Consider the following 56,561-nt stretch of genomic DNA (forward strand, 5'->3'; position numbering starts at 1 on the left):
ACGATCACCGCGTTGATGCCGCCGAGCAGACCGTCACGGGTGCCCAGGTCACCGAGGGTGATCTCCCGGCCGCCCGCGTACCGCAGGATGGTGCGCGGCATGGCCAGCCGGAACGCGGCGATGGCCCGCAGCGCGTCCTTGCCCTCCACCACCGGGCGGTCGCCGAGCGGGGTGCCGGGGCGCGGGTTGAGGAAGTTGAGCGGCACCTCGTGCGGGGCCAGCTCGGCGAGCTGCGCGGCGAACTCGGCCCGCTGCTCGACGGTCTCGCCGAGGCCGAGGATGCCGCCGCAGCACACCTCCATGCCGGAGTCGCGGACCATCCGCAGCGTCTCCCAGCGCTCCTCCCAGGAGTGCGTGGTGACCACGTTGGGGAAGTACGACCTGCAGGTTTCCAGGTTGTGGTTGTAGCGGTGCACGCCCATGTCGACCAGGTCGTCGACCTGCTCCTGGGTGAGCATGCCCAGCGACGCGGCGACCTGGATGTCGACCTCCGCCCTGATGGCGGCGACGCCCTCGCGCATCTGCTTCATGAGCCGGGCGTCCGGGCCGCGCACCGCCGCGACGATGCAGAACTCGGTCGCCCCGGTCTTGGCGGTCTGCTTCGCCGCCTCGACCAGCGACGGGATGTCCAGGTAGACCGAGCGCACCGGAGAGGTGAACAGGCCGGACTGGGAGCAGAAGTGGCAGTCCTCCGGGCAGCCGCCGGTCTTCAGCGAGACGATCCCCTCGACCTCGACCTCCGGGCCGCACCAGCGCATCCGCACGTCGTGGGCGAGCTGCAGAGCGGCGGGCAGGTGCTCGTCGGGCAGGTTCAGCACGGCGAGGATGCCGGCCTGGTCGAGGCCGACACCGTCACCGAGGACCTGGGTCCGGGCCTGGTCGAGGATCGCTGGCATGGCTCGTACCTTACAAGGCGCCCCGATCAGCCGGAATGACCTAACAGCCGTCGATGCCTCGCAGCGAGTGGATCCGCCGGGCGTCGGCGGCGGGTGGTAATTTCGCCCGGCGGGTGTCGGGCTGACCGGCGCGGACGGCGGTGAAGGGGTGACGTGGCGGACTGGCTGGCGGCGCTCGACCGCCGCGCGGAGTTGCGGGCGAAGGCCGGGTTGACCCGGCGACTCAATCCGCGTCCCGCCGACGATCAGATGACCGATCTGGCCGGCAACGACTACCTCGGTCTGGCCACACATCCGCAGGTCACGGCCGCTGCCGCGGCTGCGCTGTCGGCGTACGGGCTGGGGGCGACCGGGTCGCGCCTGGTGCGTGGCTCCACCGACGCGCACCAGGCGTTGGAGGACGAGCTGGCGCAGTGGCTGGGCACCGACCGGGCTCTCGTCTTCTCCTCGGGCTACCTGGCCAACATCGGCGCGCTGCGGGCACTCGTCCAACCTCGGACGCTGCTCGTCTCCGACGCGCACAACCACGCGTCCCTGATCGACGGCTGCCGGATCTCCGGTGCGGAGACGGTGGTCACCCCGCACGCCGACGTGAACGCGGTGGCTGCCGCACTCGCGGCCGCTCCGGGTCGCCCGGCGGTGGTGGTCACCGAGTCGGTCTTCTCGGTCGACGGTGACCTCGCCCCGCTGGCCCGGCTGCACGCGGTGGCCCGCCGGCACGGTGCGCTGCTGCTGGTCGACGACGCGCACGCGCTGGGCGTGATCGGTCCGGCCGGCGCGGGCGGGGTGGCCGCCGCGAAGCTGTCCGGTGAGCCGGACGTGGTGGTCACCGCCACCCTGTCCAAGGCGCTCGGCGGCGCGGGTGGGCTGGTGGCCGGCCCGGCCGAGTTCGTCAGGCACCTGGTCGAGACCGGGCGTACGTTCATCTTCGACACGGCCCTGCCGCCGGCGGTCGCCGCCGGTGTGCACGCCGCGCTGGGGCTGGTCCGGGCTGGCGACGACCTGCGTGCGGAGCTGTCGGACCGGGTGGGGTTGGCGGTCGACCGGCTGCGTGCGGCCGGGCTGACCGTCTCCGTTCCGGACGCGGCGGTGATCTCGGTGACGGCCCCTGGGCCGGAGGCGGCGACCACCTGGGCCGCAGACTGCCGGGACCGGGGCGTCGCGGTGGGCTGCTTCCGGCCACCGTCCACCCCGGACAGCCGCTCCCGCCTGCGGCTCACGATCAGCGCGGGGGTGCCCCGGGCGGCGTTCGAGCGGGCTGTGGACGTCATCGTGGAAACTGCCCCATGACCGCGTGGGAGGGCCCGGTTCTGGTTACCGGGACTGACACCGAGGTCGGTAAGACCGTGGTGACCGCGGCGATCGCGGCCGCCGCGCAGGCCGCCGGGTTGCGGGTGGCGGTGGTCAAGCCGGGCCAGACCGGTACGGCCAGCGGTGAGCCCGGCGACGTGGACGCGGTCAACCGGTTGGCTGCCCCGCTGACCGGCCGGACCTTGGCCAGTTATCCCGATCCGCTCGCCCCGTTGGCCGCCGCCCGGGTGGCGGATCTGCCGCCGCTGGAGTTGTACGCGGTGGTGGACGCCGTCCGCGCGGAGGCGGACAAGCACGACCTGGTGTTGATCGAGGGCGCGGGTGGGTTGCTGGTGCCGATGGGGCTGCGCCCGTCGGGCGAGCCGTGGACGATGGCCGACCTGGCGGTGTCGCTCGGCGTACCCGCGGTGGTGGTCGCCCGCGCCGGGTTGGGCACGCTCAACCACACCGCGCTGACCCTGGAGGCACTCGACCGGCGTGCGGTGCCGGCCGGCGTGGTGATCGGCGCCTGGCCGACCAGACCGGAGCTGGTGCACTGGACGAACCTCACCGACCTGGTGCCGAACCTGCTCGGCGCGTTGCCCGACGGCGCCGGTGCGATGGACCCGGGGGTGTTCCGGCGGTCCGCGCCGGGTTGGCTCACCCCGGCCCTGCACGGCGTGCTCGACGACTGGCGGGTCTGGGCCGAGGAGAGCGGCTGAACACCTGACTTTCGTCGGTGTCCGCCCAGGTCGGACGTGGGTAGCCTGACCGCCGTGCCGATTTTCGACTTCTCGCCGCCGGGTTTGTCGGACCGGTGGCGTCGGCTGCTGCGGGACGTGCTGCTCTGGGCGGTGGTGGCCGCCCCGGTCGGCTATGCCGGGTTCAGCCCGCCCTATCCGCGGTACGCGTTGCCGCTGGTGGTCGGCAAGTTGGTGCTGCTCGGCGTGGCGGCGGTGCTGGCAAATCGGCGCGCACCGTTGGCGGCCCTCGTGCTGGTGGTGCTCGGGTCGGTCGTCGACGGCAACTTCGTGTTCGCGATCCCGGTCTTCAGCTATCTCGCCGGGCGGCGCAGCGCCTCCGCGGGCCGGGCGGCCGGGGTCTTCGTGCTGATCGCGGCGGGCGGCACGGCGCTCAACCTGGGCGTGCTCGGCACCGGCCCGGCCACCTGGTTCCTGCTCGCTTCGGTGCTGCTCTTCGCCGCGGTGTTCCCCTGGTTGGTCGGGCGGTACCGCCGTCAGCAGCAGGAGTTGGCCGACGCCGGTCGACGGCACGTGGAGGCGCTGACCCGCGAGGAGCGTGGTGCCGCCGAGCGGATCCGGCTGCGGGAACGGGCCCGGATCGCCGGGGAGATGCACGACTCGCTCGGTCACGACCTCAGCCTGATCGCGTTGCGGGCCGCCGCCCTGGAGGTCGCCGCCGACCTGGACGACCGGCACCGGGCCGCCGCGGGGGAGCTGCGGGCCAGCGTCTCCGCCGCCACCGAGCGACTGCACGAGATCATCGGGGTGCTCCGGGAGGAGGGCGGCGCGTCGGTGCGTCCGAGCGGGGAGACCGTCGCCGATCTGGTCGAGGGTGCCCGGGAGGCCGGCATGGCGGTACGCATGGAGGCCGGCGCGGCGGTCGCGGAGTTGCCGGCGATGACCGGTCACGCGGCCCACCGGATCGTCCGTGAGGCGCTGACCAACGCCGCCCGCTACGCACCGGGCGCCCCGGTGGAGGTGCGCCTGACCCGGGACGCTGACCGGGTCGAGGTCGCCGTCGTCAACGGCGCCGCGCCGGCGGGGCCGCTGCCCGCCCCACCGTCGCAGGGCAGCGGGCTGCTCGCCCTCGCCGAACGGGTCCGTCTCTCCGGTGGGACGCTGCACGCCGGCCCGCGTACCGAGGGCGGCTTCGTCGTACGGGCGGTGTTGCCGGCGACCGCGCCGCCGGTGGAGGCGATCGACGGCGGCGACCAGCCCGGTCCGGTGGAGCGGCCGGTAGACGCCGAGCGGCGGCTGCACGACGCCCGCCGACGGGTGCGCCGCAGCCTCCTGGTGGCGCTGGCGGCGCCGGTCGGCTTCGCCCTCGTGCTCTCCCTCGTCTACTACCCGGTGGCGACCGCCGGGACGGTGCTGGACCGGGCCACCTTCGACCAGATGCGGGTCGGCGCGGCCCGGTCTGAGCTGGCCGGGCTGCCCCGGCGGCAGTTGGAACGCCCCACGCCGGCCGACCGGGCGGACTGCGAGTACTACACCGACGGCAACTTTCCCCTCGCGCAGCCGACCTGGCGGCTGTGTTTCACCGACGGCCGGCTGGTCAGCAAGGAGTGGATCGCGTAGTGAACACCGACACGACCGGGGCAACGCCGGTCCGGGTCGTCCTGGCCGACGACGAAGCGATGATCCGGGCGGGCGTCCGGGCCATCCTCGCCACCGATCCCGGCATCGAGGTGGTCGCCGAGGCCGGCGACGGGCACGCGGCGGTGGAGCTGGTCCGTGCGCACCGACCTCGGGTCGCGCTGCTGGACATCCGGATGCCGCGGATGGACGGGCTGGCCGCCGCCGCCGAGATCCGCCGGGTCGTGCCGGAGACCGCGACGATCATGCTGACCACGTTCGGCGAGGACGACCACGTGGCCCGTGCGCTGGGGCACGGCGCCAACGGGTTCCTGCTCAAGGCCGGCGACCCACGTGAGCTGATCGCGGGCGTGCACGCCGTCGCCGACGGTGGTGCGTACCTCTCGCCGCAGGTGGCCCGCCGGGTGATCGAGCTGGGCGCCGGTCGGTTGGCCCGCCGGCCCGCCGCACGGGACCGTACGGCCGGGCTGACCGAGCGGGAACGGGAGGTGCTGGCCCTGGTCGGGGCGGGGTTGTCCAACGCCGAGATCGCCCGCCGGCTGCACCTGGTGGAGGGCACCGTGAAGAGCTACCTGACCAGCATCTTCACCCGGCTCGACGTGCGCAACCGGGTGCAGGCGGCGATCCTCGCGTACGAGGCGGGGCTGGTCGACGGCTGAGCGGGGGCGGCGCGGCCCCCGCTCAGCCGCCGGCGTCACGCGTCGCGGCGGCGCAGCGCGGCCCGGCCCAGCAGGAGCGCGGCCCCGGCCCAGCCGGCGAGCAGCAGCAGCCCGACGAGGCTGGGGTACGGCTCGGTGTCGCCGGCCAGGAAGTGCGCTCCGGCTACCCCGGGGAACACGTCGGCGATCCGGTTCAGCACGTCGATGTCCGGCTCCTGAAGCGACAACGGCACGATCATCAGGGTGGCGAGGAGCACGGTGATCGTGAGTACCGCGTTGCGCAGCGCGGCGCCGAGGCCCAGGGCGAGCACGCCGATGAGCGCCAGGTAGGCGGCCACCGCCACGATGTCGCCGATCGTGCCGGCCACCGGGGCGCTGCCCCACTTGCCGAGCACCGGCCGGGCCACCAGGGCGCCGACGCCGCCGAGCAGCAGACCGAGGGCGAAGGTGACGGTGCCGGCGACGGCGGCCTTGGCCAGCAGTACGCGGCCACGCGACGGGGTGCACTGGAGCGTGGTCCGGATGGTGCCACTGGTGAACTCGGCGGTGATCGCCAGCAGGCCGAGCGCCAGCACCACGTACTGGGTCAACTCGACCGAGTCGATCAGCACGCTGCCGACGGTGACGATTCCCCGGTCGTCGGTCGGGTCGTCGTTGGTGTTGTCGTTGGCGGCGTAGATGGCCAGCTGACCGGCGCTCGCGGCCATCACCAGCAGCCCGGCCAGCGCCGTCCACCAGGTGCTCGGCACCGAGGAGAGCTTGGTCCACTCGGCGGCCACCGCGCCACCACGGGTCATGGTGCTCATCGCGCCCCACCTCCGGTCGTTCCGCCCGCGTACTCGACGCTGTCGGCGGTCAGTTCCATGAACGCCTGCTCCAGCGACGCGCCGTGCGGGCTCAGCTCGTGCAGTCGTACGCCCAGCTCGTGTGCCAGGTCCCCGACGCGGTCGGCGGTGGTGCCGGTGACGGTCAGCTCGTTGCGGTCGGCCGCCTGCACTGTCGCGCCGGCGGCGGTGAGGCGCGCGGCCAGGGCGGCGAGGCCGTCCGGGTGCGGGCTGCGGACCCGGACCGCGACCGCGCTGCCGGCGATCACCTCGTCGGTCGGAGCGTCGGCGAGCAGTCGTCCCCGGCCGATCACCACGAGCTGGTCGGCGGTGAGCTGCATCTCGCTCATCAGGTGGCTGGAGACGAAGACAGTCCGTCCCTGGTCGGCCAGCGAGCGCATGAGCTGCCGCACCCAGCGCACCCCGTCCGGGTCGAGGCCGTTCACCGGCTCGTCGAACATCAGCACCGGAGGGTCGCCGAGCAGCGCGCCGGCGATGCCGAGCCGCTGGCCCATGCCGAGGGAGAGGGTCCGTCCCGGTTTCCTGGCGGCCCGCGCGTCCAGCCCGACGGTGTCGAGCACCTCGTCCACCCGACGGGTGGGGATGCCGTTGCTGCGGGCGATGGCCAGCAGGTGCGCCCGGCCGGAGCGGGCCGGGTGGATGGCACGGGCGTCGAGCAGCGCCCCGACCTCGTGCAGCGGCCGGCGCAACTCCCGGTACGCGCGCCCGCCGATGAGGGCCTGCCCGGCGCTGGGACGGTCCAGCCCGAGGATCATCCGCATGGTGGTGGACTTGCCGGCGCCGTTGGGGCCGAGGAACCCGGTGACCCGGCCGGGCGCGATGTCGACGGTCAGGGCGTCGACCGCGACGGTCGCCCCGAACCGTTTCGTCAACCCACGTAATGTGATCATGCGCTGACGCTAGGCGCACGGCCCCCTGCCGCACCGCGCCCGAACGGCAGCACCCGACCCTGACTTTCGTCAGGTCGCGGGCGGGTCGGTCAGCCGACGTAGTCCTCCAGCAGAGCCGGTGTGAGCCCGGCCCGGTGGATCGCCTTCAGCGCCGCGAGCAGGTCGTCCATCAGCGCCGGCCGGAAGTGCATGAGCAGCACGTCGCCGGGCTGGACGAGCCTCTCCGGGGTCTGGTAGCGCACCTTGCCCTCGTGCACGGTCTCGGTCCAGTGGAAGACCGCCTTCGCGCCGCAGTCGTGCGCGGCCCTCAACGTGGTGGCGTCGTGCTCGCCGAACGGTGGCCGGAACAGCGTCGGTCGCTTGCCGAACAGCGCCTCCAGCTTGTCCGCGGCACCGCAGATCTCGTGCCTCTGGCGGTCGTACGACCGGCCGGCCAGCGAGTTGTGCGTGATGGTGTGGTTCTCGACGACCCCGCCCGCCACCATGATCTGCCGGAAGTAGACGTCGTGCTCCTCGGCGGCCGGTGAGTTCAGGAACATCGTGACCGGGATGTGCGCCCGCCAGACGAATTCGGCCACCTCGGGCGGACGGGCCAGCCCACCGTCGTCGATGGTGATGAAGGCGACCCTCTGGTCGGTGGGCAGGCGGTGCCAGAACTGGGCCGCGCCGGTCTCGGGCAGCGGCACCGGTTGCGGCGGTGGCGCCTCGGGGAAGGTCGGCACTTGGGACACGTACCAGTCCAGGCTCCCGGGCACGGGCTTCGTCGTCGGGGACGGCGAGGTCGACGGCGCGGCAGGCGAGGCGGACAGGGCCGGCTGGTCCGTGGCGATCCGTCGGACGTGCAACGCCGGTCCGGCTGTGCAGGCACTCAGCACCAGCAGGGCCAGAAGTGTTACGACGGCGAGGATCCGACGCGCAGGGGTCGCTGACACGCCCGGAAACCTACCGAACAGAGATCAGGATCTCCTCAGGCCGGTGCCCCGGACGAGCGCCGGACGACGAAGGCGTCGGGCATCCGGAAGGTGAGATTGTCCGGGCACCAGGGCGGACGTACCACCCGCACCCCGTCCAGCAGCGGCGCTGCCTCGGCCACCACCACGGCCGCCTCCATGCGGGCCAGCACGTCACCGACGCAGCGGTGCGCGCCCGCCCCGAACGCCAGGTGCCGGCGGGACCCGCGCTGACCCGGGCGGAACTCGTCGGGGGACTGCACGACAGCAGGGTCCCGACCGGCGCGACCCAGCCACAGCACGAGACTGCTGCCGGCCGGCACCGCCGTGCCGCCCAGCGTGCTGTCCGTCGCCGCCACCCGCCGCCAGGTGACGATCGGAGGCTCCAGCCGCAGCCCCTCCTCCACCACGTCGGCCACCGCGACCTCGCCCGTGCGCAGGCCGGCCCGGACCGCGGGCTCACCGGCCAGCCGGTGCAGCAGCAGGGTGAGGAACTGCGAGGTGGTCTCCTGCCCGGCGACCAGCAGGAAGAAGAGCGCGCCCACCACCACGTCCGGCGGGTGCCCGGCCGCGCGCAGCTCAGCGGCCAACCCGCCGCCGGTGGTCGCGAAGTCGCGCAGTACGCGGTGGAACCGCCCCACCTCGGCGGCGAGGGTCACCTGCCGGTCGCCGTCCAGCGGGGCCCAGAACAACTCCAACGCGGCACGGGCGAACTCCTTGACCGCGCCGACCGGAGCGTCCGGCAGCTCCACCAGCCGGGCCAGCACCAGCAGCGGCAGGTCGGCGGCGAGTTCCGCGTACAGGTCGACCGGCTCGCCGGCGTCGAGGGCCGCGCCGAGCCCAGCGACCCGGTCCCGGACCAGCGCCGTCAGCCACTGCCGCTGCGCGGCGACCCGGGCGGGGTGCAGCGCGTCCGCGACGATCGCCCGGATCTGCGGGTGGCTCGCGCCCGAGTTGTTGGCGAGAGTCGGCGGCAGCCGGAACCGGTGCGCGGCCAGCACCCGCAGCGCGGTCACCGGCATCGGCGTCACCGCGTCCAGCGCGTTGTCCGGCCGATAGGTGACCGGGTCGGCGAGGACCTGACGGACCAGCGCGTGCCGGGTGACGACCAGGTGCGTGCCGCCGACGTGGTCCGGCACCCGGGCCACGTCCGGCCATGCGGGGTCGGTCACCTGCGCCCAGCTGCGGAACAGCACCCGGACACGCTAGCCGGGGGCTCCCGGCAGCCCGGCGCGCAACCTCCAGACGGTGGTGCGCTTCACCCGGACGCTCTCCAGAGCCTCCGGCACCGGCACGTCGTACGCCGCCAGCTCGTCGAAGCGGTCCCGGGGCAGGAACGCCCGGCCGGGGTCGCCGACCAGCGCCGGTGCGCCGGCCCGGGTGGCGCGCAGCAGGAACCGCAGCACCCGGCGGGCCATCGCGTCGCTGTAGAAGACGTCACCGGCGAGCACCACCTCGGCGTCGCCGGCGTCGCCGTCGAGGATGTCGCCGAACTCGGCGTCGACGCGTACCCCGTTGGCTTCCGCGTTGAGGGCGACCGCCGCCACCGCCAGCTCGTCCACCTCGACGGCTCGCACCGACGCCGCGCCGGCGCGGGCGGCGGCGATGGCCACCAGACCGGAGCCGGAGGCGAGGTCGAGCACCCGGCGGCCGGCGACCAACTCCGGGTGGTCGGTCACGTAGCGGGCGAGCGCCTGCCCGCCGGCCCAGGCGAACGCCCAGAACGGCGGCGGCCGATCGGTGGAGAACTCGCCCTCGGTCAGCTCCCACAGCCCGATCGGTTCGTCCGCCTGGTGCAGGCGCACCTCGGGGACGAACGGGACCGGGGCCAGCCGGGCGTGCAGCCGGACGAACGTGCTGGAGAGCTCGGACACGTCGCCGATTGTCCCAGCGGCCCGGTGTCCGGCGTGTCGCGGGGGAGCGGTGACCGGTTCACCACCGTCGGTGAAAACCCACCCCGTCCTTGCCGGCCGGTGCGAACACACCCGTCTGGTCCGGCCGACGGGCCGCTCCTAGCGTTGCTCAGTGGAGACGACCGAACGGAGGGCGGCGGTGGTGACGGTGTGGCGGAATGCGGTGCGGGTAGGGGTGGTGCTGGCCTGTCTGAGCGGGGTGGAGCTGGCATTGGTCGCTCCGGCGCAGGCGGCGTTCAGCACCGAACTGAGTGGGCTGCCGGCCCGGTTCACCGCCGGCGAGCAGGTGCGCACGGTGTCCGCCGTCGTCTCCCGGACGGACCGGCGCGGGGGCTGTGTGAAGGTGCGCTGGTCGATGGTGCTGAGCGTGCAGGGCCTCCGGCTCGACCAGGTGAAGATGGACCGGGTGGAGGAGACCGGTGACTTCCCGCTGCAGATTCAGACCGACGGTGACGTGGCCCGGTTGACCGACCGGCAGCTCGACCCGGGCACGCTCTGCCCGGGGCGCACGGTCACCGCCCGCTACCGGGTGGCCTTCGCCGAGGACGTCACCCAGGGGCGGGTCACTCTCGCCGCCGAGGCGTACGACGCCAACGCGCGACTGCTGGCCCGACAGACGGCCACCCGCTCGGTGGTGGGTGCGCCTGGCACCCCGACCAGCACGCCGAAGCCGACCGCCACCCCGTCGGAGCGCAGCGAGACACCGAGCGCGCCGGCCGAGGAGGAGAGCACGTCCGCCCAGGAGCCGGTGGGGGACTACCCGGTCGACGCCGCGCCACCGGCGCCCGGACGCCCGGTCTCGCAGACCGGCGGGTTCGGGGTGGTGCAGGCCGCGTTCCTGCTCGGCGGGCTGCTGCTCTTCCTCGGAATGGGGTTGCTGATGCGGCTACGGCACCTGACCCGGGCTGCGGGCGCAGATGCCACGGAGCCCGACGACCCACCGGTGGACCGGCGCTGGGAGCGGCCCACCACCGCCGACCGTTGGCGACCGGCCCGCCGCTGACCTCAGGGCCGTGGGGGCCGGCGGACCTGCCGCCGACCCCCACGGTTTCTCAGTTCGAGAACGCCTGGAACTCGGCGATCCTGACCTGCGACCGGGCCGGACTGGCCGTCGCGCAGTCCGTCGTGGTGGCCGGGTCGTCGTCCTGCTCGCCCGCGTAGTGCGGGCCACCGGTGCACTGACTCGCCAGCACCTCCAGTCGCAGGTGGGTGGCGACCGTGCTGGGCACCGCGAACGTCCGGAGGTTGATGTCCCGGCTGTACGCCCGGTACGCCCCGCCGGGGAACGCGTCGCCCGCGCTCGTGTAGATGCGCTGCCACCGCGCCGGGTCGGCGCAGTCGGTGGTCGTCGCGTTGCAGGCGGACACCGCGAACGAGCGCAGCGCGCTGAGCGCGTTCTGACTGCCGGTGTCGGCGTCGCCGGCGATCGCCGGGCGCAGCATCGCGCTGACGTTCACCCGCTTGACCGTCTGCGGGGCGCCCCCGGGCAGCGCCACGGTGAGCTGCCGGCCGGCCACCCCGTCCAGGGAGGCCCAGTTCGTCGCCTCGGTGTCGTCGGCGACCCGGTCCAGGTTGACCCCGTCGCCGGTGATCGTCGCCCCGGACGCGGTGGACGCGAGGTTACGGCTCATCCGCAGGTCCACGTACCCGTCCTGACCGGCCCGGGCGACCACGCTGAGCCGCTGGTGCCCGAAGCCGGGCGCGACGGCCAGCAGGTCGTACGTGCCGGCCACCATCTCCACGGTGTCCGGGATCGGCGTCGCCGGGTCGGTGTCGGCGATCGGCGTCGCCCGCGCCTCGTACGTCCCGACGTACACCCGGATCGGCGCGTCGGCGCTGTCCCCGCGTGGACGGAGGGTCAGCGTGGCGTTGCCACCACGCGGCGAGGCGAAGCTCGGCGTCGGGTCGGTGTCGGTGGCGCCGTTGGTTGCGGCGTCCCGGCCCATCCCGGAGCGGGCGAACTCGGCCCAGATCAGGTCCTGGTTGGCACCACCGAAGCGGAGCAGGTCGGCGGTGAGCATGTTGTCCCGCATGTCGAGCATGCTGACCTGGCTGGCGGCCTGGAGCAGGAACGAGTCGAACACCAGTTGCGACCAGCGCCGATTGCCCGGGCACTGGTCGGCGGCGACCTTCCCCTGTGCGCAGTCGAGCTGCCGCTGCGGGGTGCCGAGGCCGTACCGCTTGACCAGCGCGGAGCGGACCCGGAAGTTGGTGGCGCCCCAGATCTCCCCGTCGGCGTGCACGGCCGGGCCGCCGGTGTTGTAGCCGATGTCGGAGTAGTTGAGCGGGCTGCGGCTGAGGTCGTAGTTGCGGATGCCGCTGACCAGGTTGCCGGTGACGTAGCCGCCGGTGATGAAGGGCGTCTCGCCGGGCGCGCGCAGCCCGTGCTGGAAGAGGTACTCGGCGGCGAGCAGGTCGCCCCACGACTCACCCATCGCCCCGCCCTGGTGGCCGCTGATCCCGCTGTCCGGGCCGGCGATCATCCGGTTGGTGATCGCGTGGGTGTATTCGTGGCCGATCACCGTCATGTCGTAGTCGCCGTCCACACACGGCGGGTACGGCCCGCCCGCCTGGGGCTGCCACAGGTACATGTTGGTGGTCGGCGGTAGCCCGTCGCGCGGGGTGCCCTGGTTGGCGTTGTTCCGGTTGCCGGTCAGCGCGCCCTGCTGGGCACGGCCCTGCTCGGCGTCACCGCCCAGCCCGGCCGGGGTGAGGTTGACCGCCTGGAGGTTCCACGCCGACTCGGTGAAGCCCAACTGGTACGACCAGTCGTGCATCCGGTTGTGCATGGCGAACAGGTTGGCGATCGACGCGTCGGCGTCGTTGCGTTGGGCGGAGGTGAACACCTCCGGGTTGCACTTCGACTGGTGCCACTGGTCGGTGAAGGGGTATTCGTAGCGACGGTCCGGGCTGGTGGGCGCCGGGACGACGGGGGTGCCGGCACCCCAGGAGAGCACCGTGTTGGCCGAGTTGCCGCGCGAGGTGAAGGTCGGCGTGCCGGTGGCCGCGTCGACGTCCCACGGCTGGCCGGTGGCCGGGTCGCGCCAGGCGGCCTGGCAGCCGGGTGCCGGGTCGCCGCACCAGCGCACCCGGGGGTCCTGCCCGGGGCCGAGGTCGCGGGGCGGGGTGGCCGGGAAGACCGCCCAGCTCGGGTTGTCGGAGTCGAAGTCGACGAGGTCCTCGCGGACCAGCACCTGCCCGGTGCTGCCGTCCACGTAGGTGGTGAACGCGGCCGGGTGCTCGGTGTCCGCGCCGATCATGGTCACCTCGTAGGCGGCCCGTGGCCCGTCCAGCGGGGTGGGTACGGCCACCGACCGGATGGTGTGGCTGGCCACCGCGCCGGGGGTCAGCTTGGCGTCGGCGAGCGCGGCGGCGTACGCCTGCTCGGCGGTGCGGGTCGCGGGTGCCGGTGTTCCGGCGTTGCGGGCCAGCGAGGAGCTGACCGAGAGCACCGTGCCCTTGGCGACCGCGAGGGTGACGAGGCCGTCCGGCCCGGCGGGCAGGTCGCCGAACCGTTGCCGGAGGGTGACCACGGCACCGCTGCCGATCGGCCGGACCAGCACGCGTTCCATGGCGGCCACCGAGGCGGCGTCCAGCCCGAACAGGTCGCGGTTGGCGGTCAGGTAGGCGCGTGCGGCGGCCTCCGGGTCGGCGGGCAGCCCGGTGGCGAGAGGGGTACGACCGGGGCCGAGCGCCTGCGGGGTGCCGAGTCGGTTCCACCGGACGTCGGGGTCGGCGGCGCGGGCCAGGCCGCGCTGGCGGGCGTCGGGTGCCGCCGTACCGGTGCGGTTGTCGACGTCTGCGGGCTCGTGGCCCTCGGCGAACGGTCCGGAACTGCGCGCGGCGGACGCCGCGTTGCCGGTGGGGGCCGCGGTGCTCACGCCGGTGGGGAGCAGCGCGGCGACCGTCGCCGTCGTTGCCAGGACGGCGATGAGCCGGCGTCGACGCCGGCTCATCGGGGGTAACCACTCCGGTTGTGGCACGGGACCTCCTCGTGGGAGCGGGATGGCCGGCGAATCGCCGACCGTCAGTGCGCGATAACGCATGTGCATCTGTGGATATCAGTCGATCGTGATGGCGGCAAGGGCTGGGGGCGCCCACGGGCCAGGAGTTCGAAGTCTTCGCCCGGGTTCCGGTGATCGACATGCTGATCGGCGACGACCGGCCACGGGCATTCCACGTCGCGCACGACGGCGGCCACCACCTACGGTGGCGGCCGTCGAGCTGGTGCCGCCGCTGCGGCGGCGGGTGAAGGATGGGCGGGTGCTCGCCCCAACGGCGGCGACGGCACACGGGGGCGTCCACCGCCGGAGCGTGACGCCGCGGGAGGGTCAGTCGCTCGGCGCCCAGTCGGGGTCGCGGCCGAAGGCGGCCAGGAGGTGGTCCTGCTCGTCGGCGTCGTCGGGCACCCGCACCCCGGTCCGGACCAGGTTGTTGCGCCGGTAGTCGTCGATCTCGTTGGCGAACCACCGTGCGGCCACGCGCACGGCGTCCGGGTCGAGCCGAGGCTGTACGCCGATCGCCACCGCCACGTCCCAGCCGTGGATGAGGTGCTCGGCGAGGAGTTGCTGGAGGTATTCCGCGGCGGGGGTGTCGCCACCGGAGAGGTGCACGGTGCGGTCGATCGTGCCGGGATGGGTGGCGGCGATCTCGGCCTGCGCGGCCGCCTCCCGCGCCGCCGTGATCGGGTCGGCGCCGAGCTGGTCACCGTCGAGTCGGTCGCCGACCTCCTCGATGGTCCGGCCGGCCAGCAGCGGAACGCTCCACCGGTCCTCGTTCACCACGTGGTTGACCAGCGTGCGCACGTCCCAGTCCGAGCAGGGTGTCGGGTCGGACCACTGGCCGGGCTCGACCTGGTCCACCCGGTCGACGAACTCGGCCAGGCTCCGGCGGTACGCCTCCAGCAGATCCATGCTGCCGATTGTTCCGGTCCACGGGGCGGGCCGAGCCGTTTTCCCCGGCCTGGTGTGGGTGATTGCGCTGGCCGCCCGGCTCAGTCCAGGTCGGTGGGGTCCAGGCCGAGCTCCCGGGCGGTGACCAGCCGGACCCACTCGCCGAACTGCCGGCGGGAGATCACCCGGTCGTGCACGGCGAGTTGGACGGCGAGGCCGTCCATGACCGCGCTGATCCGCCAGGCGGCCCCGTCCGGGTCGGCGCACTGGAAGGTGCCGTCGGCCACGCCCGCCGAGATCACCGCCGCCAGGTCCTGACGCCAGCGCAGGTCGAGTCGGCGGGAGACCTTCTCCAACTCCGGCGTACGCAGTGACTCGGACCAGCCGTCGATCCACATCGACCAGGAGGCACCACGGCCGGCCGGGGTGTAGAGCTTGAGGATCCGGCGGAGCTTGGTCAGCGGTGGGGCCGAGGACCGGGTCACCACGTCCAGTCGGGCGAGATCCTGCTCGACCGCGTACGCGAACGCCTGTGAGAGCAACCGCTCCTTGGTGGCGAAGTGGTAGAAAACCAGTGCCTGACTCACGCCGGCGGCCTGCGCCACATCCGCCGTTCGGGTATTGGCCAGCCCGCGCTCCACGATCACGTCACAGGCGGTGCGCAGCAGGGCATCCAGGCGGATCTCGGCCGCACGTCTCGTCACGACCGTTACCGTAGCCCATCCGAGTGAACACGAACAGTTACCACCGCACCCTGATCCGCGCTGCGACAGTCGGAAGCCGGACACTTTCTCAGGCCCTCTTCGGTCGTTTTCCAAGGAGTGTCCGTCGAGGTCCGCCGGCACGAGCTGATGCGCGCGTACACCCTTCTCGCGACCTGCGACACGATGATGACGATGATTGCCTAATGGTTTCGGAGGGTGACCGTCCGCAACGAATGACGGCATCAGACCAGCCCCCTAGGAAGCCCTGCGGGATGGCGCTGATCCCACCCGCGCCGAGGGTGGGACGCGCCGAGGCGACCCCGAGTTGGCAGTCGTTCACCGGCTCGGCTAAAGTTCTCATCCGTCACCCGGGAACGTCCGGGGGCGTGCGGACGTAGCGCAGCTGGTAGCGCATCACCTTGCCAAGGTGAGGGTCGCGGGTTCGAATCCCGTCGTCCGCTCGGAGCTGCCGCCACGCATGACGGGGGCAACCTCGGTGGGGTGGCCGAGAGGCGAGGCAACGGCCTGCAAAGCCGTCTACGCGGGTTCAAATCCCGTCCCCACCTCGGCAACAAGCACGGGCGATTGGCGCAGTGGGAGCGCGCTTCCTTGACACGGAAGAGGTCACTGGTTCAAACCCAGTATCGCCCACCACACAGAACGGCTCGTCACCGAAAGCCCGGTGACGAGCCGTTCTGCTTATCCCTGGGCTCATCCGACGCTGAGCCGGTAACCGATCCCGCGAACGGTGTGCACGCGCAGGGCGTCGTCGGCGGCGCGCAGTTTGCGGCGTAACCGCTTGACGGCCGAGTGCAGGATCGACGTGTCGCCCAGGTACGCGCAGCCCCAGACCGACTCGAAGAGCCTCTCGTACGTCCAGACTCCGAGCGGTGCGGTGGCGAGCTGGGTGAGCAGGCGACGCTCGAGTCGGGTCAGGGCCAGCGGTTGTCCACGCCACGTCACCAGATGGCCGAGCGGGTCGATCGTGAGGTCACCGAGACTGGTCCGGCCGGCGGTGCCGGCGGGAGCGGCTGCGGCGGGAGTGGGAACGGCTGCGGAGGTGGAGAGCCGCGCCGGCCGGCTGCTGGCGGGCGGGCCGATCATCGCCTGCAACTCCGCGAGGTCGGTGCAGATCACCAGGGTGCCGAGGCCGTTCAGGCGCCGCACCATCCGCTCGCGCACCGACACGTCGGCGGTCACGCAGAATACGAGGGACACATCGTCGATCACTGTTGTACCTCCCCAGGGCCAGTGAAAGACAACGCTGTCTGAACCCCGTAGTCAATGGTTTCCGCACCCCGTGACCCACTCGGGTTCGCTGACTACACGCTCTCCGCTTCGCCCGCACACCGCGTTCTACGCGAAGTCGCGCGGATCAGGCTGGCTCAGAATCTCCCGTTCGACCGTCGCGGCCACGCCCTCCGCCGGGATTCCGGACATCTGGGCACAGGCCGGCACGAACAAGGTCAGGTCGGTGGTTTCGGCGCCGAGGCGACCAGGCCGTCGACACCCTGTGACCGGCGGTACTTTGTCGAACGTTCCAGATAGCGGGTAGCGTTCAGGCATGGCACGCACCCGTGAGTTCGACCTCGACGCCGCGGTCAACGCGGCGATGGAGGTGTTCCGGACCAAGGGCTACGAGGGCACCTCGATGCGCGACCTCGCCGAGGCCACCGGCCTGGGCAGCGGCTCGATCTACGCCGCGTTCGGCAGCAAGGACGGCCTCTACCTGGCGGTGCTCGACCTGTACCGGCAGCGCTACGCCACCCCGATGGTCGATCTGCTGCGCTCCGGCAACGACGCGCGAGCGGTCATCCGTGAGATGTTCGTCGGCACGGTGGACGACATCACCGGCGACGGCCAGCACCTCTCCTGTCTCATCGTCGGCGCGTCGATGGAGCGCGCACACCAGGACCAGCGGGTCGCCGACCGGCTCCGGTCGACGACGCAGTCCCTGGAGTCGGCGCTCTACGACCTGCTGGCCGACGCCCAGCTGCGGGGCCAGATCACGTCCGCTCGCAGCGCCACCGATCTGGCCGGCTTCCTGGTGACCAGCCTCCAGGGTCTGCGGGTGATGGGTGCCATCAACCCGGACCGGGCGGCGCTGACGCGCTACGCCGAGGTCGCGCTCACCTGCCTGGACTGAGTGGGGTGTCGCGCGCACGGGCCGACCACCTCGATCGAGGCGGCCGGCCCGTGACGTTGAGCCCTCACAGCGGAGGCGCGATGTCCCGCCGCTCCTCGACCTGGCGGTATTCCACCGGCTGCTCGGTGGTGGTGACGACCTGGCGGCGGCGACTGAAGATCAGCGTGGTCATGATCAGGCCGAGCACGCCGGCTCCCATCAGGATCCAGCCGACCACGTCCAGGTCGATGCCGCCGACGCTCGCATCCAGCGCGAAGGTGAGAATCGCGCCGAGCGCGATGAGGAAGATGCTGGTGCCGATACCCACGACAGCCTCCTTAAGGGGGTGTGGTGTGCTGTCGAGATTCCTCAATACCCCGCTGCCGACCAGTGCAACCGCAACCGCCCAGGGTGCCGCGCCAAGCGATCTTGGCGTCAGGTAGAGTTCACCTGTCGCCGGCGGTTGTCGGGGACGTGCGGACGTAGCGCAGCTGGTAGCGCATCACCTTGCCAAGGTGAGGGTCGCGGGTTCGAATCCCGTCGTCCGCTCGCGATGTGCCCCACGGGGCCACCACGGGCGATTGGCGCAGTGGGAGCGCGCTTCCTTGACACGGAAGAGGTCACTGGTTCAAACCCAGTATCGCCCACCACCCTGGCAGCCGGGCTCCGCCCGGTTCTGCCAGTAACCGGTTACTCGCCGGCGCGGAGAACCTCGCTCAGCCGGTCCCGTCGCCGCAGCGCCGACTCGACAGGTATGACCGCGGCGGCCGTCGCCAGCAGCGCCACGCTCACCAGGCCCAGCAGCCACCACGGCAGCACCGCCGCCGGTTCGGTGGCTTGGCCGGTGAGCAGCCGCAGGTCGAGCGGGCCGAGAGTCAGGCGTGCGAGCAGGGCCCCGAGTGGCGGGCCGCACACCGCAACGACCACGACCGGCGGCAGCAGCTCTCCGGCGGCGACCCAGCGGGCGTCGCGCGGCCGCAGGCCGAGGGTCCGCAGACGGGTCAGGGTCTGCCACCGCTCCGACGCGCCAGCGGCGGCGGCGAGCGTGAGGCCGAGCAACCCCAGCGCCAGCAGCACCGCGGCGGCCGTCCACGCCAGCCGTAGCAGCCCAGCGGTCAGCGGAGCCACTCGCTGCGCCCGCAGGACGTCCGTGCGCAGCACGACGTCGGCGGCTACGCCGGTGTTCGACATGGCCCGCGACGCGCCGGGGCCGGTCACCCAGACGGTGTTCGGAACGGCGGGCAGCCCGGCGTCGGCGAGGGCCTCGGCGTCCACTATGACGATGTCGTCGGCACCGCCGACGGAGGGAGCGGTACCGACCGCGGCGAGACGAATCGCCGGGGCACCGTCGCGGGGTAGCTGCAGCTGCGTGCCGGTCCGCAGGTTGCCGTCGCTCGATCGGACCAGCGCTGGGACGTCCCCGGGGCCAGGGCCGGGTGTCGTGAGGCGTGCCAGCGCCGGCGCGTCGGGCAGCGGAGTGGTGGCCAGCAGACGCTGGAACGCGGCGGCGTCCACGATGACCAGACGTGGGGTGAGCAGTGTCGATTCGGTGAAGACGCGTGCCGAGTCGGTCACCTGCGCGACGACGACCTGCCCTACCCCGGGTGCGGCGGCGATGCGCTCGGCGAGTGCGGGCGTGGCTGCCTCGGCGTCGGTGCCGACGTCGAGGCGGGCGTCGGCGCCGACGGTGCTCCACGCGCCGTCGTCCAGACCCCGGGTGACGGTCGTGCCGAGGATGAGCGCGAACGACGCGAGCGCCGCGGTGCTGACCAGAACCAGCAACGGCAGCGCGCGCCCGGCCGTTGTGGCCGCCTGGGCGGCACCGAACACGGCCAGCGGGCGGCGCGAACGCAGGGCACCTCGGAGCGCGAACCGTGCCCCGAGGGGCAGCAGCCGGAGCAGGACGAGCGCGCCGACGAGCGCGCCCAGAGTGAGGGCGCTGATCGGCAGGATCAGGTCGCCGGTCAGCTCAGCGGTGTCGCCGTCGGAGGCGACGGGCAGGAGCCCACGCTGGTGCAGCGTGACGAAGGCGGCGACCGTGGCGATCAGGACCGCGGCCTCCACTGCGGCGCGGCGCAGTTGGCCGGTGGCCCGGATCCAGCGTCGGGCGGCCGGGTTGGCGGGTTGGCGCCGGTCGCGGCTGGCGCGGGCGGCGGCGAGGGTGCCGAATGCCGGCCCCGCGACGGCGCCGGCCAGGACCACGGGGACGGCCCAGGTCCAGGAGACGCCCGGAGCGGCCGCGCGGGCGAACGCGAGCCCGACGGCGGCGGCCGACAGGGACACCACTGTGGACTCGATGATCAGTTCCGCACCGAGGTCGGGTAGCGCCGCCCCACGCTGCCGGGCGGCGCTCAGCACCGGGGTACGGCGGCGGACCAGCAGGTCGGCGGCGAGCAACAGGACCAGTGCGGTGGCGCTCAGCACTCCGGTGAGCAGGACGGCGGCCTGTGCGAAAGCAGCGCTGTTCCGTGTACGGGCGTCGCGTAGGGCGGTGTCGAGCTGCGACTCCCACTTCAGGGTCTGGCCGCGGTCGCTTGATGAGCCGGAGGCTGCCTTGAGCTTGACCACCTGGCTGGCGAGCGCCACGGTGGCGTCCCAGCTGAGCGCGTCGGGAGCGGGTGCGAAGTGGACGGTACGGCGGAGTTGGTCCTCGTCGATGGCGAGCCGGGCGTCCGGCAACGACTCGCGCGACAGCAGGCCGGCGAACCGGGTGATGCCCACGCCGTCGGCGCCGGCCACGGGGCGCAGGAGTGCAGGAGCCAGGAGCCAGGCGGGGTCGGCGCTGTCCGCGGGTCGGTAGATCCCGCTGACCCGGATGTCCTTGTCGCGACCCTGGCCGTCCCTGACCGGGATTCGGTCGCCGGGGCCGAGATCGAGTGCGGTGGCGTCCTCCTCGGAGAGGCCGACCTGCACCGGCCAGGGCGGTCCGTCGTAGGGGGTCTCGACGTACTCGTCGGAGACGGTGGGGCCGGGTGGGCTGCCGGCGATCCAGGTCACGTCCGGGCCGCCGAGGTCACCGGCCAGGTAGGTGAACTGGAAGGTACGCGGCACGCTGCCGCCGGTGATGTTGAGGACCGGGCCGTTGACAGCGGCGACGGGTGGGAGCAGCGCGGCGTCCAGGTCGGGGCCGAGCGCGTAGGTCGCCTGGGCGCGGAAGTCGTCGAGCTCCTCCGCGAGGCGGGGCATCCGGACCCGTCCGCCGGTCGGCCCGTCGTCGCGTTCCCAGTTGGCGTGCACGAGGACGTTCGAGTCGTGGCCGGCGCGGCGGACCGTGTCCTGGACGGCCTCGTCGGCGGCGGCGCGCAGCAGCGCCGGCACGGCTCCGGCGAGCAGCGTGACGGCCGCGATGACGACGGCGGTGAGCAGCAGTGGCCCCGCGTCGGTGCGGCCACGGCCGCGGATGCTGGGCCAGTGCAGCGCCGGCCACCGGCGGGTCAGCCACCGGTTCACGGTGACACCCGCAGGTGCGCGGCGTCGGCCCGGCGGACCTGGACGGTTACCACGACGGCGACCGCCAGCACGCATCCGGCCAGCAGTACGGCGAGCAGTGCGGCCTCGGCTGGCCACGGCCAGTGTGGCTGGGTGGCCGGGACGGGCGCGGCGCCGGTGTCGGAGCGCACGAGCAGGGGAGCGACGACGCGGGTGGCGAGCGCGCCGACGACGGCGCCCGCCGCGAGCAGGGGCAGCAGAACGCCGGCGTGCTGGCCGAGCAGCACGGCCCGGATGCCGCGCCGGGACATCCCCAGGCCGCGCAGCCGCGCCACCTCGACGGCGCGGACCTGTAGATCACAGGTGACGTGCAGGACGACGCCGGCGAGCAGCAGCAGGGCCGCAGCCGGGACGATGAGCCGGAGCGCGGCCGGCAGCCCGGCGCGCAGCGGGCCGCCGGTGAGGCGGGCGGTCTCCGCCTCGCGGGTCGCGACGGTGCCCAGGTGCAGGGCGGTGGCCCGCTCGGCGGCGCCGGCACCGGCCGGGTGGCCGACCCACCAGGCGTCGACCGGGAACGTCAGGTCGCCGGTGACGGCGCGTGCGCGGGACAGCGTGTCCAGGTCGGCCAGGACGGCTACGGCGCCGGGGGCGGACGGTACGGTCGGCACGACCTCGGTGACGACGACCGGGACGGGCGTGATGCCGACCGTGACGCTGAGCTGGCTGCCGTTCTCGGCACCGACCTCGCTGGCAAAGCGGGCGGAGACGGCGACGGGCACCGGGCCGGGGTCCGGGAAGGCGGTGGCGACGAGGGTTCGGGCGGCGTCCTCGGCACCGTCGAGGTCGACGGTCGCGGCCATCCGAAGCGCGGATCCCGTCGGCGTGGCGGACACCATGACGGTCGGGTCTCTCAACTTGCTCGGGACCGGCGGTGCGGACGTGGCGGTCCAGTCCGATCCGTCTGTGGATCTCTCCGTCGACCCGGCGGGCGGCACGGTGAGCGTGACGGCTACGGCGACGGGTCCGCCAACCGCGTCCGCGGTGACCGGCAGGGCGACAGCGACGAGGCGTTGCCCGTCAGCCGTCGCGCAGGCGGGCAGCCGATGCTCCTGGCCGTCGAGCGGTACGGCGGGACCCGTGCAGGACGTGCGCAGGCCGCTGGCGTCCTGCAGCAGCAGCCGGGGCGTCACGGTGAGCGGTGCGTCGTCGTCGGCGGTCCCGCTCAGGACGAGCGGGGTGCCTTTCCCGATGGCGAGGCCGGTGACCCGGGTGCGCGGCGCCAGCGTGGCGCCGACGCCCGCCCATCCGCGGTCACTGTCCAGCCGCCCGCGCAGCAGCGTGTCGGCGCGGGTGGTGTCGATGGCGATCAGGCGCGGCGCATCGCCGGCGGTGCCGAGCCACTGACCGACGGAGGTACCACGGTCGAGGGCCGGACTGACCACCCCCGCGGTGACCGCGCTGACGACCGTGCCCTCTCCGGCGACCGGCACCGTGCTGAGGGTGAGTGCCAGGTCGGTGCCGACGGAGAGCGCGGCCTGGTCGCGCTGCGACTGGTGCCACGTGCTGTCGAAGGCGAGACCGAAGGTCCCGGCCGCGCAGGCCAGTCCGACGAGCAGCCCGGCGGCGACCGCCTGTGGCCGGCGGGCGGCCTCGGAAGCCGCCAGCGGAAGCGCCAGCCCACGGGCGCGGTACGCCAACCGTTCGGCGCCGCGCAGGGCGGGCATCACCACCCGGAGAGCCAGGGCGGCGCCTGCGGTGAGCAGCAGCGCGGGCGCGAGCACCCGGACGGCATCGGCGCGTGGGCTGGCTGCGGTGGGCTGCGCGTACAGCTGCCACCATCCGGCGGCGGCGAACACCGCGAGCATCAGGTCGGCGCCGGATCGGGCCAGCAGTTCGCGGCGGGTGCGCCGATCGCCGGCTGCCGGGACGGGCCGGATCGCCAGGACGGTGAGGACGGCGGCGAGCACCAGCGCGCCGCCGGCGACCGCGAGGACCTGGGCACCGGCGATGGCCGGCCGGACGGTCAGGCCGGCGCCGTCCAGCGGCGGCAGGTGGGTCAGGCCGGCGTGCAGGGCCGACGAGGCCGGTGTCGCGAGCGCTGCGGCGACGGCGGCGACGAGCCCGGCCTCGAGTGTCGCGGTGGCGGCGAGTTGGCGACGGCTGGTGCCCAGGGCGGACCGCAGGGCGGTCTCATCGGCGCGTATGCCCGCTGTCAGCCGGCCGGCGAGGACGAGTGCTGTCGCGGCCAGGACACCGCCGAGGGCGGCGACGGCGAGCACGACGGCGGCGGTGACGTGCCGTTGGTCGTCGGCGGCCCGCAGGGTCAGCGGCAGGTCGGAGGCGACACGGGCGAGCGTGACACGGTCGCCGAGGGTGCCGGCCAACCGGCGGTCGGCGCCGCCGACGGCCCCGGCCGCGGTCTCCAGGTCGTGGCGGTTGGCGTGGGACAGGTCCGGATGGGCGGTGACCTCCATCCGGTCGACTGTGGCGCCGGTGGTGACCAGGTCGGCGAGGTCGACGAGGAACGGGCCGTAGGCGTTGACCGGCTGCAGGAAGCGGCCGTCCCGGTAGCCGGTGGCGGAGCCGGCCGCGGCCAGCGGGTCGCGTTCCCAGCCGCGCCCCGCCAGCGGGCGTACGACACCGACGACTGTCACGTCGATGGCCGGGACGGGCGGGTGGGCCAGCTCGGCGCCCAGGCGCACCCGGTGACCGGGGGTGATGCCGAGCAGGTGGGCGGTGGACTCCAGCAGCACCGCGTCGCCAGGGTGCTGTGGCCAGCGCCCGGTGACCAGTTCGGCCCGGGCCGGCAGATCGTCCAGCCCGGACAGGTACGCCTGGGCTCCGACGGTGGTGCCCTTTGCGAGCGTGGGCGGCAGCGCTCGCAGCACCGTCGACGCCCGCGCGGTCGTCGTCACCGGGAACGGTGCGAGCGCGGAGGCCACCACGGTGCGGGTGTCGGCGGCGACGGACCGCGTGTCCCTGCCCTCGACGGTGCCGGTGTAGACGGTCACGTCGACGGCGGCGGGGGCGGCGCGGGCCATGGCGACCTCCAGCGCCCGCTCGGCGGTGCGGGTGACCAGCAGGGTGCAGGTGCCCAGGAGTGTCGCGCCGATCGTGACGACCCCGAGGAGGGCTGCCAGCAACGGCCACTGCGCGCGGGCGCGCCGGCTGACCAGCCTCAGCATCGTCGGGTCATCCGGCGTCCGGCACGGACTCGTACGGCTGCCCGGTCGCCTGTTCGTCGAGGTGCCCGTCGTGGATGCGGATCACCCGGTCGGCCAGGGCCATCATCACCGCGTCGTGCGTCGACACCAGTACGGTGACGCCTTCGGATTCGGATATCCCGCGCAGCAGGGCCATCACCGACAGGCCCGTCTCGGCGTCCAGTTGCCCGGTGGGCTCGTCGGCGAGCAGGAGCCGGGGCGAGGCGGCCAGCGCGCGGGCGATCGCCACCCGCTGCTGCTGGCCACCGGACAGCTCGGCCGGCCGCTGCTGGGCGTGGTCGGCCAGGCCGACCAGTTCCAGCAGCAGCTCGACCCGCCGCTCGCGCTCGGTCGGGGCGACGCGGGCCATCCGCAGCGGGGCGGCGACGTTCTCCGCGGCCGACAGCACCGGGATCAACCCGAAGCTCTGGAAGACGTACGACACCTTCTCGCGCCGCAGCCGGGACAGGCCGTCCTCGTCGAGCGCGGTGACGTCGGTGCCGTCGACGTGCACGGTGCCGGCGTCCGGGCGGTCCAGGCCGCCGATGACGTTGAGCAGGGTGGTCTTGCCCGAGCCGGACCGGCCGACGAGCGCCACCATCGAACCGGCGGCCACGTCGAACGACACGCCGCGCAGGGCGTGTACGACGGTCGGCCCGGTGCGGAATCGCCGGTGTACGCCACGCACACTGAGCAACGGCTCGCTGCTCATTCGCCGCTTCCCGAGTCGGGGCGGATCGTGATGTGGTCGGGTTCCAGGGCCAGCCGGACCCGTCGGGTCAGCGCCAGCGCCTGGCGGAACTCACGGGGCACCTGGACCCGCCCGGCCCGGTCCATCACGGCGTACTCCTCGGCGATCACATGCGTGTCGCCCTCGGCGTCGGTGGTGGTGCGGCGCAGCACCTCGCTGCTGGTACGTCCATCCCGGATCGCGACGGTCCGTTCGACCTGGCTGCTGACCTCCGGATCGTGGGTCACCACGACAACGGTGACGCCGTAGCGTCGGTTGACGTCCCGCAGGACGCCGAAGACCTCGGCGGACGTGGCGGCGTCCAGCTCGCCGGTCGGCTCGTCGGCGAGCAGGACCCGTGGTTGGTTGGCCAGCGCCACAGCGATCGCGACGCGCATCTGCTGCCCTCCGGAGAGCTGCCCGGGGCGCCGATCGGCGCAGTCGGCGACAGCGAGGCTGTCCAGCAGCTCGGCCGCGCGCTCCCGGCGCTCCTTGACCGCGGTGCGGGCCGCCGTCATCGGCAGGTCCACCATCTCCCGTGCGGTCAGGTAGGGGATCAGGTTGCTCGCCGTCTGCTGCCGTACGAACCCGACGGTGTGCCGCCGGTAGTCCACCCGGTCCGCGCGGGACATCGCCAGCAGATTCCACTCATCGACCCGGACCCGCCCGGCGGTGGGGGCGTCGATGCCGGCCAGGATGGAGAGCAGCGTCGACTTGCCCGACCCGGAGGCGCCGACGACGGCGACCAGCTCACCGCTCTCCACGGCCAGGTCCAGTCCTTGCAGTGCCTGCACCTCGATCGAACCGGTCTGGTAGATCCGCACCAGGTTCTCGCAGACGATGAGCGCGTCCCGGCCGAACTCGGGTGCCCGTGCGGATGGCTGCGGCAGGGACAGCGGTGTGCTGGACATTCCCTGCTCCGTCCGGGTTGTGCTCACGCAGATTGAAGCAGTTTCGCAATCGGCGGCTCCGTTGACCATGCCCTGGGCGGCTTTCCTGCATTCTGGACGAGGGTGCCGCGGGATCGGAATCTCCCGACCACCGGACCCCGGCGGGTTCTGCCACGGGCAGATCCGCTACCGGTGAAACGGGGTGCCGCCCGCCGGGCTGCGCCGGCACTGTGGAGCGCATGAGACTGCTGGTGCTGGGTGGTACGGGTTTCGTGGGCGGGGCGACGGTCACCGAGGCTGTGCGGCGGGGTTGGTCGGTGACCGTGTTCAACAGAGGTCTGCACGGCTCGGTGCCCCCGGGTGTACACCGGTTGCGGGGTGACCGCACCGCGCCGGACGGTCTGGCGGCGTTGGCGGGCGGCGAGTGGGACCTGGTGGTGGACACCTGGGACGGCGCGCCGTGCGCTGCCCGCGACGCCGCCCGCGTCCTGGTCGACGCGGTCGGCCACTTCGTGTACGTGTCCAGCGGGTCGGTCTACACCGACCCGGCCGCGCGCGGGTTGAGCGAGGACTCCCCGGTGGTGGACGCCGACCCGGGCGCCGTCGACGGCGACTACCCGCAGCTCAAGGCCGGTGCCGAGCGTGCCGTGCGGGAGGTCTTCGGCGACCGCGCGCTGGTCGCCCGGGCCGGGTTGATCCTGGGCCCGGGGGAGGACATCGGCCGGTTGCCCTGGTGGTTGCGTCGCGTCGAGCGCGGCGGCGACGTGCTCGCGCCCGCGCCGGTCGACCTGCCGGTGCAGTACGTCGATGTTCGCGATCTGGCGGCGTGGATGCTGGACGCGGGCGCCCGGCGGTTGGGCGGCACGTTCAACGCGACCGGTCGTCCCGGGCAGACCACGATGGGTGAGCTGCTCGACGCGTGTGTGGCTGCCACCGGTGCCGACGCCCGGTTGCGCTGGACCGATCCGACGACGATCCTCGCCGCCGGTGTGCAGGCGTGGAGCGATCTGCCGATCTGGCTGCCGACCGGTCACCCCTACCGAGGGCTGCTGGAGCGGGACGTGACGCGCGCTGTCGCCGCCGGGTTGACCTGCCGGCCGGTGACCGAGACTGTCGACGACACCTGGCGGTGGCTACGCGAGGTCGGCACCGTGCCCTCCCGCGCCGGGCGACCGCTGCACAGCTCGATCGGGCTGGACCCGGCCCGGGAGGCCGCGGTGCTCGCCGCCTGACCGTCCCGTCAGCCCTGCCCGCCGCGCACCGCGGAGGTGTCGACCACCTGCGCGGCGGTCAGTCGCGGGGTGTGCGGTGGGCCCGACTGTGCCGGGTCCGCGATGCCCAACCGCAGCACGATGTACGGGTAGCCGATCACGGAGAGCATCTGCCGCAGGGTCTGCCGGGTGCCCGGCACCTCCACCGCGGCGCTGAGCGGCACCACCGACACGCCGAGCCGAGTGGCGGTCAGCCAACCGGCGGACAGCGCCTCGCCGGCACGCAACCAGCTGTCCCGCTCGTCCTCGTCGCCGTGCAGGATCGCGTACACCGCCATGCGGTCGTGGCCGGGACTCACGGGCAGGCTGCCGGGGCGGCCGAAGTCGCGACCCGGCACTGTGGTCTGCGGCGGCTGCTCGGGCAGCACCTCCGCCGGCAGGCCGGTGCCCTCGCCGGCGCGGCTGGTCCAGTAACGCAGCTCTGCGCGCAGCTCCGGGTCCTCGGCCTCGATCGTGTCGGCGTGACTGGCCGTCGCGGCCAGCTCCAGCACCTGGTCGCGGTCGAGGATCTGCAACCGGCAGCCCTCCGCGTTGACCGCCCGGACGATCTGCTCGATCGCCGTGGACGGCACCGGCTCGTCGCTGACCGGCCGCCGGTCGGTGTGCCGGACCTGCATGCACTGCACCATGTGCATGGCGTCCGGGTCTGCCTTTGTCTGGCTCAGGTCGGTCAGTCGGGCCAGCAGCTCGCTGTCGCCCGGGTCGGGCAGCCGCTCCACCACGGCGCGCCACCCCTCGGCCGCCAGCGCGAGCCGTGCGTGGTGCAGGGCGGTGCCACAGCTGATCGCGAGCAGCCGGCCCTCCGGGTCGGAGGCGGCGAGCTGCCGGTCGGCGACCGAGCGCAGCTCCAGCGCGTCGGGCAGCACCCGCCAACGCCACGGCTGGGTGTTGTGCACCGAGGGGGCGTGGCCGGCGGTGGCGGCGGCCTCCGCCAGCGCGGTGGTCAGCTGGTTCTCCTGACTCATGGTCACGACCTTTCCGTCTCTGCTCATCGTGCCTCACGACACGGCTGTGGTGCGGGGGTTGCCGCACCATCATGTGCATAGCGGTGGTGTCACCGCAGGGCCACAGGTCCCGACCTCGGCGGGCCGGTCCGCCCGCCGAGGTCGGTCCGAAACCCTCGACACCGCGCTCAAGGTCGGCGGAGGTCAGCGTTCCCGGACCACCGCCACCGGGCAGTTGGCGTGCTGGATGAGCTGTTGGCTGACCGAGCCGAGCAGCATCCCGGCCAGCCCGCCCCGGCCCCGGCTGCCGACCACCACCAGCCGCGCGTCGCGGCTCGCCTCGATCAGCATCGCCGCCGGGCTGCTCGGGACCAGGTCGACAGTCACGGCCAGATCGGGGAACGTCCGCCGCCACGGCTCCAGCGCCTGCTCCACAGCGGCCTGCTCGTCGGGCACACCGGCCGCCCCGCCGGGGCCCGGTGTCCAGGCATGCAGGACGCGCAGCGGCACCTGGCGCTGCGCCGCCCGTTCGGCAGCGAACCCGAGCGCCACCAGCGACGGTCCCGAGCCGTCCACACCGACGGCCACCCGGCCGGTCGACGCGTCGACCGGAGCGCTGCCGACCCCGTCCCGGACCACGACGACCGGGCAGTGGGCGTGCGCGGCGACCGATATCGCCGTCGACCCGGCCAGCAGACCACCGAAGCCACCGTGGCCTCGGCTGCCGAGCACCAGCATGCCCGCCTCAGCTGAGCGTTCCTGCAACACCAGGGCGGGCGGCCCGTCGTACACCTCGCCGGTGATCCGCAGGCCGGGGTTCGCGGCGGCGGCGTCGGCCGCCGCCTTGCGGACCAGCTCCTCGACCTGCCGGCGGGCGGTGTCGTCCGGCCAGACCCCGGGCGCCACGCCGGGGCCGACCCAACTGGCCACGGTCAACCACTCGAAGACGTACGCCAGCCGCACCGGTTGGCCGCTGTGCCGCGCCTCCTCCAGCGCCCAGTCGAGAGCCACCGAGGCGTCGGTCGAGCCGTCGTAGCCGACCAGGATCTCCGCGTCGCGCACGTCGTTCTCCTTCAGGGGTTGGTCGGGTCGGTTTCGCGGACCCAGCGCCACTCGGCGACCTGTGGGTCGTCCTCGCCGTACTGGCGGGTGTAGTCGCGGGCCGCCTGTCGGGCGTCGACCATCCGTTGGCGCAGGTGCGCGGCCCGGGCTCCCAGCCCGGGCACCCGGTCGATGACGTCGATGACCAGGTGGAAGCGGTCCAGGTCGTTGAGCATCACCATGTCGAACGGTGTGGTGGTGGTGCCCTCCTCCTTGTAGCCGCGCACGTGCAGGTTGTCGTGGTTGGTACGCCGGTAGGTGAGTCGGTGGATCAGCCACGGGTAACCGTGGTACGCGAAGATGATCGGCCGGTCCGGGGTGAAGATGGTGTCGAATTCCTTGTCCGGCAGGCCGTGCGGGTGTTCGGTGTCCGGCTGGAGTCGCATCAGGTCGACGACGTTGACCAGTCGCACCTTCAGCTCCGGCAGGTGCTGGCGCAGCAGTTCGGCGGCGGCCAGCGTCTCCAGGGTGGGCACGTCCCCGCAGCAGGCGAGCACCACGTCCGGCTCGCTGCCGTCGTCGTTGCTGGCCCAGTCCCAGATGCCCAGGCCGCGGCGGGTGTGCTGGATCGCCTCGGTCATCGTCAGCCAGTTCGGCGACGGCTGCTTGCCGGCCACCACCACGTTGATGTAGTGCCGGCTGCGTAGGCAGTGGTCCATCGTGGCGAGCAGGGTGTTGGCGTCCGGCGGCAGGTAGACCCGCACCACCTCGGCCTTCTTGTTGACCACGTGGTCGATGAAGCCCGGGTCCTGGTGCGAGAAGCCGTTGTGGTCCTGCCGCCAGACATGGCTGGACAGCAGGTAGTTCAGCGAGGCGAGCGGCTGCCGCCAGGGGATGGCCCGGGTCACCTTCAGCCACTTGGCGTGCTGGTTGAGCATCGAGTCGACGATATGGATGAACGCCTCGTAGCTGGTGAACACGCCGTGCCGGCCGGTCAGGAGATAACCCTCCAACCAGCCCTGGCACAGGTGCTCGGAGAGCACCTCCATGACCCGGCCGTCGGGCGAGAGGTGGTCGTCGCCGGGCACTGTCGCGGCCACCCACGCCCGGTCGGTCACCTCGAAGGCGGCACCCAGCCGGTTGGAGGCGACCTCGTCCGGGCCGAACAGTCGAAACGTCTGCGGGTTGGCGCTGATCACGTCGCGGATCCACGGACCCAGCACGCCGGTCGCGCCGGCCATCGGGGTGCCCGGCTCGGGGACCTCCACGCCGTAGTCGCGGAAGTCGGGCAGGGCCAGGTCACGCAGCACCAGGCCGCCGTTGGTGACCGGGTTGGCGCTCATCCGCCGGTCACCGCGCGGCGGCAGCGTCCGCAACTCGTCGACCGGCGCGCCGGTGGCGTCGAACAGCTCCTCCGGCCGGTAGCTGCGCAGCCACTGCTCCAGCTCGGCCAGGTGCGCCGGGTTGTCGCGTACGCCCGACAGCGGCACCTGGTGGGCGCGGTAGGTGCCCTCCACCTGGATGCCGTCGACCTCGGCGGGACCGGTCCAGCCCTTCGGCGTCCGCAGGATGATCATCGGCCAGCGGGGGCGTTCGACGACGCCACCGGAGCGGGCCCGCCGCTGGATCTCGGCGATCTCGTCCAGTGCCCGGTCCATCGTCGCGGCGAGCGTGCCATGCACCTGCGCCGGGTCGTCGCCAGCCACCACGTACGGCTGGTAGCCAGAGCCGCGCATGAGGTCGAGCAGGTCGGCCTCGGGGATCCGGGACAGGACGGTCGGGTTGGCGATCTTGTAGCCGTTGAGGTGCAGGATGGGCAGCACCGCCCCATCCCGGGCCGGGTTGAGGAAAACGTTGGAGAGCCAACTGCCGGCCAGTGGCCCGGTCTCCGCCTCACCGTCGCCGATCACGCAGGCCACCACGAGGTCCGGGTGGTCGAACGCGGCGCCGTAGGCGTGGCTCAGCGCGTACCCGAGCTCGCCCCCCTCGTGGATCGAACCCGGCACGTCCGCCGCGACATGGCTGGGGATGCCGCCCGGGAAGGAGAACTGGCGGAACAGCTTGGACATCCCGGCCTCGTCGCGCGCCACGTCGTGGTAGCGCTCGGACCAGGTGCCCTCCAGCCAGGTGTTGGCCACGATGGCCGGGCCGCCGTGGCCGGGGCCGGTGACCAGCATGGCGTTGAGGTCGCGGGCGACGATCACCCGGTTGAGGTGGGCGTAGATCAGGTTGAGGCCGGGGCTGGTGCCCCAGTGGCCGAGCAGCCTCGGCTTGATGTCGTCGACTGTCAACGGCTCCCGCAGCAGCGGGTTGTCCAGCAGGTAGATCTGCCCGACGGTGAGGTAGTTCGCGGCGCGCCAGTAGGCGTCCAGCCGACGCAGTTCGTCTTCGGTCAGAGGGCTGTGCAGGTCAACAGCGGAGTCCATGCTGCGTAAGCCTCTCGCGGGTCGGGTGGGCGTCCGGCGTCCAGTCTCGTCGCTGCGGTCGCCGGTGGTCAGGGCCGTTGGTCCCGGGCCGGGCGGGCAGTGTGCCCGGTGAGCGGCTTCTCGGCTAGACCACGGACGACGACCACCGGGGCCGGGGAGTGGTAGAGCAGGGACTGGGCGACCGCACCCAGCATGGCGCGCCCCGGTTCGTCGCCGCGGGCGGCGACGAGCGCCACCTGTGCCGAGCGGGACATGTCGATCAGCACCTCGGCGGGATCACCCCGGACGACGCGGCACTCGGTGGGCACCCCGCCGTGGAGATCGGTGTGCCGGGCGAGCGCCTCGCTGAGCTGCTCGGCGACCGCGTCGGTGTCCTCGTCGTACTCCACCACCCGCAGGGCCAGCAGCCGGGCGTCCCTGCGGGCCGCGCACTCCACGGCCCACTGCAGGGCGAGATGTGAGCTGGGTGAGCCGTCCACACCGACCAGCACCGGCCCCTGCGGGGGCGGTTCGCGGCGGACGACCATCAGCGGGCAGCCGGCCCGCGCGGCCAACTGCACGGCAGATGTCTCGGCCGGGATGCACTGGCCGCTGCCGGCCATGCCGCTGTCGCCGACCGCGAGCAGGAATGCTGTCTCGGACCGGCGGATGAGGGTGGGCAGCAGGGCGCTCTCGACGATCTCAGCGCCCACGGTCAGCCCCGGCTCGGTCTGGTGGGCGAGTTGTGCCGCCTGTGTGATCAGTTGCTCGGCCCGATCGCGGGGCGCGGCGACGGTGTCCGCCGCGAAGGCCGCCTGCCAGTCGAAGGTGTGCAGCAGGTGCAGTGGCCGGCCGTGTCCGGCGGCCTCCTGCGCGGCCTGCGCGACGACCGGAAGGTCGAGGTCCGACCCGAGGCCGACCAGCACCGGTGCGTCGGCGGGTGCGGCCATCCGATATCACCTCCCGGGCGTCGCGCCCGGCACGACCAGCCTGTCCTGACCGAGGCTAGTCGGATGGGTTCGGCGGCGGGGCGGTTCTCGTTACGTCACCGTCGTCCGTCAACCAGAGTTGACAATGGTGGCGCTGTCAACGTATGTTGACGGCATGAGTCAGGCGACAGAACTCGCGGCGGCAGCCGGCAGCACCGACCCCCGGGTCGGGCTGCGCGCCGTCCGCGCGCTGCGCCGGCTGCTCGAGCGGCTCGAGGTGGTCCAGGTGGACAACGCCCGTCGACAGGGCTGGTCCTGGCAGGAGATCGCCGACGCGCTCGAGGTCAGCCGGCAGGCGGTGCACAAGAAGCACGCCGGGCGACCGGCGGTCAACCCATCCTGGGAGGCGTGATGTTCGAACGGTTCACCGACCGGGCGCGCGACGTGGTGCGCCGGGCGCTGGAGGAGGCACGGGCCGAGGGCCAGCGCCCGGTCGGCACCGAGCACCTGCTGCTCGCCCTGCTCGCCGACGACGCGGGCCTGGCCAGCCGGGTGCTCGCCGACGCGGGCGTGCGCGCCGACGACCTGCGCGAGCGCGTCCGCCGGCACACCGCCACCGGTGGCGCGGGCCTCGGCGACGCGGACGCGGCGGCCCTGCGGGAGATCGGCATCGACCTGGCCGCAATCGTGGCCCGCATCGAGCAGTCCTTCGGCCCGGACGCGCTGCGCGAGGCCGTGCCGGCGCCGCGCCGTCGCTGGGGGCGCAAGCGGTTCCTCGGCGGCCCATTCTCACCCCGGTCCAAGAAGGTGCTGGAGTTGTCGCTGCGGGAAGCCCTGCGGCTGCGCCACCGCCACATCGGCACCGAGCACATCCTGCTCGGGGTGCTCCGGGAGGGCCACGGGCTGGGCGCTCTGGTGCTCACCGAAGCCGGAGTTGACCTCGACGATCTGCGCCGCCGGGTGGAGGCCGCGCTACGGGCGGCCGCCTGATGGGGGCGGTCGCGTTGAAACCTGTCTGTGGCACTTCCGACGCGGGCCGGTCGCCGGGTCGCTGAAGCCGTCCGGGTGCTGCACACTGACGCCGTGGATCCTGGACAGGACAGGCGGCCCTCGGGCGGCGACGGCGGGCTGCGCTCCGCCGTGGTGGTCAACCCCGTGAAGGTCGACGATCTCGACGAGTTGCGCCGCACCGTCGACGACGCCCTGGCGGCGGCTGGCTGGCCCGCGCCGCAGTGGTTCGAGACGACAGTCGACGACCCGGGCCGCGGTCAGACCGAGCAGGCCGTCAAGGACGGTGTCGACCTGGTCTTCGCCTGCGGTGGCGACGGCACCGTGATGTCCTGCGTCAGCGGTCTGGTCGGCACCGACGTGGCCCTCGCCGTGCTGCCGCAGGGCACCGGCAACCTGCTCGCCGCCAACCTTGGCCTCTCCACCGACCTGGCCGCCGGGTTGCAGGTCGCCGTCGAGCGGGGCCGACGGCTGCTCGACGTTGGCGCGGTCGAGGACAAATACTTCACGGTGATGGCCGGCATGGGCTTCGACGCCCAGATGCTCGAGGCCACCAACGAGACCACCAAGGCCCGCATCGGCTGGCCCGCGTACGTGGTGGGTGCCGCCCGGCACCTGCGGGACCGGCCGATGCGGGTGCAGATCCGCATCGACGACCGTCCGCCGCTGCGCCGCCGGGCCCGCTCGGTCCTGATCGCCAACGTGGGCCGACTCCAGGGCGGTGTTCGCCTGCTCACCGAGGCGGAGCCGGACGACGGCTGGTTGGACGTCGCAGTGCTCACCCCGCGCAGCCTGCGGCACTGGCTCGCGCTCGGCTGGGCGGTGATCCGCCGCAGCGGCCAGGTGCCGCGGATGGAGGTCTACCGGGGTCGGCGTGTCGTGGTCACCAGCAACCGTGCCCAGCCCCGGGAGCTGGACGGCGACCTCATCACGCCCGGCCGGCAACTGCACGCCGAGGTTCGCCCTCAGGCGCTCTGGCTCTGCGTCCCCCAGCCCGAGGACGCCCCCGACCTGGCCGTCGACGCGCAGGGCGCAGGGGAGCGGGGCGAGCAGCTGATCGAGGAAGCGCGCCGTGAGTAGCACTCGGATCGTGCCGGAGACCCGGCTGATGGCAGACGAGGAGCTGTCCGCCGACGACGCCTGGCACACACTGCGTCGCGAGGGCGGCTGGCACCTGCTGCGCGACGCCTTCATCCGCTTCCGCTACGGCGACGGGTTCAGCCACTCCCGGGCCTTCGCGCTGCAGCTGTGCCTCGCCGTGGTGCCCTTCCTGATCGCCCTCACCGGCCTGATCAGCGAGCTGGGTGTCCAGGAGGGCGGCCAGGTGGTCGCCGACACCGTCCTGGCGGTCACCCCCGGCCAGAGCGCGCAGATGGTCGGCGAGCTGCTCGGCGAGGGCGAAAGGGTGGAGGACGCCGGGGAGCTGGCACTCACCCTCGGTCTGCTCACCGGCCTGTTCGCGCTGACCACCACGATGGCCCAGATCGAGCGGGGCGCCAACCGCATCTACGGGGTCGAACGGGACCGCCCGGCGCTGCGGAAATACCTCCGCGCCGCCGTGCTGGCCGTCACCGCCGGTCTGCCCGCGCTCGCCGGCTTCCTGATCCTGGTCGGCGGCGGCGCGATTGGCGACTCGGTACGTGAGCACTACGAGTGGGGTGAGGTCGCCACCGGCATCTGGAACGTGGTCCGCTTCCCGCTGAGCCTCGGGCTGACCGTCCTCGCCGTTGCCGTGCTGTTCCGGCAGGCGCCACGCCGCAACCAGCCCGGCCTCTCCTGGCTGTTCTTCGGCGCCGGCATCGCCACGGCCCTGTGGTGGCTGGCCAGCCTGCTGCTCGCCGCGTACGTGCGGTTCAGTGACGATTTCGGGCAGACCTACGGCGCGTTGACCGGCATGATGGCGTTGCTGCTCTGGGCCAACCTGACCGGGATGGCCCTCTTCGGAGGGCTGGCCTTCGCCGCCCAGTTGGAGGCGCTGCGCATCGGTGTGCGGGAGCCCGCCCAACCGGACCTGTGGGAGCCCGAGGCGGACCGGGCCGAGCTGGTCGACACCGGGGACATGACCGCGCTCTAGCTGCCCGGCGTGTACGGGTGACGCAGATCGGGTAAAGCGCCTCGCCAGACAACAAGGGAGGTGCGGGGTGACCGCGGTCAAAGAGGTGGCACGGCGTCCGATCGGTCATTTCGCCGAACGGAGCATCGCCGGCCTGGTGGCCGTCACCGGCGCCGGGGTGGCCTTCGGGCTGCTGTTGATGCTCGTCCGGGTGCGGTGGAGTCCTCTGCAGGACGCCGACCACGCCGTCGCCGAATGGTTCAACGGGCTCGTCGCCCCGCACCACGCACTCGTCACCGTCCTGCAGGCGGTGACCGACCTGGGCGGCCGACCGATCCTCATCTGGTTGGTCACCATCGCCGTGGTCGGGCTGCTGATCCGGCGCCAGCCCCGACTCGCCGTCTATCTGATCATCACCGGGGTCGGTGGTCTGATCCTCGACCCGTCGCTGAAGACGCTGGTCGGCCGGCTCCGCCCGGTCGTGGACGTGCCGATCGCCAGCGCCCCGGGCAACAGCTTTCCCAGCGGGCACGCGCTCGGCTCGTTCGTCGCGTACGGGGCTCTGCTGCTGGTGTTCCTTCCGGCGATGGCGCCGCGCTGGCGCAAGCCGGTGATCGTCGGGGTCGGCGTGCTGGTGGCACTGATCGGTCTGACCCGGATCGCGCTGGGCGTGCACTTCATCTCCGACGTGCTGGCCGGCTGGCTGCTCGGCGCCGCCTGGCTGGGCGTCACCGCGTACGCCTTCCAGCTGTGGCGGCGCGAGCGCGGGCGACCGGTGCCGCCGTTGAGCGAGGGCCTGGAGCCGGAGGCGGGGCACGACATCGCCGCCGCCCCCGACGAGGAGCACGTGCTGGCCCACCCCCGCTCGGCGGTGGCCGAGCTGCTGGTCGGCTGGGTGCTCGTGTTCGGGGCGTTGTACGGCTTCGGCACGTACGTCAGCTACCACGCCAAGGGCACCTTCTTCGACACCCTCGACACCGACGTGCCGCGCTGGTTCGCCGAGCGGCACACCGACGTGCTGACCGATGTGAGCTGGTGGTGGAGCAAGTTCGGTGACACCCACGCGATCCTGCTGATCTCGCTGGTGTTCTGCCCGCTGGTGCTGGCGGTGTGGCGACGCTGGCGGCCGGTGCTGTTCGTGGCGCTGGCGATGGTGGGCGAGCTGACCCTGTTCCTCGCGTCGGCGCGGGCTGTCGACCGGCCCCGCCCGGCCGTGGAGAACCTCGACGGGCAGATGCCCACCTCGTCGTTCCCGTCCGGGCACATCGCGGCCACGATCTGCGTCTGGCTGGCGATCACCCTCATCGTGTTCCCGCGTACCGACCGTTGGTGGCGTTGGATCTTCGTGGCGGTGGCCGTGATCATGCCGGTCGGGGTGGCCACCTCCCGGATGTACCGGGGCATGCACCACCCCACCGACTTCATGGGCGCGATCCTGCTCTCCGCGCTCTGGATCGGGCTGCTCTACCTCGTGGTCCGCCCCAACGCCGACCTCAAGGAAGGTAACCAGCCGGCCATCGAGTCGGAGGACGTGGACACCCTCGACGACGAGCTGGCGCGGGCCGGCCGAGCCGACTGAGCGCCGCCGTGCTGCGGGTGATGACGTGGAACATCCGCACCGGCGGTCAGGATCGTGGCGGCCCCGGCCGGCTGGATCAGGTGGTTCAGGTCGCCAACGAGCAGGCACCTGATGTGCTGGCCCTCCAGGAGCTGCGCGGCTTCGACCGTGACGGGCTGATGGCCACAGTGGCGGGCCGGGTGGGGATGACACCCCACCTGGCCCGGTCCTGCTTCGGGCAGCCGGTGGCGGTGCTGGTCCGGCCTCCGTACCGGGTCGTCGACGCGGGGACGCTGCGCCGGCCGTTCCACCACGGCGCGGCCCGGGTCGTGGTGGCCACCTCCGCCGGCCCGTTCACCGTGTTCGGCACGCACCTCTACCCGTATTCGGGGGGACGGCGGCGGATGGAGGTCGACTGGCTGGTCGCCGCGCTGCGGCGTACCCCCGGGCAGTTGGCGCTGATCGCCGGTGACCTCAACTCGCTCGACCCGACTGTCGACCACACCGCTCAACTGGCCGCCATGCCCGCCCTCTACCGGCGGCGGCACCTGCGCCGGCGCGGTGGCGCCGTGGACACCCGCGCGATTGCCCGGCTGCTCGCCGCCGACCTGGTCGACCTGTGGCCGTCGTGCAACGTCGGGGCACCGGAGGCTGACGGCCACACCGTTCCGACCCGGTTCGGCGGGGCCGAGTTCGCCGGTATGCGGCTGGACTACCTGCTCGGCACCCGGGCGGTGGCGCAGCGGGCGGGGGAGTGCCGGGTGATCCGGGGCGCGACGGCGGACACCGCCTCGGACCACTATCCGCTGCTGACCACGCTCGACCTCGGCCCGGCCGCAACCGACACCTGAGGCCTGGCACGGACCGGTTACCGTGCCCACCGTGACCGACCGTCCCATCGCCCACTCGCCGCTGCCCGGGCCGCCGAGCGAAAACCGTGGCGCACCAACGGTGGTGCGTCCGACACCGTCGGTTGTGGACACGGCAGAGCCGGCCGCCGTCGCGCTCCCGCTCGTCGCGGCCGTCGCGCGGGGTGTGGCGCTGGTCGTGGTGCTGCCGGTACGCCTGCTCTGGGAGCTGATCGCGGCTGCCGGCCGGCTGATGTACCGGAGCCTGCTCAGCCCCGTCGGCCGGTTCCTGCACCGGTGGCTGCTGTCCCCGCTGTCCTGGGCGCTGCACCGACTCCTCTGGGTCCCGCTGGTCTGGTGCGCCCGCAACCTTCTCTGGCTTCCGTTGCGCTGGGTGGCCCTGACCCTCGTCTGGCTCCCGCTGGTCTGGCTGGGGCGAGGTCTCGCATGGGCAGCCCGCACCCTGATCTGGCAACCGCTGGTGTGGCTGGCGTACGGCATCGCCTGGGTTGTCGCCACGCTAGTCTGGGCGCCGCTGGTCTGGCTCGTCGAACGACTGGTCCTGCCGCCGCTGCGCTGGCTGGGCGTGGCGCTCACCCCCGTCGGACGGTTGCTGTGGCGGGGCGTCGGCGTGCTGGCCGGGGCGGTGCGCGCCGCGCTCGTCGGGTTGGTCCGGGGGATCTGGTGGGTCGCCGTGGGGTTCGGCCGGCTGGTCGTCGCCGCGGTGCTGGGCGCGTGGCGGGCGGCCGGACGGGTGCTGCGGCTGCTCCACCGCCTGCTGCTGAGCCCGCTCGGGCGTGGGCTGCGCTGGGTGTGGCGGCACACTGTGCTCCCGCTGCTGCGGGGTGTCCGGTGGGTCTGGTCGGTGACTGTCGTGCCGGTGGCGCACGGGCTCGGGGTGGCCTGGCGGGCCACCGTCGTACCGGTGGCCCGCTGGATCCGCCGCGCGGTGCTCGACCCGGCCCGGTTGGCCTACCGGGAGGTGCTCAGCGCCCTGGGCCTGCGCCGCTGACCGTCACGCGCCGAGCGACGCCGCTGACAGTGGCAGCGCCGAGGCGCGGACGCCTCAGAGCACCAGGTTGAGCAGGACGGTGAGCACCACCGAGGCGAGGATCGAGAAGAGGATCATCAGGAGGCAGCCGAGGCCACCACCGAGCGGGCGGATCTCCACGTTGCCGAAGCGCATGAGCGTCACCTGTCCAGGAGTGCGGGATGAGGGGTGAGCAGGCGGCGGCACGCGTCCGCCACCTGCGTCGGGGCCGTCGTGACCACGTTGTGCGCGGCGCCGGGGACGACCACCAGGTCGGCGTCCGGCACCAGCCGGGCCGCCTCGTCCCGCCACGGTGCCGGTACGACCGGGTCGCGCTCACCCGTCACGACGAGGGTGGGCGCGGTGACGCGGACGAGGTCCGCCTCGATCGCGTTGTGCACCGAGTGCGACAACGTCGCGAAGACCCGCCAGGGCCGGGCGTTCCAGACGTCCCGGACCAGGATCGGCGCCTGCAACGGCGCTTCGCGCAGGCAGTCCACCAGCCAGCGGCCGAACTGGGCCGTGCGGGACCGCGCAGACGGGTCAGCGGTCGGTCCGGCCAACACCAGAGCGCGTACCGCGTCCGGGTGGTTCGCGGCGAGCGCGGCGGCCACCTCCGCGCCGAACGAGTGACCGAGCAGGCAGACCGGCGGCAACCGGTACGCGGCCAGCCAGGCGGCCACGTGCTCGGCGTGAGCGACCACGTCGTACGCGCCCCGCGGGTGCTCGCTCAGCCCGAAGCCGGGCAGGTCCGGCACGTACACCGGGTGGGTGGGGGAGAGCGCGACGGCCAGCGCGGTGAGGTACCGGTGCGAGACCGCCAGGCCGTGCAGCAGCACCACGGGAGGCGCCCCGGTGCCCGGGTCGGCCCCGCGCCGGGTGTGGGTGCGCAGTCCGTCGACGAGCCGCCACTCGCTGGTCAGCCCGGAGGCCGACCGGGGAGCGGCCATGGCGAGCCGCAGCTCGGCCGGGCCGAACCGGCCTGCGGGCGTCAGACGGGTCGACTCCTCCGACTCACCGGTCGGGTTCACAGCTCGCGCAACCGGGGCAGCAACTGCTCCTGCGCCCAGTCGAGGAACATGGGCTGGGTCTCCCCACCGACCTGGATGATCGCCACGTGGGTGAAGCCGGCGTCGACGAACTTGCGGAACGCCTCCACGTGCGCGTCCACGTCCGGGCCGCAGGGGACGCCCTCGGCGACGTCCTCCTCCCGGACGAACTGGGTGGCGGCGGCGAAGGAGTCCGGCCCGGGCAGGTCGGCGTTGACCTTCCAACCCATCCCGAACCAGCGGAACTGGTCGTGCACGATCTTGCGACACTCCGCCTCGTCGGGGCCGTAGCAGATGGCCACCTGTCCGTAGCGGGGCTGACCGGCGCCGCCGGCGTCGTCGTACATCTCGATGATGTGCCGGTCGGGTTCGGTGGAGATGATGCCGTTGCCGTACTCGGCGGCCAGCGTCGCGGACTGTCGACCGGACGCGGCGACGGCCATCGGCACCGGCCGCTCCGGCCGGTCCCAGATGTAGGCGTCGGGCACGTCGAAGTGGTTGCCGGAGAAGGTCAGCGTCTCCCCGTTGAGCAACGGCCGGATGATCTGCAACGCCTCCTCGAACATCTCGTGGCGTTGCTGCACGTGCGGCCACCCGCCGACCACGTGCTCGTTCAGGTTCTCGCCCGCACCGAGGCCGAGGGTGAACCGGCCGTCGGAGAGCGCGCCGATCGTGCTGGCCTTCTGCGCCACGACGGCCGGGTGGTAGCGGCGGATCGGGCAGGTCACGAAGGACATCAGCTCCGCGCGGGAGGTGGCGTGGGCGACCGCGCCGAGCACCGACCAGGCGTACGGCGAGTGGCCCTGCGAATCCAGCCAGGGGTAGTAGTGGTCGGACATCACGAGCTGGTCGAAGCCGGCGGCCTCGGCGCGTACCGCGTGGTCCACCAGTTGCTTGGGACCGGCCTGCTCGCCCATCAGGGTGTAACCGACGCTGACCATCCTGTATCCCCTTTCACCGACGGATCGTTCCCGGGATACCCAGGTCGGCGGCCGTCAACCCTCCCGTCCGGTTCGACGCCGGTGCTGCTTGACGGATCGCGGCGACCTGCCTACCGTCGCTCTTAACCGGTTAAGAGCCGGCTGTGGCGCACATCCTGTGGTGGGGATGATCGCCCCGTGACGGCCCGCGTTCGCGTGGGCCGTTGCGGCTGTCTGGGCTCGGAGCCTGCCAACTGAACCGGTTGCGGTGGCCAAGCCATCGTCCTACGCTGATGCCTGCGCGCCGGGATCCGGGCGCGGCTGCCGGGCTGCAGCCGCCTTCCCCTGTCACGTCCCACCCCTGTCGGGCACCGGGGGTCCTCCCTGAGGAAGGCCATGAAGACTCGACTCTCCGCCGTCGCGGCGGCCCTGCTCGCGTTGCTCGTCGCCGTGCTGGCATTCGGCCAGCCGGCGCATGCCGCGGCTGGTTTCTCCGTCGCGAACGGCAGGTTGTACGACGCCAACGGCACCGAATTCGTCATGCGCGGCGTCAACCACGCCCACACCTGGTATCCGCAGCAGACCAGCTCGTTCGCCGACGTCAAGGCGCTCGGCGCGAACACCGTGCGGGTGGTGCTCTCCAGCGGCGACCGGTGGACGCGCAACACCAACGCCGACGTCGCCAACGTCATCTCGACGTGCAAGGGCAACCGGTTGATCTGCGTGCTGGAGGTGCACGACACCACCGGGTACGGCGAACAGAGCGGCGCCATCACTCTCGACCGCGCGGTCGACTACTGGCTCAGTCTCGCCGACGTCCTCGCCGGCCAGGAAAGATTCGTCATCGTCAACATCGGCAACGAGCCGTACGGCAATCAGAACTACGCTTCCTGGGCCACCGACAACGCCAACGCGATCAAGCGCCTGCGTGCCGGCGGGCTGACCCACACGATCATGGTGGACGCCCCGAACTGGGGACAGGACTGGTCGTTCACCATGCGCGACAACGCCGCGTCGGTCTTCGCCGCGGACCCGGCCCGCAACACCGTCTTCTCCATCCACATGTACGGGGTCTTCGACACCGCCGCGGAGATCAGCGACTATCTGGGCCGTTTCCGCTCGGCGGGGCTGCCCATCGTGGTCGGTGAGTTCGGCTTCAACCACTCCGACGGTGACCCGGACGAGGACACCATCCTCGCCTACAGCCAGGCGAACGGGATCGGCTGGCTCGGTTGGTCGTGGAGTGGCAACGGCGGCGGCGTGGAATATCTCGACCTGGCCACCTCGTTCAACCCGGCCAACCTGACCACCTGGGGTCAGCGGCTCTTCAACGGCACCAACGGCATCCGGCAAACGGCCCGGGAGGCCAGCGTCTTCAGCAGTTTGCCGCCGACCACCCCGCCGCCCACGACGCCTCCGCCGACCACGCCGCCCCCGACCACGCCGCCCCCGACCACGCCTCCACCTGCGGGTGGCTGCACGGCGACCTACACGGTGACCGGCCAGTGGCAGGGCGGCTTCCAGGGTGAGGTGCGGGTGACCGCCGGCAGCGCCGCGATCACGGGCTGGACCACCCGGTGGACGTTCGCCAACGGCCAGAGCGTCAGCCAGACCTGGAGCGCGACAGTGACCAGCAGCGGGGCCACCGTGACCGCCCGCAACGTGGACTACAACGGCCGACTGGCTGCCGGTGCCAGCACCACCTTCGGATTCATCGGCGGCTGGACCGGCACCAACAGCCTGCCGGCGGTGAGCTGCACGGCGAGCTGACCGTCGCACCGGTGGCTGGGTCCGCGTCGGACCCGGCCACCGGGAACCGTCCTGGTCAGTGCTCCCCGGTCAGGTTCACGATGACCACCCCGGCGATGATCAGCGCGATGCCGGTGAGCTTGGCGAGCCCCACCGACTCACCCAGGAACACCGCCCCGATCGCCACGATGGCCGCGGTGCCCAGACCCGACCAGAGGGCGTACGCGACGCCCACCGGGATCTCCTTGACGGCCTGGGCCAGCAGGAGGAACGCCAGCGCGTAGCCACCGAGACACGCCACCGTCGGCCAGAGCCGACTGAACCCGGCTGTGCTCTTGATCAGGCTGGTCGCCACCACCTCGGCGAGAATGGCAATCCCCAGCAGCACGTACGCCATGCGTCCCCTTGGTCCTTCGTGGTAGATGAACCCGTCGTCGTCGCCCAGGCTAGTGCCGGCGCTGTCCTTGCCCCGCCGACCTGCCCCACCTCAGGTTGATGTCAAGCCAACCGTCGCGTGGCGTCCGTGTGGCATCCCCGCCGCCCACCGCTGCGGCTGCGCCGTCGTCGGTCGCGCCGCCGCCCTGGGCCGTTTCCTCGCGCTGGGGTCCGCGACAGGGCTGGGGGCAGGGCTGGCAGGGGTGGCAGGGTAGATCTTGGACACTTTCCGTTCCGCGCTAACGGAAACTGTCCAAGATTGCCCACTGTGGCGGGTGAAGCTGCCTGGATCACGCCGCGCGGGACGAGTTGATCCCTGTCGTTACGGGAGATCGACGGACTCGGCGGCGAGCCGGGCCGCTCGCATGGTGAGATAGCGCTGCTCGGGCAGGCTGCTCGTCCGCGCGGCGGCGGCCCGGTAGTCGACGATCGCCTGCTCGCGGTCACCGGCCATCTCGTGCAGGTGGGCGCGGGCGGCGGGCAGCCGGTGGTGCCCGGCCAACCGGGGGTCGTCGGCCAGGGCGTCGAGGGCGGCGAGACCCGCTGCCGGCCCGTGCACCATGGCCGTTGCCACGGCCCGGTTGAGTGCCACCACCGGGCTGCCGACGAGCCGTTCCAGCACCTCGTAGAGCGCCAGGATCTGCGGCCAGTCGGTCTGCTCGGTGCTCGTTGCCTCGTCGTGCAGGGCGGCGATGGCGGCCTGTACCTGGTACGGGCCGACCGGCCCACGCGGCAACGCCCGGGTGACGAGGGCGACGCCCTCGGCGATCGCCGTCGCGTCCCAGCGGCCGCGGTCCTGGTCGGCCAGTGAGATCAGCTCGCCGGACGGCCCGGTCCGTGCCGGGCCGCGCGCCTCGGTGAGCAGCATCAACGCCAGTAGACCGGCCGACTCGCTGTCGTCGGGCAGCAACGCGTGCAGTGCGCGGGTCAGCCGGATCGCCTCGGCCGCGAGGTCGATCCGGCGCAGGTCCGGGCCGGTGGTGCTGGTGTGCCCCTCGGTGAAGACCAGGTAGAGCACCTGCCGTACGGCCGCCAGCCGGTCGGACCGCTCCTCCGGCTCGGGCATCCGGAACGACAGCCCGGACGCGCGGATGCGCTGCTTGGCACGGCTGATCCGCTGGGCCATGGTCGCCTCGGGCACCAGGAACGCGCGGGCGATCTCGGCGGTGCTCAGTCCGCCGACGGCGCGCAGGGTCAGCGCCACGGCCGACGTCGGGGCGAGCGCCGGGTGGCAGCAGAGGAAGAGCAGGACCAGGGTGTCGTCCCGCTCGGCGGTCAACTCGTCGTCGGCGGCGGGTGCGTACCGCTGGTCGTCCGGGTCCCGACGGGCGACCAGGTCCTCCCGTCGGCGCCGGGCCTGCTCGCCCCGGATCAGCTCGATCATCCGGCGGTAACCGACCTGGATCAGCCAGCCGCGCGGATTCGCCGGCAGCCCGTCGACCGGCCACTGGGTCGCGGCGGCCAGCAGGGCCTCCTGCACTGCGTCCTCGGCGGTGGCGAAGTCACCGAAACGGCGGGCGAGCACGCCGAGGACCTGCGGCGCCAGCTCGCGCAGCAGGTCCTCGGCGTGGGGATCGGTGGTCAGCGTTCACAGCTCCTGCGGTGGGGCGGACATCACCGGGTGCACCTCGATCGGCATGTTCAGCGGCCGTCCGCCGGGGCCGGGCGCGGTGGAGATGTGCGCGGCCAGCTCCACCGCCCGCTGCGGGCTGTCGCAGTCCACGATCCAGAAGCCGGCGAGAAACTCCTTCGTCTCGGCGAACGGCCCCTCGGTGACCACCGGCGCGCCGCCCTCCCCGGCGCGGACGATCCGGGCCTGCTGCGGGCCGCCGAGACCCTGCCCGTCGACCCACTCCCCGGCGGCGGTGAGCTTCTCGTTGACCTCGCCCATGAACGCGATGTGCGCCTGGACCTCCGCCGGCGTCCAGGTGTCGATGCTCGGGAAGTCGGTCCCGGCGGCGCTGAACTGCATCAGCAGCATGTACTTCATGGTTTGCTCCTCACAGCTGTGCACCGTCCTCGGTGCTCTCACCCTGAGGTAGAAGCAGCCAGCGCCGTTCTCGACACCCCGCCCGAAGAATCTCCAGAATCTTTTCAGTCGACGGCGTCGACCTCCAGCACCACGCTCTGCTCCGGGTGCAGCGCGGGCAGTTGGACACCCATCCGGGCCAGTGCCGCCCCGCTCAGGACGACGCCGCCCGCGAGCCGGCCCGGTGCGGACCGGTCGATGGTCGCCGGCGCCGGCACGTCGGATGCCGGCCGCACCCGGTAACGGCGGTCCGGGTCCAGGCCCGGCAGCCGGACGGGGCCGGGGTACGGCGTCGCGGAGGTGGCCAGCCGCGCCACCGCGTACACCGCTCGGGTGCCGTCGTGGTCGATGACGCCGTGCGCCCAGACGGCCGGGTCGGGGTGGTCGACCCGGACCACCCGGCCGGCGTGCAGCAGCGGGCGCAGCCGCTTGTGCAGTGCCACCCAGGCAGCCAGTTCGGTCTGCTCGTCGGTGCTGATCGAGGCGATGTCCCACTCGATGCCGTGGTGGCCGAAGAGTGCGGTGGCCGCCCGGAATCCGAGGTCGTGCACGCGGTTGGTGGTGTGCGAGCGTTGCGGGCCGATGTGCGTGCCGATCAGCTCCGGCGGCAGCAGCAGGCCGGTCCAGCGCTGGATGCTGAGCCGTTCCAGGGCGTCGTTGCAGTCGCTGGCCCAGACCCGGTCGGTGCGCGTCAGGATGGCCAGGTCCACCCGCGCCCCGCCGGACGAACAGCTCTCGATCTCCAGACCCGGGTGGAGGCTGCGCAACTCGTCGAAGAGCCGGTAGACCGCAAGGGTCTGCCCGTGCACCCCCGGGTGGCCGTGGTGCCCGGCCTCGGTGAGGTCCCGGTTCTGGTCCCACTTGAGGTAGCTGATGCCGGGGTGTTCGGTGAGCAGCGCGTGGAGCCGGTCCCGCACGTGGTCGTACGCCTCCGGGCGGCCCAGGTCGAGCACCTGCTGGTTGCGCCAGGACGGCGGCAGTCGCCCTGGTACGGCCAGCAGCCAGTCGGGGTGCGCGCGGAACAGGTCGGAGTCGGGGTTGACCATCTCCGGCTCCACCCAGAGACCGAACTGAAGGCCCCGACCGGTCACGTGGTCGATCAGCGGTTGCAGGCCGTCGGGCCAGACGCCCTCGTCGACGTACCAGTCGCCGAGGCCGGCGGTGTCGTCGCGTCGACCGCGGAACCAACCGTCGTCGAGCACGAACCGCTCCACGCCGATCTGCGCGGCCCGGTCGGCGAGGGCCCGCAGCCGGTCCAGGTCGTGGTCGAAGTAGACCGCCTCCCAGACGTTGAGGGTCACCGGGCGGGGGGAGCGCGGGTGCCCGGGCCGGGCCCGCAGGTGCGTGTGCAGCACGTCGCTGAGCCCGTCCAGCCCGGTGTCGGACCAGACCGCGTAGAGCAACGGAGACTCGTACGACTCGCCGGGGCCGAGCCGGATCTCACCGGGGGAGAGCAGCTCGCCGCCGCCGAGGGTCGACTCGCCGGTGGGCCGGCGCTCGGCGAAGGTGACGTGGTCGCCGCTCCACGCGGTGTGCACCCCCCACACCTCGCCGTGGCCGAAGCCGAACCCGGCGGTGCCCGCCACCAGCAGCAGTGTGGCGTCGTGACCGGTGCGACCGTGTCGACCCTCGCGCACCCAGGCGCCCTGCTGCCACCGGTGCCGCTGCGGGGACCGCTCCCGGCACCACCGGCCGGTCAGGTCGAGCAGTTCGGTGGCGACCGCCGGCACCGGCAGCACCGGGGTCAGCTCCCGTAGCTCGTAGGCCGTGTCGCCGTCGTTGCGCAGCCGGTGCCGGACGGTCAGCAGGCCGTGCGGGTCGAGCATGATCTCGCTGGTCAGGGTCAGCCCGGCGGCCGGGTCCGACGCCCGCACGGTCAGCAGCGCCGCGCCGGGCCCGTCGTCGCGCACGTCCAACCCGTCGAGGCGGAAGGAGGTGGACCAGTCCCGTCCGTCGCGGTGCCCGGCCAGCCCCGGCCGGCCACTCCAGCCCGCACTTGCTTCCGGCAGCAGCGACAGCACGGGCGGCTCGTCGAAGCTGCTCGGCACCACCGGCGGCACTGTCGCGTCCACGAGCTCGCGCAGGCCGTCGTCGTCGAGGTCGCCGACGTCGCCGCCCCAGTGCACGACCCGGGGCAGCCCCGGGCCGCGCGCGTCGAGCACCAAACTGGTCCGCGCGCGGCGCAGGTGCAGGATCGTCATCCCTTTGAGGCTCCCAAGGTCAGGCCCCGGACGAAGTGCCGCTGGAGCATAAAGAAGATCACCAGGGTGGGGATCGCGACGAGCACGCTGCCCGCCGAGACCAGGTTGTTGTCGGTGAAGAACTCGCCGCGCAGGTTGTTCAGTGAGCTGGTCACCGGGAACTTGTCGCCGGTGCGCATCAGGACGGTGGCCCAGAAGAACTCGTTGTAGATCCAGGTCACCTCAAGGGTCGCCAGCGCGGCCAGGGCCGGCCGGCACAGCGGCATGGTGACCTGCCAGTACTGCCGCCAGATGCTCGCCCCGTCGACCATCGCCGCCTCGTACAGGTCGCGCGGTAGCGCCTTCATGTAGTTGCTGAGCACGAAGACGCAGAATCCACACTGGAAGGCGACGTTGATCAGGATCAGGCCCCAGTAGCTGTCGTACAGCAGCTCCGAGTCGCTCATGAACTCCGGCAGTGGCACCTCGGTGAACACCCGGAACAGTGGGATGAGCAGCGCCTGCTGGGGCAGCAGGTTGGCCGCGGTGAACACCCCGAGCAGCACGATGTTGAGCTTCCAACTGAACCGGGCGATCACGAACGCCACGCAGGAGGCGAGGAAGAGGGTCAGCAGCACGGCCGGCACGGTGATGTAGACCGAGTTGAGGAAGTGCTGGCCGAACTCCGCCGTCTGCCAGGCGGTGACGTAGTTGTCGAAGGTCCAGCCGCCGAACGAGACGTAGCCGTTGGCGGCGGTGTAGTCGTACGAGCGCAGAGAGGTCAGCACCGCCCAGGCGATCGGGAAGAGCCAGGCCAGTGCGACGACGATGAGGAAGCCGTGCAGCAACAGCCGCAGCGGGGTCAGCTTGCGGCGGCGCGCCGGCGCCTCGGGCTCGCCCTCGGTGGGCCGGGTGACGGTCGCGGTGCTCATTCCCGGTTCTCCCTCATCACGGTCGCCAGGTAGATGGTGATGAAGACCAGCGAGACGATCAGCATGATCGTCGCCAGCGCCGAGCCGAACCCGATCCGGCTCGCCTCACCCACCACGTTCTGGGTGACCAGCGCCGAGATCAGCTCCAACCCGTTGCGGCCCTTGTTGACCACCCAGACCAAATCGAACGCGCGCAGCGACTCGATCACCGTCACCACCAGCACGATGATGTTGATCGGCCGCAGCACCGGGAAGACGACCCGGAAGAAGGTGCGGCTCTCCGAGGCGCCGTCGACCGCCGCGGCCTCCCGCAACGACGGGTCGACGCCCTTCAGCCCGGCCAGGTAGAGCAGCATGATGTACCCGACGTGCCGCCAGCCGGAGGCGACCATGACCGCCCAGATGTTGACGCTGGAGTCGCCGTACCAGTCGACGTTGCTGCCGAACACCGCGTTGATCAGGCCCTGGTCGCGGGAGTACAGCAGCTGCCACACGAAGCCGATGAGCGCCAGCGAGAGCACCACCGGCAGGTAGAGCGCGGTCTGGTAGAAGCGGCTGCCTTTCAGCTCCTTGTCGAGCAGGACGGCCAGGAACATGCCGAACGGAGTGGCGATCACGAACAGGACCGCCAACCACAGCAGGTTGTGCTGGACCGCCGGCACGAACGGCGGATAGTTGTTCACCACGTCGCTGTAGTTGCGGGCGCCGATGAACTCGATTTCGTTGAGGGGGCCGATGCCGTCCCAGTTGGTGCCGGAGAGCAGCACGGTGGCCGCCGCCGGCAGCCAGACGAACCCGGTGACGAGCAGCAGCGGGACGAGCACCATCAGCGTGATGACCACGCGGTCGGTGCGGGACAGGAGCCGTAGCCGCCGACGACGGCCACGACCACCCGTGGAGGTGGTCGCGGCCGGCGGCGGCACGGCGCGATCCGCTTGGATCAGGGGCAGGTCGGACACGATGTCCTCCCCTTTCCGCCGTCAGTCAGTGAAGATCGACTTTTTCTGGTTCTCGATGGACGAGGTGAGCCCGCTGATGTCCTTGGGGTTCTTGATGAACTGCTGGATCGCCGGGATGATCACCGTCGAGGCGAAGTCCGGCCGGGTGTCACGGTCGAGGAACTGGGCGATCTCGGTGGCCGAGCCGACCAGCTCGGCGGCCTTCTTCTGCAACGCGGTGTAGCCGCTGACGTCGGCGCTGCTGTTGGCGACGAGGGTGGCCGGGTCGTTCTTCACCGTGATGTTCGCGGCGTCCTTGCCGCCCACGTACTCCAGCAGTTTTCTGGCGTTGGCCTCGTTCTTGGGCTTGCGGGCCATCATGTAGCCGTCGATCGGCGCGTCCAGCGCCTTGGCCCCGATCGCCGGGTCGATCTCCGGGAAGGTGAAGAAGTCGAGGTCGCTCTGCTCCTCGTTGCTGAACTGCTGGCCGACGAAGAGGCCGAGCAGGTACATGCCGCTCTTCTTCTGCTGAAGCGACTGCGCCGCCTCCTGCCAGGTGCGGCCGAGGCTGTCCGGCTGGTGCAGGGGGAGCAGACCAGCCCAGGTGTCGAAGACCTTCTTGACCTTGTCGGAGGTCCAGGCCTCCTTGCCGGCCATCAGGTCGATGTGGAACTGGTAGCCGTTGATCCGCAGGTTGAGGATGTCGAAGGTGCCCATCGCCGGCCAGCCGTCCTTGTCGGCGAACGCGATCGGGGTGAGGCCGTCCCTCTTCATCTGCGCGCTGAGCGCGGTGAGCTGGTCCAGGGTCGTGGGCACCTGGTAGCCGTACTGCTGCCACACCGACTTGCGGTAGAACATCGCCCACGGGTAGTACGACGAGGGTACGAAGTACTGCTTGTCGTCGTCCCCGGTGGACGCTTTCTTGAAGGCGTCGGAGAAGCCGGAGAGTTTGCCCCACACGTCACTGATGTCGCTGGCCAGGCCCTTGGCGGCGAAGAAGCGCATCCGGTAGCCGGCGAACCACATGTAGACGTCGTCCGGCTTGCCCTGCAGGTAGTTGTTGATGTTCTCCTGGTACGTGTTGTGGTCGACCGTGTTGATCGCCGGCGTGATGCCGGACGCGGTCTTGAACCCGTCCATGACCTTGGCGGTGACGTCCTTGGGCTTCGGGTCGGACTGGTTCGAGCCGACTGACACGTCCTTCGAGTCCGACCCGGAACCGGAGTCGTCGCCGCAACCGGCGAGCAGGCCGGTGCCGAGCAGCGCGCCGGTGCCGGCAGCGCCGGCCAGCAGCGAGCGTCGGTTGAGGCCGGCGACCGAGGGTGGTACGAGCCGAGCCAGGTACTCGGCTTGGGATTGGGGACGGGACATCTGTGCCTCCTGCGGGTGAAGAGGTGCTACGCCCAAGGGTCATCAGGGTGGTGAAGGCAGAGCGGCCGCCGTGGTCAGCGATCGGGATTCACCGAGAACCCACATTGACGAACACGAACGGCCATTGGGGGCTCAAAGTACCGCTCCGACGGGCGCTGTCAAGAGGGCGTTCCGCCTCCGCTAACCCAGTTGTGACATGGCTGTTACGAGGTAAACGTTGGAAAAAAATCCATGTTGGAACCTGTTGACTTGCCTGTCCGGGCCGGTGCACCCTCAGCTCTCATGCGGCGATGGCAGGGTGACGGCATCTATTTCGGCGGCGACTACAACCCCGAGCAGTGGCCCCAGCAGACCTGGTCCGAGGACATCGAGCTGATGCGCCGTGCCGGGGTCAACCTGGTCTCGGTCGGCATCTTCTCCTGGGCCCTGCTGGAGCCCACACCGGGCCGGTTCGAGTTCGGATGGTTGGACCGGGTGCTGGACCTGCTGCACGACGGCGGCATCCAGGTCGACCTCGCCACCGCCACCGCCAGCCCACCGCCGTGGCTGGCCCGCGCCCACCCGGAGACGTTGCCCCGCCGCGCCGACGGCGCGATCCTCTGGCCCGGCGGACGACAGGCGTACTGCCCCAGCTCACCGGTGTTCCGGGAACGGTCGCTGGAGCTGGTGCGAGCGGTCGCCGGCCGGTACGCCGAGCATCCCGCCGTGGTGATGTGGCACGTCTCCAACGAGTTGGGCTGCCACAACGTGCACTGCTACTGCGACGTCAGCGCCGAGGCTTTCCGCGGCTGGCTGCGGGCGCGCTACGGCGACCTGGACCAGCTCAACGACGCCTGGGGCACCGCGTTCTGGAGCCAGCGCTACGGCGACTGGGCCGAGATCAACCCGCCGCGTACCGCGCCGACCTTCGCCAACCCCACTCAGCAACTCGACTTCCTGCGCTTCTCCTCCGACGAGCAGCGCGCCCAGCTGCGCGCCGAACGGGAGGTGCTGCGGACGTTGGTCCAGCAGCCGGTCACCACCAACTTCATGATCGGCATGGGCGTCAAGCACATGGACTACCACTCGTGGGCCGACGACGTGGACCTCGTCTCCAACGACCACTACCTGACCGCCGCCGACCCGCAGGGACATCTCGGGCTGGCGCTCGCCGCCGACCACACCCGGGGCGTCGCCGGCGGTGACCCGTGGCTGCTCATGGAGCACTCCACCAGCGCGGTCAACTGGCAGCCGCGCAACGTGGCCAAACTGCCCGGACAGCTGCGCCGCAACAGCCTGGCGCACGTCGCCCGGGGCGCGGACGGCGTGCTGTTCTTCCAGTGGCGCGCCTCCCGGGCCGGCGCCGAGAAGTTCCACTCCGCGCTGGTACCGCACGCCGGGCCGGACACCAAGGTGTTCCGCGAGGTCTGCCAGCTCGGCGCGGACCTGAAGGCGCTGGCCGAGGTACGCGGCAGTCGGGTGGACGCCGAGGTGGCGATCCTGTTCGACTGGGACGCGTGGTGGGCGGTCGAGTTGGATTCACACCCCAGCGCCGACGTCACCTACGCCGACCGGCTGGGTGCCCTCCACGGGGCTCTGTGGCGGGCCGGCGTGACCGCCGACATCGTCCACCCGTCGGCGGACCTCAGCGGCTACCGACTGGTCCTGGCACCGACCCTCTACCTGGTGCGGGACGCCGACGTCGAGGCGCTGCACCGCTACGTCGAGGGCGGTGGCACCGCCGCCGTCACCTACTTCAGCGGCATCGTCGACGCGAACGACCACATCCGGCTGGGCGGTTACCCGGGCGCGTTCCGTGAGCTGCTCGGCGTACGGACCGAGGAGTTCTTCCCGCTGCGGGAGGGCGAACAGGTCCGGCTCGACGACGGGAGCACCGCGGATGTGTGGACCGAGTGGCTGCACCCCGAGGGCGCCGAGGTGCTGGCGTCGTACACCGATGGGCCCTTGCCGGGTGTGCCGGCGCTGACCCGCCACCGGGTCGGCGACGGCGCCGCCTGGTACGTCGGCACCCGGCTGGACGAGCCGGCCACCGACCGGTTGGTCGCCCGACTCGTCGACGAGGCCGGTGTCCGCCCGGCCGCGTCGGCACCGTCCGGTGTGGAGGTTGTCCGTCGACGCGACGGCGACCGGAGCTGGCTGTTCGTCATCAACCACACCGATGCCGAGGTGCGGCTCCCGGTGCGCGGCACGGAGTTGCTGACCGGGGCGCACTGCGCCGGTGAGCTGACCCTGCCGGCCGGTGAGGTGGCGGTCGTCCGGGAGGATCGGGCCGACGACCCGGCCTGACCCCGGCGACAGCCACGGCACGAAGGAGGTTCCCCAGATGCTCGCCCAGCAGCGGCAGACCGCCATCCTCGATCTGATCCGCCAACGGGGCGGCGTGCGCGTCAGCCACCTGGTCAGCCGGTTCGGTGTCTCCGACATGACGATCCGGCGCGACCTGGAGGTGCTGGCCGAGCGCGGTCTGGTGGACAAGGTGCACGGCGGGGCGACGCTCGCCGGGCCAGGTTCGGCCGAGGAGCCAGGCTTCGCGGCGAAGTCGATCCGCCAGCAGGCGGAGAAGCGGGCCATCGCCGAGCGCGCGGCAAGAATGGTGGAGCCGGGGATGGCCATCGCGCTCTCCGCCGGCACCACCACCGCCGCGCTGGCCACCCTGCTCTCCGACGTACGCGGGCTGACCGTGGTGACCAACTCCATCCCGGTGGCCGACGCGCTCTACCAGAACCCGCGCGCGGACCAGACCGTCGTGTTGACCGGTGGCATCCGCACCCCGTCGGACGCGTTGACCGGGCCGGTGGCCGAGGCGGCGATCAGCGCGCTCAACGTCGACCTGCTCTTCCTCGGTGTGCACGGGCTCAGCCCTCGCACCGGGCTCACCACGCCGAACCTGCTGGAGGCCGGTGTCAACCGCTGCCTGATCGGCGCGGCGCGTCGGCTCGTGGTGCTCGCCGACCACACCAAGTGGGAGATCATCGGTATCGCCACCATCGCCCCGCTGGAGGCCGCCGACGTGCTGATCACCGACCGCGGCCTGCCGGCGGAGGCGCGTGCCGCGATCGGCGAGCAGGTCGGTGAGCTGGTGATCGTGGAACCCGACTAGGCCGCGCGCAGGCAGGGTCGTCCGGGCCTGATCGACTCGGGTTCACGAAAGTCGGGGTGTCCGGCTCGGGGTGATGCCCCGGTTTTCAGGAACCCGAGTCGATCAGCTCGCACCGCCGGTTGACGTGCCTGGCAGCATTCGGCCGTGGAGTCGCATGAGGTGGCGGAGTTGTTCGACCAGGCGGTGGAGCGGTTACGTCTGGTGATCGGTTCGGTCGGCACCGACGACGGGTCTGACCTGCTTGGCCACGCCGCCAGCTCGGGTGAGGTGGCCGTCGAGCTGGCCGTCGGGAAACTCGCCGATCCGGATCCTGTGGTGCGCGCGGCGGCGTGCGACCTGCTCGGCGTCGCGAGCAGCCAACACATGGACGTACGCGAGGTCGTGGCAACCGCACTGATCGTGCTGGCGGCGAACGAGCCCGACCCCGAGGTGCACTGGTCGATCGCGCGCGCCCTCGGCGACACCTTCGATGCCCGAGCGCTGCCGACCCTGGTCACCCTGGCGGGCAGCCCCGACGCCGACGTGCGGTTCCATGTCGCGGTCGCAGTGCCAGCGGTGCTCGACGATCCTCCGGTGGAGGTCGGAGTGGCAGCGCTGACAACCCTGTGCACCGACTCAGACCCCGACGTGCGCGAGTGGGCAACCTTCGGCCTCGGCTGGTCGACCACCGCCGACGGCGATGACGTCCGGCGGGCGCTGTGGGACCGCACCCGCGACGTCGAACCGGGGGTACGGGAGGAGGGCGCCCGGGGGCTGGCGCGGCGGCGGGACGCGCGGGCACTTCCACTGGTACGCGAACTCCTCGCGCAGGACGCCGTCCACAGACACACCTTCCAGGCCGCCGCCTACCTGGCGGACCCGTCGCTGCTGCCGCTGCTGGACGGGTTCGACCCGACCGCCGAGGGTGTCGCCGAGGCGCTGCTGGAGTGTGACCCGCTGCGCCGTGCCCAGCGCGACGAGGCGGCCTGGCAGGTCATGACCACGCTGCACCTGCTCCGCCCCGATCTGCGGGTCGCACTCCTCGGCGAGCGGTGCGATCTCGGCCTGTTCCTCGACATCGGCGACGGCTCCGGCCGCTGTTTCGTGGACGCGTTGCTGAACAGAGCCGGGTACGACCCGGCTCGTGCAGTCAAACTGGTGATCGCCGGCGTGACGCGCTGATCGAGCTGGCACGCTTCACAGCCACCTCACAGGGGTGCTGGATAGGGTGCCGTTCGAGTCAACGTCCGACTCCAGCCTGGAGCGGTCGGCGTCGCACAGGAGTTTCGATGGTCTTCAAGAAGATGTTGAGCGCGTTCGGTGTCGGCGGTCCCAGTGTGGACACCGTGCTGACCAACCCCAACACCCGGCCCGGCCTGACCCTCGACGGGCAGGTCAACCTCGTCGGCGGCGACGCCGAGGCAGCCATCGAGCAGGTGGTCATCGGGCTGGTCACCCGGGTCGAGGTCGAAGGACACGACACCGAGTACGCGGGCACGATGGAGTTCCACCGGATGGCGGTCAGCGGAGCGCTCAAGCTCGCCCCGAAGCAGCAGCTCTCCATCCCGTTCCAGCTGCCGGTGCCGTGGGAGACCCCGATCACCGACGTGTACGGCCAGCGCCTGCGCGGGATGACGATGGGCCTGCGCACCGAGCTGGCGATCGCCCGCGCCGTCGACAAGAGCGACCTGGACCAGGTGGCCGTGCACCCGTTGCCGGTGCACGAGCGGATCCTGGAGGCGTTCCAGCGGCTCGGCTTCCGGTTCAAGCACGCCGACCTGGAGCGGGGCCACATCCGTGGTGTCCAGCAGACGTTGCCGTTCTACCAGGAGATCGAGTTCTTCGCCTCCCCGCAGTACGCGAGCACGATCAGGGAGGCCGAGTTGACCTTCGTGACCAGTCAGCGCGGCGTGGAGGTCATCCTGGAGTGCGACAAGCGCGGCGGGTTCCTCAGCGCCGGGCACGACGCCTTCGGCCGCTACCAGGTGTCGCACACCGACGCCGACCGGGTGGACTGGGCGCAGGTCGTCGACGGCTGGCTGCGCGAGACCACCTCCCGCTACGGCAGCCTCCGCTCCCAGTACGGCCCGAGCCACGGCCACAGCCGGGGGCACGGGATGGGCGGCATGGTGGCCGGTGCGGCCCTCGGCGTCGCGGGCGGCATGGTCGCCGGCGAGATGATCGAGGACGCGTTCGAGGGTGACTTCGGCGGCGACTTCGGCGGCGACGAGTAGTCGTCCAGACACGACGATGGCCTCCGGGAGATTCTCCCGGAGGCCATCGTGCGCTGTGGTCGCGCTACCCGCTTAGTGGCGGGCCTTGCGCTCCTCGCTGCTGCGCCAGTTGCTGCCGGCCTTGGCCAGGCCCCGGCTACCGAGGTAGCCGAGCGTCAGCAGGGTGATCAGGAACCAGGCGTTGTCGGCCCGGAAGATGTCCACCCCGGCGGAGTTCTTTCCGACGACCTGCGACGCGCCCAGTACGGCGGCCACCGCGATCAGGTAGATCCAGAACTCGGTGGTCTTGAACGCCTGCTTGGTCTCCGTACCAGGTGCCTGCATGTCGTTGCGACGTCCGTCGCGCATGGCTGGCATCTGCTGGGTGGGCATGTCCCGCATCGAGGCGGGGTTCTGCGGGTCGTTCATCGGCCGGTTCATCGGCCGGGTGGAAGCAGCCTGCGTGCTCATCTGGTCCTCCTCAGGATGCGATGAGTCGTACCTGCATTCCCTCGCCCCGCTACCGCGTTTCGGCCACGGCACGGTTCGCTTTCGTGGCGGGGACAACCCCCGACTACCCGAGGCCCGGGAGCAGGTAACACCGATCGCCGGCCGGAAAAATCCGGCCGGCGATCAGGTGGGCCTGCGTGTCAGCGCAGGCCGTTGCGGATCGCGACGCTCACCAACAGGTCGGGGTCGTCGGTGATGATGCCGTCGACACCGAGGTCGATCACCCGCTGCATGACCGCGGCGTCATCGACGGTGTACGGGATCACCTTCAGGTCGTCCCGCGTCTGAAGGCTCCGGACGTCCGGTCCGTGGAA

General features: G+C 72.2%; 50 protein-coding genes and 5 tRNA genes (2 of these 55 running past the window's edge). 24 read left to right on the plus strand and 31 right to left on the minus strand.

The features are described from left to right. Positions 1-896, minus strand: partial view of a biotin synthase BioB gene (gene bioB, locus KBX46_RS24735; RefSeq protein WP_099851540.1) — the 5' portion only. 100 nt of this gene lie to the left of the window's left edge; 896 of the gene's 996 nt are visible here — the first part of the coding sequence; it begins with the start codon at positions 894-896; its stop codon lies beyond the left edge, outside the window. A gap of 153 nt (positions 897-1,049) precedes the next feature. Between bioB and KBX46_RS24740 the strand changes: the two genes are divergently transcribed. From KBX46_RS24740 to KBX46_RS24755, 4 genes are read left to right on the plus strand one after another with little or no spacing between them, the layout of a single operon-like run. Beyond that, on the plus strand, positions 1,050-2,186 hold the full coding sequence (locus tag KBX46_RS24740; RefSeq protein ID WP_210794251.1) for an 8-amino-7-oxononanoate synthase: 1,137 nt from the start codon (positions 1,050-1,052) through the stop codon (positions 2,184-2,186). Continuing rightward, positions 2,183-2,908, plus strand: a complete 726-nt coding sequence (bioD, locus tag KBX46_RS24745) for a dethiobiotin synthase (protein WP_099851543.1) — start codon at positions 2,183-2,185, stop codon at positions 2,906-2,908. Before KBX46_RS24740 ends, bioD begins: the two co-directional genes overlap by 4 nt. A 54-nt stretch (positions 2,909-2,962) precedes the next feature. Next, entirely contained in the window at positions 2,963-4,507 is a 1,545-nt protein-coding gene (locus KBX46_RS24750) for a histidine kinase (RefSeq protein ID WP_308159684.1), read from the plus strand. Then, positions 4,507-5,184, plus strand: coding sequence for a response regulator transcription factor (locus KBX46_RS24755; RefSeq protein WP_210794253.1), 678 nt, complete (start codon positions 4,507-4,509; stop codon positions 5,182-5,184). Before KBX46_RS24750 ends, KBX46_RS24755 begins: the two co-directional genes overlap by 1 nt. A gap of 35 nt (positions 5,185-5,219) precedes the next feature. On the opposite strand, the gene KBX46_RS24760 is transcribed toward KBX46_RS24755, so the two are convergent. From KBX46_RS24760 to KBX46_RS24780, 5 genes are all read right to left on the minus strand, one after another. Further along, positions 5,220-5,990 carry an ABC transporter permease subunit gene (locus KBX46_RS24760; RefSeq protein ID WP_210794254.1) on the minus strand — a complete coding sequence of 257 codons (771 nt, stop codon included), beginning with the start codon at positions 5,988-5,990 and terminating at the stop codon, positions 5,220-5,222. Further along, entirely contained in the window at positions 5,987-6,919 is a 933-nt protein-coding gene (locus KBX46_RS24765) for an ATP-binding cassette domain-containing protein (protein ID WP_210794255.1), read from the minus strand. Before KBX46_RS24765 ends, KBX46_RS24760 begins: the two co-directional genes overlap by 4 nt. An 89-nt stretch (positions 6,920-7,008) precedes the next feature. Beyond that, on the minus strand, positions 7,009-7,851 hold the full coding sequence (locus tag KBX46_RS24770) for a polysaccharide deacetylase family protein (protein WP_308159685.1): 843 nt from the start codon (positions 7,849-7,851) through the stop codon (positions 7,009-7,011). A 35-nt stretch (positions 7,852-7,886) separates the two neighbouring features. Further along, complete coding sequence (locus KBX46_RS24775; protein ID WP_210794256.1) at positions 7,887-9,065, minus strand: cytochrome P450; 1,179 nt, start codon at positions 9,063-9,065, stop codon at positions 7,887-7,889. Positions 9,066-9,074: 9 nt separating this feature from the next. Next, a complete protein-coding gene (locus tag KBX46_RS24780; RefSeq protein WP_088946896.1) occupies positions 9,075-9,743 on the minus strand; it encodes a methyltransferase in 669 nt (222 codons plus the stop codon). Positions 9,744-9,894: 151 nt separating this feature from the next. On the opposite strand from KBX46_RS24780, the gene KBX46_RS24785 reads away from it, so the two are divergent. Continuing rightward, entirely contained in the window at positions 9,895-10,785 is an 891-nt protein-coding gene (locus tag KBX46_RS24785) for a hypothetical protein (RefSeq protein WP_308159686.1), read from the plus strand. A 49-nt stretch (positions 10,786-10,834) separates the two neighbouring features. Here the strand turns inward: KBX46_RS24785 and KBX46_RS24790 are convergent, their stop codons facing one another. The 3 genes from KBX46_RS24790 to KBX46_RS24800 all read right to left on the minus strand — a co-directional run bounded on the left by KBX46_RS24790 (position 10,835) and on the right by KBX46_RS24800 (position 15,378). After that, complete coding sequence (locus KBX46_RS24790) at positions 10,835-13,765, minus strand: M36 family metallopeptidase (RefSeq protein ID WP_210794257.1); 2,931 nt, start codon at positions 13,763-13,765, stop codon at positions 10,835-10,837. Between the two features lie 348 nt (positions 13,766-14,113). Then, positions 14,114-14,695 (minus strand): TIGR03086 family metal-binding protein, encoded by a 582-nt coding sequence (locus tag KBX46_RS24795; RefSeq protein ID WP_088946898.1) that lies wholly within the window; start codon positions 14,693-14,695, stop codon positions 14,114-14,116. Between the two features lie 80 nt (positions 14,696-14,775). After that, the gene (locus KBX46_RS24800; protein WP_088946899.1) at positions 14,776-15,378 is read right to left on the minus strand and encodes a TetR/AcrR family transcriptional regulator; all 603 of its coding nucleotides are present in this window, start codon (positions 15,376-15,378) and stop codon (positions 14,776-14,778) included. Positions 15,379-15,766: 388 nt separating this feature from the next. Here KBX46_RS24800 and KBX46_RS24805 point away from each other — a divergent pair. The 3 genes from KBX46_RS24805 (at position 15,767) to KBX46_RS24815 (ending at position 16,032) form a co-directional block, all read left to right on the plus strand. Beyond that, positions 15,767-15,839 (plus strand) — tRNA-Gly (locus KBX46_RS24805). Positions 15,840-15,873: 34 nt separating this feature from the next. Beyond that, positions 15,874-15,944, plus strand: a tRNA-Cys gene (locus KBX46_RS24810). Between the two features lie 13 nt (positions 15,945-15,957). Next, positions 15,958-16,032: transfer RNA gene (locus tag KBX46_RS24815), tRNA-Val, on the plus strand. Between the two features lie 57 nt (positions 16,033-16,089). On the opposite strand, the gene KBX46_RS24820 is transcribed toward KBX46_RS24815, so the two are convergent. Beyond that, a complete protein-coding gene (locus KBX46_RS24820; protein WP_210794307.1) occupies positions 16,090-16,548 on the minus strand; it encodes a winged helix-turn-helix domain-containing protein in 459 nt (152 codons plus the stop codon). A gap of 186 nt (positions 16,549-16,734) precedes the next feature. Further along, entirely contained in the window at positions 16,735-16,944 is a 210-nt protein-coding gene (locus KBX46_RS24825) for a hypothetical protein (protein ID WP_210794258.1), read from the minus strand. Between KBX46_RS24825 and KBX46_RS24830 the strand changes: the two genes are divergently transcribed. After that, a complete protein-coding gene (locus KBX46_RS24830) occupies positions 16,943-17,524 on the plus strand; it encodes a TetR/AcrR family transcriptional regulator (protein ID WP_210794259.1) in 582 nt (193 codons plus the stop codon). The genes KBX46_RS24825 and KBX46_RS24830 overlap by 2 nt on opposite strands. A gap of 64 nt (positions 17,525-17,588) precedes the next feature. On the opposite strand, the gene KBX46_RS24835 is transcribed toward KBX46_RS24830, so the two are convergent. Beyond that, positions 17,589-17,831 carry a DUF6458 family protein gene (locus KBX46_RS24835; protein ID WP_088946900.1) on the minus strand — a complete coding sequence of 81 codons (243 nt, stop codon included), beginning with the start codon at positions 17,829-17,831 and terminating at the stop codon, positions 17,589-17,591. A gap of 148 nt (positions 17,832-17,979) precedes the next feature. Here KBX46_RS24835 and KBX46_RS24840 point away from each other — a divergent pair. Then, positions 17,980-18,052 (plus strand) — tRNA-Gly (locus tag KBX46_RS24840). A 26-nt stretch (positions 18,053-18,078) separates the two neighbouring features. Then, positions 18,079-18,153: transfer RNA gene (locus KBX46_RS24845), tRNA-Val, on the plus strand. A gap of 40 nt (positions 18,154-18,193) precedes the next feature. Here KBX46_RS24845 and KBX46_RS24850 read toward each other — a convergent pair. The 4 genes from KBX46_RS24850 to KBX46_RS24865 are packed head-to-tail and all read right to left on the minus strand — an operon-like array spanning position 18,194 to position 25,776. After that, the gene (locus KBX46_RS24850) at positions 18,194-20,953 is read right to left on the minus strand and encodes an FtsX-like permease family protein (protein ID WP_210794260.1); all 2,760 of its coding nucleotides are present in this window, start codon (positions 20,951-20,953) and stop codon (positions 18,194-18,196) included. Continuing rightward, complete coding sequence (locus KBX46_RS24855) at positions 20,950-24,117, minus strand: FtsX-like permease family protein (protein WP_210794261.1); 3,168 nt, start codon at positions 24,115-24,117, stop codon at positions 20,950-20,952. The genes KBX46_RS24850 and KBX46_RS24855 overlap by 4 nt, the downstream gene beginning before the upstream one ends. A gap of 7 nt (positions 24,118-24,124) precedes the next feature. Further along, on the minus strand, positions 24,125-24,847 hold the full coding sequence (locus KBX46_RS24860) for an ABC transporter ATP-binding protein (protein ID WP_210794262.1): 723 nt from the start codon (positions 24,845-24,847) through the stop codon (positions 24,125-24,127). After that, positions 24,844-25,776, minus strand: a complete 933-nt coding sequence (locus KBX46_RS24865) for an ABC transporter ATP-binding protein (RefSeq protein WP_210794263.1) — start codon at positions 25,774-25,776, stop codon at positions 24,844-24,846. The genes KBX46_RS24860 and KBX46_RS24865 overlap by 4 nt, the downstream gene beginning before the upstream one ends. A 218-nt stretch (positions 25,777-25,994) precedes the next feature. Between KBX46_RS24865 and KBX46_RS24870 the strand changes: the two genes are divergently transcribed. Then, positions 25,995-26,987, plus strand: a complete 993-nt coding sequence (locus tag KBX46_RS24870; RefSeq protein WP_210794264.1) for an NAD-dependent epimerase/dehydratase family protein — start codon at positions 25,995-25,997, stop codon at positions 26,985-26,987. Positions 26,988-26,995: 8 nt separating this feature from the next. Here KBX46_RS24870 and KBX46_RS24875 read toward each other — a convergent pair whose 3' ends face one another. From KBX46_RS24875 to KBX46_RS24890, 4 genes are all read right to left on the minus strand, one after another. Further along, positions 26,996-27,991: a nitroreductase gene (locus tag KBX46_RS24875; protein WP_210794265.1), complete on the minus strand. Its 996-nt coding sequence runs from the start codon at positions 27,989-27,991 to the stop codon at positions 26,996-26,998. 183 nt (positions 27,992-28,174) lie between these two features. Beyond that, positions 28,175-29,032 (minus strand): universal stress protein, encoded by an 858-nt coding sequence (locus tag KBX46_RS24880; protein ID WP_210794266.1) that lies wholly within the window; start codon positions 29,030-29,032, stop codon positions 28,175-28,177. A gap of 11 nt (positions 29,033-29,043) precedes the next feature. Continuing rightward, entirely contained in the window at positions 29,044-31,437 is a 2,394-nt protein-coding gene (locus KBX46_RS24885; protein WP_210794267.1) for a phosphoketolase, read from the minus strand. 68 nt (positions 31,438-31,505) lie between these two features. Continuing rightward, a complete protein-coding gene (locus KBX46_RS24890; RefSeq protein ID WP_210794268.1) occupies positions 31,506-32,366 on the minus strand; it encodes a universal stress protein in 861 nt (286 codons plus the stop codon). Positions 32,367-32,520: 154 nt separating this feature from the next. Here KBX46_RS24890 and KBX46_RS24895 point away from each other — a divergent pair, with 154 nt between their 5' ends. The 7 genes from KBX46_RS24895 to KBX46_RS24925 all read left to right on the plus strand — a co-directional run bounded on the left by KBX46_RS24895 (position 32,521) and on the right by KBX46_RS24925 (position 38,824). Further along, entirely contained in the window at positions 32,521-32,757 is a 237-nt protein-coding gene (locus tag KBX46_RS24895) for an HTH domain-containing protein (RefSeq protein WP_088946910.1), read from the plus strand. Further along, positions 32,757-33,335, plus strand: coding sequence for a Clp protease N-terminal domain-containing protein (locus KBX46_RS24900; RefSeq protein WP_210794269.1), 579 nt, complete (start codon positions 32,757-32,759; stop codon positions 33,333-33,335). Before KBX46_RS24895 ends, KBX46_RS24900 begins: the two co-directional genes overlap by 1 nt. A gap of 93 nt (positions 33,336-33,428) precedes the next feature. Then, positions 33,429-34,433, plus strand: a complete 1,005-nt coding sequence (locus KBX46_RS24905) for a diacylglycerol kinase family protein (RefSeq protein ID WP_307871434.1) — start codon at positions 33,429-33,431, stop codon at positions 34,431-34,433. Next, on the plus strand, positions 34,426-35,427 hold the full coding sequence (locus KBX46_RS24910) for a YihY/virulence factor BrkB family protein (RefSeq protein ID WP_210794270.1): 1,002 nt from the start codon (positions 34,426-34,428) through the stop codon (positions 35,425-35,427). The genes KBX46_RS24905 and KBX46_RS24910 overlap by 8 nt, the downstream gene beginning before the upstream one ends. A 67-nt stretch (positions 35,428-35,494) precedes the next feature. Further along, complete coding sequence (locus KBX46_RS24915; protein ID WP_210794271.1) at positions 35,495-36,985, plus strand: phosphatase PAP2 family protein; 1,491 nt, start codon at positions 35,495-35,497, stop codon at positions 36,983-36,985. Between the two features lie 8 nt (positions 36,986-36,993). Next, positions 36,994-37,815 carry an endonuclease/exonuclease/phosphatase family protein gene (locus KBX46_RS24920; protein WP_210794272.1) on the plus strand — a complete coding sequence of 274 codons (822 nt, stop codon included), beginning with the start codon at positions 36,994-36,996 and terminating at the stop codon, positions 37,813-37,815. 31 nt (positions 37,816-37,846) lie between these two features. Continuing rightward, on the plus strand, positions 37,847-38,824 hold the full coding sequence (locus KBX46_RS24925) for a hypothetical protein (protein ID WP_210794273.1): 978 nt from the start codon (positions 37,847-37,849) through the stop codon (positions 38,822-38,824). 179 nt (positions 38,825-39,003) lie between these two features. Here KBX46_RS24925 and KBX46_RS24930 read toward each other — a convergent pair whose 3' ends face one another. Together KBX46_RS24930 and KBX46_RS24935 are read right to left on the minus strand one after the other, a co-directional pair. Then, on the minus strand, positions 39,004-39,873 hold the full coding sequence (locus tag KBX46_RS24930; RefSeq protein WP_308159687.1) for an alpha/beta hydrolase: 870 nt from the start codon (positions 39,871-39,873) through the stop codon (positions 39,004-39,006). After that, on the minus strand, positions 39,870-40,832 hold the full coding sequence (locus KBX46_RS24935; protein WP_099851576.1) for a TIGR03557 family F420-dependent LLM class oxidoreductase: 963 nt from the start codon (positions 40,830-40,832) through the stop codon (positions 39,870-39,872). Before KBX46_RS24935 ends, KBX46_RS24930 begins: the two co-directional genes overlap by 4 nt. Before the next feature lie 375 nt (positions 40,833-41,207). Here KBX46_RS24935 and KBX46_RS24940 point away from each other — a divergent pair, with 375 nt between their 5' ends. After that, positions 41,208-42,581 carry a cellulase family glycosylhydrolase gene (locus KBX46_RS24940; RefSeq protein ID WP_210794274.1) on the plus strand — a complete coding sequence of 458 codons (1,374 nt, stop codon included), beginning with the start codon at positions 41,208-41,210 and terminating at the stop codon, positions 42,579-42,581. A 55-nt stretch (positions 42,582-42,636) separates the two neighbouring features. On the opposite strand, the gene KBX46_RS24945 is transcribed toward KBX46_RS24940, so the two are convergent. From KBX46_RS24945 to KBX46_RS24975, 7 genes are all read right to left on the minus strand, one after another. Continuing rightward, a complete protein-coding gene (locus KBX46_RS24945) occupies positions 42,637-42,957 on the minus strand; it encodes a multidrug efflux SMR transporter (RefSeq protein WP_099851579.1) in 321 nt (106 codons plus the stop codon). Between the two features lie 360 nt (positions 42,958-43,317). Beyond that, positions 43,318-44,580: an RNA polymerase sigma factor gene (locus tag KBX46_RS24950; protein ID WP_210794309.1), complete on the minus strand. Its 1,263-nt coding sequence runs from the start codon at positions 44,578-44,580 to the stop codon at positions 43,318-43,320. A 3-nt stretch (positions 44,581-44,583) separates the two neighbouring features. Beyond that, a complete protein-coding gene (locus KBX46_RS24955) occupies positions 44,584-44,985 on the minus strand; it encodes a YciI family protein (RefSeq protein WP_088946921.1) in 402 nt (133 codons plus the stop codon). Between the two features lie 104 nt (positions 44,986-45,089). After that, complete coding sequence (locus KBX46_RS24960) at positions 45,090-47,225, minus strand: alpha-galactosidase (protein ID WP_210794275.1); 2,136 nt, start codon at positions 47,223-47,225, stop codon at positions 45,090-45,092. Then, entirely contained in the window at positions 47,222-48,136 is a 915-nt protein-coding gene (locus KBX46_RS24965) for a carbohydrate ABC transporter permease (RefSeq protein ID WP_210794276.1), read from the minus strand. The genes KBX46_RS24960 and KBX46_RS24965 overlap by 4 nt, the downstream gene beginning before the upstream one ends. Next, positions 48,133-49,095 (minus strand): carbohydrate ABC transporter permease, encoded by a 963-nt coding sequence (locus KBX46_RS24970; RefSeq protein WP_088946924.1) that lies wholly within the window; start codon positions 49,093-49,095, stop codon positions 48,133-48,135. Before KBX46_RS24970 ends, KBX46_RS24965 begins: the two co-directional genes overlap by 4 nt. 21 nt (positions 49,096-49,116) lie before the next feature. Next, positions 49,117-50,445: an ABC transporter substrate-binding protein gene (locus tag KBX46_RS24975; protein ID WP_088946925.1), complete on the minus strand. Its 1,329-nt coding sequence runs from the start codon at positions 50,443-50,445 to the stop codon at positions 49,117-49,119. Positions 50,446-50,727: 282 nt separating this feature from the next. Here KBX46_RS24975 and KBX46_RS24980 point away from each other — a divergent pair, with 282 nt between their 5' ends. The 4 genes from KBX46_RS24980 to KBX46_RS24995 all read left to right on the plus strand — a co-directional run bounded on the left by KBX46_RS24980 (position 50,728) and on the right by KBX46_RS24995 (position 55,758). Then, the gene (locus KBX46_RS24980; protein ID WP_210794277.1) at positions 50,728-52,731 is read left to right on the plus strand and encodes a beta-galactosidase; all 2,004 of its coding nucleotides are present in this window, start codon (positions 50,728-50,730) and stop codon (positions 52,729-52,731) included. Positions 52,732-52,768: 37 nt separating this feature from the next. Next, on the plus strand, positions 52,769-53,545 hold the full coding sequence (locus tag KBX46_RS24985; protein ID WP_088946927.1) for a DeoR/GlpR family DNA-binding transcription regulator: 777 nt from the start codon (positions 52,769-52,771) through the stop codon (positions 53,543-53,545). Positions 53,546-53,689: 144 nt separating this feature from the next. Further along, a complete protein-coding gene (locus tag KBX46_RS24990) occupies positions 53,690-54,706 on the plus strand; it encodes a HEAT repeat domain-containing protein (protein ID WP_210794278.1) in 1,017 nt (338 codons plus the stop codon). A 107-nt stretch (positions 54,707-54,813) separates the two neighbouring features. Then, the gene (locus KBX46_RS24995; protein ID WP_210794279.1) at positions 54,814-55,758 is read left to right on the plus strand and encodes a sporulation protein; all 945 of its coding nucleotides are present in this window, start codon (positions 54,814-54,816) and stop codon (positions 55,756-55,758) included. Positions 55,759-55,830: 72 nt separating this feature from the next. On the opposite strand, the gene KBX46_RS25000 is transcribed toward KBX46_RS24995, so the two are convergent. Together KBX46_RS25000 and KBX46_RS32700 are read right to left on the minus strand one after the other, a co-directional pair. Then, on the minus strand, positions 55,831-56,208 hold the full coding sequence (locus KBX46_RS25000) for a hypothetical protein (protein WP_088946929.1): 378 nt from the start codon (positions 56,206-56,208) through the stop codon (positions 55,831-55,833). A 179-nt stretch (positions 56,209-56,387) separates the two neighbouring features. Continuing rightward, positions 56,388-56,561, minus strand: the 3' end of a protein-coding gene (locus KBX46_RS32700; protein WP_308159688.1) for a glycerophosphodiester phosphodiesterase family protein. It continues 1,869 nt past the right edge of the window; 174 of the gene's 2,043 nt are visible here — the last part of the coding sequence; the start codon falls outside the window, past its right edge; the stop codon is at positions 56,388-56,390.

The sequence above is a fragment of the Micromonospora sp. C81 genome, from assembly GCF_018070425.1.
Classification (GTDB): Bacteria; Actinomycetota; Actinomycetes; order Mycobacteriales; family Micromonosporaceae; genus Micromonospora; species Micromonospora zamorensis.

Coding starts and splice junctions, on each gene's coding strand:
- bioD (WP_099851543.1), top strand. CDS start 2,183: ATGACCGCGTGGGAGGGCCCGGTTCTGGTTACCGGGACTGACACCGAG.
- KBX46_RS24760 (WP_210794254.1), bottom strand. CDS start 5,990: ATGAGCACCATGACCCGTGGTGGCGCGGTGGCCGCCGAGTGGACCAAG.
- KBX46_RS24765 (WP_210794255.1), bottom strand. CDS start 6,919: ATGATCACATTACGTGGGTTGACGAAACGGTTCGGGGCGACCGTCGCG.
- KBX46_RS24795 (WP_088946898.1), bottom strand. CDS start 14,695: ATGGATCTGCTGGAGGCGTACCGCCGGAGCCTGGCCGAGTTCGTCGAC.
- KBX46_RS24820 (WP_210794307.1), bottom strand. CDS start 16,548: ATGGTGCGGCGCCTGAACGGCCTCGGCACCCTGGTGATCTGCACCGAC.
- KBX46_RS24830 (WP_210794259.1), top strand. CDS start 16,943: ATGGCACGCACCCGTGAGTTCGACCTCGACGCCGCGGTCAACGCGGCG.
- KBX46_RS24825 (WP_210794258.1), bottom strand. CDS start 16,944: ATGCCTGAACGCTACCCGCTATCTGGAACGTTCGACAAAGTACCGCCG.
- KBX46_RS24855 (WP_210794261.1), bottom strand. CDS start 24,117: ATGCTGAGGCTGGTCAGCCGGCGCGCCCGCGCGCAGTGGCCGTTGCTG.
- KBX46_RS24860 (WP_210794262.1), bottom strand. CDS start 24,847: ATGAGCAGCGAGCCGTTGCTCAGTGTGCGTGGCGTACACCGGCGATTC.
- KBX46_RS24865 (WP_210794263.1), bottom strand. CDS start 25,776: ATGTCCAGCACACCGCTGTCCCTGCCGCAGCCATCCGCACGGGCACCC.
- KBX46_RS24870 (WP_210794264.1), top strand. CDS start 25,995: ATGAGACTGCTGGTGCTGGGTGGTACGGGTTTCGTGGGCGGGGCGACG.
- KBX46_RS24875 (WP_210794265.1), bottom strand. CDS start 27,991: ATGAGTCAGGAGAACCAGCTGACCACCGCGCTGGCGGAGGCCGCCGCC.
- KBX46_RS24885 (WP_210794267.1), bottom strand. CDS start 31,437: ATGGACTCCGCTGTTGACCTGCACAGCCCTCTGACCGAAGACGAACTG.
- KBX46_RS24890 (WP_210794268.1), bottom strand. CDS start 32,366: ATGGCCGCACCCGCCGACGCACCGGTGCTGGTCGGCCTCGGGTCGGAC.
- KBX46_RS24895 (WP_088946910.1), top strand. CDS start 32,521: ATGAGTCAGGCGACAGAACTCGCGGCGGCAGCCGGCAGCACCGACCCC.
- KBX46_RS24900 (WP_210794269.1), top strand. CDS start 32,757: ATGTTCGAACGGTTCACCGACCGGGCGCGCGACGTGGTGCGCCGGGCG.
- KBX46_RS24935 (WP_099851576.1), bottom strand. CDS start 40,832: ATGGTCAGCGTCGGTTACACCCTGATGGGCGAGCAGGCCGGTCCCAAG.
- KBX46_RS24940 (WP_210794274.1), top strand. CDS start 41,208: ATGAAGACTCGACTCTCCGCCGTCGCGGCGGCCCTGCTCGCGTTGCTC.
- KBX46_RS24945 (WP_099851579.1), bottom strand. CDS start 42,957: ATGGCGTACGTGCTGCTGGGGATTGCCATTCTCGCCGAGGTGGTGGCG.
- KBX46_RS24955 (WP_088946921.1), bottom strand. CDS start 44,985: ATGAAGTACATGCTGCTGATGCAGTTCAGCGCCGCCGGGACCGACTTC.
- KBX46_RS24960 (WP_210794275.1), bottom strand. CDS start 47,225: ATGACGATCCTGCACCTGCGCCGCGCGCGGACCAGTTTGGTGCTCGAC.
- KBX46_RS24965 (WP_210794276.1), bottom strand. CDS start 48,136: ATGAGCACCGCGACCGTCACCCGGCCCACCGAGGGCGAGCCCGAGGCG.
- KBX46_RS24975 (WP_088946925.1), bottom strand. CDS start 50,445: ATGTCCCGTCCCCAATCCCAAGCCGAGTACCTGGCTCGGCTCGTACCA.
- KBX46_RS24980 (WP_210794277.1), top strand. CDS start 50,728: ATGCGGCGATGGCAGGGTGACGGCATCTATTTCGGCGGCGACTACAAC.
- KBX46_RS24985 (WP_088946927.1), top strand. CDS start 52,769: ATGCTCGCCCAGCAGCGGCAGACCGCCATCCTCGATCTGATCCGCCAA.
- KBX46_RS24995 (WP_210794279.1), top strand. CDS start 54,814: ATGGTCTTCAAGAAGATGTTGAGCGCGTTCGGTGTCGGCGGTCCCAGT.
- KBX46_RS25000 (WP_088946929.1), bottom strand. CDS start 56,208: ATGAGCACGCAGGCTGCTTCCACCCGGCCGATGAACCGGCCGATGAAC.